Annotated in this window: 58 protein-coding genes (2 of these 58 only partly in view); 24 read left to right on the plus strand and 34 right to left on the minus strand. The window is 57.9% G+C overall.

What is annotated here, in order from left to right:
* The 4 genes from aspS to LCM21_RS12035 form a co-directional block, all read right to left on the minus strand.
* Positions 1-420, minus strand: partial view of an aspartate--tRNA ligase gene (gene aspS, locus LCM21_RS12020; protein ID WP_224890818.1) — the 5' end (the start) only. It extends 1,356 nt beyond the left edge of the window; 420 of the gene's 1,776 nt are visible here — the first part of the coding sequence; its start codon is at positions 418-420; its stop codon lies off the left edge, out of view.
* 79 nt (positions 421-499) lie between these two features.
* Entirely contained in the window at positions 500-1,171 is a 672-nt protein-coding gene (locus tag LCM21_RS12025) for a CPBP family intramembrane glutamic endopeptidase (protein ID WP_224890819.1), read from the minus strand.
* The gene (locus tag LCM21_RS12030; protein WP_224890820.1) at positions 1,168-1,815 is read right to left on the minus strand and encodes an aminotransferase class IV family protein; all 648 of its coding nucleotides are present in this window, start codon (positions 1,813-1,815) and stop codon (positions 1,168-1,170) included. Before LCM21_RS12030 ends, LCM21_RS12025 begins: the two co-directional genes overlap by 4 nt.
* Positions 1,770-2,897 (minus strand): aminodeoxychorismate synthase component I, encoded by a 1,128-nt coding sequence (locus LCM21_RS12035; RefSeq protein ID WP_224890821.1) that lies wholly within the window; start codon positions 2,895-2,897, stop codon positions 1,770-1,772. The genes LCM21_RS12030 and LCM21_RS12035 overlap by 46 nt, the downstream gene beginning before the upstream one ends.
* A gap of 176 nt (positions 2,898-3,073) precedes the next feature.
* Between LCM21_RS12035 and carB the strand changes: the two genes are divergently transcribed.
* Both carB and LCM21_RS12045 read left to right on the plus strand, forming a co-directional pair.
* Positions 3,074-6,418, plus strand: coding sequence for a carbamoyl-phosphate synthase large subunit (gene carB, locus LCM21_RS12040; RefSeq protein ID WP_224890822.1), 3,345 nt, complete (start codon positions 3,074-3,076; stop codon positions 6,416-6,418).
* Positions 6,419-6,614: 196 nt separating this feature from the next.
* Positions 6,615-7,751 carry a beta-ketoacyl-ACP synthase III gene (locus LCM21_RS12045; RefSeq protein ID WP_224890823.1) on the plus strand — a complete coding sequence of 379 codons (1,137 nt, stop codon included), beginning with the start codon at positions 6,615-6,617 and terminating at the stop codon, positions 7,749-7,751.
* 53 nt (positions 7,752-7,804) lie between these two features.
* Here the strand turns inward: LCM21_RS12045 and LCM21_RS12050 are convergent, their stop codons facing one another.
* Positions 7,805-8,266, minus strand: coding sequence for a hypothetical protein (locus tag LCM21_RS12050; RefSeq protein ID WP_224890824.1), 462 nt, complete (start codon positions 8,264-8,266; stop codon positions 7,805-7,807).
* Positions 8,267-8,624: 358 nt separating this feature from the next.
* Between LCM21_RS12050 and LCM21_RS12055 the strand changes: the two genes are divergently transcribed.
* Positions 8,625-9,203: a thymidine kinase gene (locus LCM21_RS12055; protein ID WP_224890825.1), complete on the plus strand. Its 579-nt coding sequence runs from the start codon at positions 8,625-8,627 to the stop codon at positions 9,201-9,203.
* On the opposite strand, the gene LCM21_RS12060 is transcribed toward LCM21_RS12055, so the two are convergent.
* From LCM21_RS12060 to LCM21_RS12080, 5 genes are all read right to left on the minus strand, one after another.
* Entirely contained in the window at positions 9,200-10,150 is a 951-nt protein-coding gene (locus LCM21_RS12060) for a 2-hydroxyacid dehydrogenase (RefSeq protein WP_224890826.1), read from the minus strand. The two genes, LCM21_RS12055 and LCM21_RS12060, sit on opposite strands and share 4 nt — an antisense overlap.
* Positions 10,150-10,488, minus strand: coding sequence for a tRNA-binding protein (locus tag LCM21_RS12065; RefSeq protein WP_224890827.1), 339 nt, complete (start codon positions 10,486-10,488; stop codon positions 10,150-10,152). The genes LCM21_RS12060 and LCM21_RS12065 overlap by 1 nt, the downstream gene beginning before the upstream one ends.
* Complete coding sequence (proC, locus tag LCM21_RS12070) at positions 10,481-11,296, minus strand: pyrroline-5-carboxylate reductase (protein ID WP_224890828.1); 816 nt, start codon at positions 11,294-11,296, stop codon at positions 10,481-10,483. The genes LCM21_RS12065 and proC overlap by 8 nt, the downstream gene beginning before the upstream one ends.
* A gap of 36 nt (positions 11,297-11,332) precedes the next feature.
* The gene (locus LCM21_RS12075; RefSeq protein WP_068336173.1) at positions 11,333-11,833 is read right to left on the minus strand and encodes a type III secretion system chaperone family protein; all 501 of its coding nucleotides are present in this window, start codon (positions 11,831-11,833) and stop codon (positions 11,333-11,335) included.
* Positions 11,834-12,157: 324 nt separating this feature from the next.
* Positions 12,158-12,406 carry an accessory factor UbiK family protein gene (locus LCM21_RS12080; RefSeq protein ID WP_050604795.1) on the minus strand — a complete coding sequence of 83 codons (249 nt, stop codon included), beginning with the start codon at positions 12,404-12,406 and terminating at the stop codon, positions 12,158-12,160.
* 97 nt (positions 12,407-12,503) lie between these two features.
* Between LCM21_RS12080 and lgt the strand changes: the two genes are divergently transcribed.
* The 4 genes from lgt (at position 12,504) to LCM21_RS12100 (ending at position 16,717) form a co-directional block, all read left to right on the plus strand.
* Positions 12,504-13,391 (plus strand): prolipoprotein diacylglyceryl transferase, encoded by an 888-nt coding sequence (gene lgt, locus LCM21_RS12085; RefSeq protein WP_224890829.1) that lies wholly within the window; start codon positions 12,504-12,506, stop codon positions 13,389-13,391.
* On the plus strand, positions 13,388-14,455 hold the full coding sequence (locus LCM21_RS12090) for a class I SAM-dependent methyltransferase (protein ID WP_224890830.1): 1,068 nt from the start codon (positions 13,388-13,390) through the stop codon (positions 14,453-14,455). The genes lgt and LCM21_RS12090 overlap by 4 nt, the downstream gene beginning before the upstream one ends.
* A complete protein-coding gene (gene pgeF, locus LCM21_RS12095; protein ID WP_224890831.1) occupies positions 14,452-15,210 on the plus strand; it encodes a peptidoglycan editing factor PgeF in 759 nt (252 codons plus the stop codon). Before LCM21_RS12090 ends, pgeF begins: the two co-directional genes overlap by 4 nt.
* Before the next feature lie 724 nt (positions 15,211-15,934).
* Complete coding sequence (locus tag LCM21_RS12100) at positions 15,935-16,717, plus strand: Hint domain-containing protein (RefSeq protein ID WP_068336184.1); 783 nt, start codon at positions 15,935-15,937, stop codon at positions 16,715-16,717.
* A 116-nt stretch (positions 16,718-16,833) separates the two neighbouring features.
* On the opposite strand, the gene LCM21_RS12105 is transcribed toward LCM21_RS12100, so the two are convergent.
* Entirely contained in the window at positions 16,834-17,334 is a 501-nt protein-coding gene (locus LCM21_RS12105) for an Lrp/AsnC family transcriptional regulator (RefSeq protein ID WP_224890832.1), read from the minus strand.
* 225 nt (positions 17,335-17,559) lie between these two features.
* Here LCM21_RS12105 and trxB point away from each other — a divergent pair, with 225 nt between their 5' ends.
* From trxB to LCM21_RS12120, 3 genes are all read left to right on the plus strand, one after another.
* The gene (gene trxB, locus LCM21_RS12110; RefSeq protein WP_224890833.1) at positions 17,560-18,501 is read left to right on the plus strand and encodes a thioredoxin-disulfide reductase; all 942 of its coding nucleotides are present in this window, start codon (positions 17,560-17,562) and stop codon (positions 18,499-18,501) included.
* Between the two features lie 125 nt (positions 18,502-18,626).
* The gene (locus tag LCM21_RS12115; RefSeq protein WP_224890834.1) at positions 18,627-20,312 is read left to right on the plus strand and encodes an adenylate/guanylate cyclase domain-containing protein; all 1,686 of its coding nucleotides are present in this window, start codon (positions 18,627-18,629) and stop codon (positions 20,310-20,312) included.
* Between the two features lie 202 nt (positions 20,313-20,514).
* A complete protein-coding gene (locus LCM21_RS12120; RefSeq protein ID WP_224890835.1) occupies positions 20,515-22,233 on the plus strand; it encodes a bifunctional sulfate adenylyltransferase/adenylylsulfate kinase in 1,719 nt (572 codons plus the stop codon).
* Between the two features lie 189 nt (positions 22,234-22,422).
* Here the strand turns inward: LCM21_RS12120 and LCM21_RS12125 are convergent, their stop codons facing one another.
* The 4 genes from LCM21_RS12125 to LCM21_RS12140 form a co-directional block, all read right to left on the minus strand.
* Positions 22,423-23,298 (minus strand): glycosyltransferase family 10 fucosyltransferase, encoded by an 876-nt coding sequence (locus LCM21_RS12125; RefSeq protein ID WP_224890836.1) that lies wholly within the window; start codon positions 23,296-23,298, stop codon positions 22,423-22,425.
* Positions 23,295-24,182, minus strand: coding sequence for a PhzF family phenazine biosynthesis protein (locus LCM21_RS12130; protein WP_224890837.1), 888 nt, complete (start codon positions 24,180-24,182; stop codon positions 23,295-23,297). Before LCM21_RS12130 ends, LCM21_RS12125 begins: the two co-directional genes overlap by 4 nt.
* 97 nt (positions 24,183-24,279) lie before the next feature.
* Positions 24,280-24,504 carry a DUF1150 family protein gene (locus LCM21_RS12135; RefSeq protein ID WP_068336200.1) on the minus strand — a complete coding sequence of 75 codons (225 nt, stop codon included), beginning with the start codon at positions 24,502-24,504 and terminating at the stop codon, positions 24,280-24,282.
* 5 nt (positions 24,505-24,509) lie between these two features.
* Positions 24,510-24,923: an Hsp20 family protein gene (locus LCM21_RS12140; protein WP_068336409.1), complete on the minus strand. Its 414-nt coding sequence runs from the start codon at positions 24,921-24,923 to the stop codon at positions 24,510-24,512.
* A 164-nt stretch (positions 24,924-25,087) separates the two neighbouring features.
* Between LCM21_RS12140 and LCM21_RS12145 the strand changes: the two genes are divergently transcribed.
* The 3 genes from LCM21_RS12145 (at position 25,088) to LCM21_RS12155 (ending at position 26,926) form a co-directional block, all read left to right on the plus strand.
* A complete protein-coding gene (locus tag LCM21_RS12145) occupies positions 25,088-25,312 on the plus strand; it encodes a YdcH family protein (protein WP_224890838.1) in 225 nt (74 codons plus the stop codon).
* Between the two features lie 65 nt (positions 25,313-25,377).
* The gene (gene purE / locus LCM21_RS12150; RefSeq protein WP_224890839.1) at positions 25,378-25,866 is read left to right on the plus strand and encodes a 5-(carboxyamino)imidazole ribonucleotide mutase; all 489 of its coding nucleotides are present in this window, start codon (positions 25,378-25,380) and stop codon (positions 25,864-25,866) included.
* The gene (locus LCM21_RS12155) at positions 25,859-26,926 is read left to right on the plus strand and encodes a 5-(carboxyamino)imidazole ribonucleotide synthase (protein ID WP_224890840.1); all 1,068 of its coding nucleotides are present in this window, start codon (positions 25,859-25,861) and stop codon (positions 26,924-26,926) included. Before purE ends, LCM21_RS12155 begins: the two co-directional genes overlap by 8 nt.
* On the opposite strand, the gene LCM21_RS12160 is transcribed toward LCM21_RS12155, so the two are convergent.
* From LCM21_RS12160 to LCM21_RS12185, 6 genes are all read right to left on the minus strand, one after another.
* Complete coding sequence (locus LCM21_RS12160; RefSeq protein WP_224890841.1) at positions 26,927-28,078, minus strand: alpha-D-ribose 1-methylphosphonate 5-triphosphate diphosphatase; 1,152 nt, start codon at positions 28,076-28,078, stop codon at positions 26,927-26,929.
* On the minus strand, positions 28,075-28,848 hold the full coding sequence (locus LCM21_RS12165; protein WP_224890842.1) for an esterase/lipase family protein: 774 nt from the start codon (positions 28,846-28,848) through the stop codon (positions 28,075-28,077). Before LCM21_RS12165 ends, LCM21_RS12160 begins: the two co-directional genes overlap by 4 nt.
* Before the next feature lie 38 nt (positions 28,849-28,886).
* The gene (locus LCM21_RS12170; RefSeq protein WP_224890843.1) at positions 28,887-29,729 is read right to left on the minus strand and encodes a DMT family transporter; all 843 of its coding nucleotides are present in this window, start codon (positions 29,727-29,729) and stop codon (positions 28,887-28,889) included.
* A gap of 188 nt (positions 29,730-29,917) precedes the next feature.
* Positions 29,918-31,561, minus strand: coding sequence for a chaperonin GroEL (groL, locus tag LCM21_RS12175; RefSeq protein ID WP_068336226.1), 1,644 nt, complete (start codon positions 31,559-31,561; stop codon positions 29,918-29,920).
* Positions 31,562-31,616: 55 nt separating this feature from the next.
* Entirely contained in the window at positions 31,617-31,904 is a 288-nt protein-coding gene (gene groES, locus LCM21_RS12180; RefSeq protein ID WP_039523824.1) for a co-chaperone GroES, read from the minus strand.
* A 152-nt stretch (positions 31,905-32,056) separates the two neighbouring features.
* On the minus strand, positions 32,057-32,731 hold the full coding sequence (locus LCM21_RS12185; protein ID WP_224890844.1) for a DUF2161 domain-containing phosphodiesterase: 675 nt from the start codon (positions 32,729-32,731) through the stop codon (positions 32,057-32,059).
* Positions 32,732-32,927: 196 nt separating this feature from the next.
* Between LCM21_RS12185 and LCM21_RS12190 the strand changes: the two genes are divergently transcribed.
* Positions 32,928-33,848 carry a manganese-dependent inorganic pyrophosphatase gene (locus tag LCM21_RS12190; protein WP_224890845.1) on the plus strand — a complete coding sequence of 307 codons (921 nt, stop codon included), beginning with the start codon at positions 32,928-32,930 and terminating at the stop codon, positions 33,846-33,848.
* Positions 33,849-33,892: 44 nt separating this feature from the next.
* Here LCM21_RS12190 and LCM21_RS12195 read toward each other — a convergent pair whose 3' ends face one another.
* On the minus strand, positions 33,893-34,300 hold the full coding sequence (locus LCM21_RS12195; protein WP_224890846.1) for a GFA family protein: 408 nt from the start codon (positions 34,298-34,300) through the stop codon (positions 33,893-33,895).
* 89 nt (positions 34,301-34,389) lie between these two features.
* On the opposite strand from LCM21_RS12195, the gene LCM21_RS12200 reads away from it, so the two are divergent.
* From LCM21_RS12200 to LCM21_RS12225, 6 genes are all read left to right on the plus strand, one after another.
* Positions 34,390-35,316, plus strand: coding sequence for a GlxA family transcriptional regulator (locus LCM21_RS12200; protein ID WP_224890847.1), 927 nt, complete (start codon positions 34,390-34,392; stop codon positions 35,314-35,316).
* A 77-nt stretch (positions 35,317-35,393) separates the two neighbouring features.
* Positions 35,394-36,269, plus strand: coding sequence for an HAD family hydrolase (locus LCM21_RS12205; protein WP_224890848.1), 876 nt, complete (start codon positions 35,394-35,396; stop codon positions 36,267-36,269).
* A gap of 100 nt (positions 36,270-36,369) precedes the next feature.
* Positions 36,370-36,813, plus strand: a complete 444-nt coding sequence (locus LCM21_RS12210; RefSeq protein ID WP_068336412.1) for a MaoC family dehydratase — start codon at positions 36,370-36,372, stop codon at positions 36,811-36,813.
* Positions 36,814-36,984: 171 nt separating this feature from the next.
* Positions 36,985-37,917: a bifunctional riboflavin kinase/FAD synthetase gene (locus LCM21_RS12215; protein ID WP_224890849.1), complete on the plus strand. Its 933-nt coding sequence runs from the start codon at positions 36,985-36,987 to the stop codon at positions 37,915-37,917.
* Positions 37,914-38,387, plus strand: coding sequence for a YcgN family cysteine cluster protein (locus tag LCM21_RS12220; RefSeq protein ID WP_224890850.1), 474 nt, complete (start codon positions 37,914-37,916; stop codon positions 38,385-38,387). The genes LCM21_RS12215 and LCM21_RS12220 overlap by 4 nt, the downstream gene beginning before the upstream one ends.
* Complete coding sequence (locus LCM21_RS12225) at positions 38,387-39,421, plus strand: threonine aldolase family protein (protein ID WP_224890851.1); 1,035 nt, start codon at positions 38,387-38,389, stop codon at positions 39,419-39,421. The genes LCM21_RS12220 and LCM21_RS12225 overlap by 1 nt, the downstream gene beginning before the upstream one ends.
* 12 nt (positions 39,422-39,433) lie before the next feature.
* Here LCM21_RS12225 and LCM21_RS12230 read toward each other — a convergent pair whose 3' ends face one another.
* The gene (locus LCM21_RS12230) at positions 39,434-40,036 is read right to left on the minus strand and encodes a 2-hydroxychromene-2-carboxylate isomerase (protein WP_224890852.1); all 603 of its coding nucleotides are present in this window, start codon (positions 40,034-40,036) and stop codon (positions 39,434-39,436) included.
* A 108-nt stretch (positions 40,037-40,144) separates the two neighbouring features.
* Here LCM21_RS12230 and LCM21_RS12235 point away from each other — a divergent pair, with 108 nt between their 5' ends.
* Entirely contained in the window at positions 40,145-41,164 is a 1,020-nt protein-coding gene (locus LCM21_RS12235) for a ribose-phosphate pyrophosphokinase (protein WP_068336255.1), read from the plus strand.
* 302 nt (positions 41,165-41,466) lie between these two features.
* Here the strand turns inward: LCM21_RS12235 and LCM21_RS12240 are convergent, their stop codons facing one another.
* From LCM21_RS12240 to LCM21_RS12270, 7 genes are all read right to left on the minus strand, one after another.
* A complete protein-coding gene (locus LCM21_RS12240; protein ID WP_224890853.1) occupies positions 41,467-41,817 on the minus strand; it encodes an H-type lectin domain-containing protein in 351 nt (116 codons plus the stop codon).
* A 116-nt stretch (positions 41,818-41,933) separates the two neighbouring features.
* Positions 41,934-42,344, minus strand: coding sequence for a F0F1 ATP synthase subunit epsilon (locus LCM21_RS12245; RefSeq protein ID WP_068336258.1), 411 nt, complete (start codon positions 42,342-42,344; stop codon positions 41,934-41,936).
* A 12-nt stretch (positions 42,345-42,356) separates the two neighbouring features.
* Complete coding sequence (gene atpD, locus LCM21_RS12250) at positions 42,357-43,781, minus strand: F0F1 ATP synthase subunit beta (RefSeq protein WP_224890854.1); 1,425 nt, start codon at positions 43,779-43,781, stop codon at positions 42,357-42,359.
* A gap of 20 nt (positions 43,782-43,801) precedes the next feature.
* Entirely contained in the window at positions 43,802-44,677 is an 876-nt protein-coding gene (locus LCM21_RS12255; protein WP_224890855.1) for a F0F1 ATP synthase subunit gamma, read from the minus strand.
* A 15-nt stretch (positions 44,678-44,692) separates the two neighbouring features.
* Positions 44,693-46,231 carry a F0F1 ATP synthase subunit alpha gene (gene atpA, locus LCM21_RS12260; protein WP_224890856.1) on the minus strand — a complete coding sequence of 513 codons (1,539 nt, stop codon included), beginning with the start codon at positions 46,229-46,231 and terminating at the stop codon, positions 44,693-44,695.
* Positions 46,232-46,792 (minus strand): F0F1 ATP synthase subunit delta, encoded by a 561-nt coding sequence (locus LCM21_RS12265; protein WP_224890857.1) that lies wholly within the window; start codon positions 46,790-46,792, stop codon positions 46,232-46,234.
* Between the two features lie 303 nt (positions 46,793-47,095).
* Positions 47,096-47,830 (minus strand): class I SAM-dependent methyltransferase, encoded by a 735-nt coding sequence (locus LCM21_RS12270; protein ID WP_224890858.1) that lies wholly within the window; start codon positions 47,828-47,830, stop codon positions 47,096-47,098.
* A 61-nt stretch (positions 47,831-47,891) separates the two neighbouring features.
* Between LCM21_RS12270 and gloB the strand changes: the two genes are divergently transcribed.
* Both gloB and clpA read left to right on the plus strand, forming a co-directional pair.
* A complete protein-coding gene (gene gloB, locus LCM21_RS12275) occupies positions 47,892-48,659 on the plus strand; it encodes a hydroxyacylglutathione hydrolase (protein WP_224890859.1) in 768 nt (255 codons plus the stop codon).
* Between the two features lie 171 nt (positions 48,660-48,830).
* A complete protein-coding gene (gene clpA, locus LCM21_RS12280; RefSeq protein WP_224890860.1) occupies positions 48,831-51,155 on the plus strand; it encodes an ATP-dependent Clp protease ATP-binding subunit ClpA in 2,325 nt (774 codons plus the stop codon).
* Between the two features lie 331 nt (positions 51,156-51,486).
* On the opposite strand, the gene LCM21_RS12285 is transcribed toward clpA, so the two are convergent.
* The 3 genes from LCM21_RS12285 to LCM21_RS12295 all read right to left on the minus strand — a co-directional run bounded on the left by LCM21_RS12285 (position 51,487) and on the right by LCM21_RS12295 (position 54,906).
* Positions 51,487-53,124 carry a peptidoglycan -binding protein gene (locus tag LCM21_RS12285; RefSeq protein ID WP_224890861.1) on the minus strand — a complete coding sequence of 546 codons (1,638 nt, stop codon included), beginning with the start codon at positions 53,122-53,124 and terminating at the stop codon, positions 51,487-51,489.
* A gap of 3 nt (positions 53,125-53,127) precedes the next feature.
* A complete protein-coding gene (locus LCM21_RS12290) occupies positions 53,128-54,306 on the minus strand; it encodes a biopolymer transporter ExbB (RefSeq protein ID WP_068336283.1) in 1,179 nt (392 codons plus the stop codon).
* Positions 54,307-54,375: 69 nt separating this feature from the next.
* Complete coding sequence (locus tag LCM21_RS12295) at positions 54,376-54,906, minus strand: gamma-glutamylcyclotransferase (RefSeq protein ID WP_224890862.1); 531 nt, start codon at positions 54,904-54,906, stop codon at positions 54,376-54,378.
* A 67-nt stretch (positions 54,907-54,973) separates the two neighbouring features.
* On the opposite strand from LCM21_RS12295, the gene LCM21_RS12300 reads away from it, so the two are divergent.
* Entirely contained in the window at positions 54,974-55,975 is a 1,002-nt protein-coding gene (locus LCM21_RS12300) for a DUF2125 domain-containing protein (protein WP_224890863.1), read from the plus strand.
* Here the strand turns inward: LCM21_RS12300 and LCM21_RS12305 are convergent.
* Positions 55,972-56,373: the 3' end of an extensin-like domain-containing protein gene (locus LCM21_RS12305; protein WP_224890864.1), read on the minus strand. 417 nt of this gene lie beyond the right edge of the window; only the last 402 of its 819 coding nucleotides appear in the window; its start codon lies beyond the right edge, outside the window; the stop codon is at positions 55,972-55,974. The genes LCM21_RS12300 and LCM21_RS12305 overlap by 4 nt on opposite strands.

Raw genomic sequence — 56,373 nt, forward strand, 5'->3', positions numbered from 1 at the left:
GCGCTGCATCCCCTCGCGCCGCAGGTCCAAGTAGCGATGGCGCAGTCGCGTTTCCTCGGGGTAATCCTGATCACCAAAAACCATCAGGGGCAGTTCATCTGCCGCGCCCAGAACCTCAAGCTCACGCACGTAAACCTCGATCTCACCGGTGGGCAGTTTCGGGTTCACCAAATCGGCGTCACGCGCTTTTACCGTGCCGTCAATGCGGATACACCATTCAGAGCGCACTTTCTCAAGCTCTGCAAAGGCCGCGCTGTCACCGTCGCACAGAATTTGCGTCACACCAAAATGGTCGCGCAGGTCTATGAAAAGGACGCCGCCGTGATCTCGAACACGATGCACCCAACCAGACAGGCGAACGGTTTCGCCAACATTGGCGGCGGTCAGAGCGGCGCAGGTGTGGCTGCGGTAGGCGTGCATGGATCATATCCCTTCAGGCGCAGAATTCGTCGCGCCGATACACCGCGTCAGGCAGCGAAAGTCAAGGCGGGTCTACCGCTCAAAACGGCCTTTGCACGTTACCTGAGTAGAAATAGACACCCAGACCGGCAGCAAAGATGATATTGCCTGCAACAGCGTGCAGCAGAACCGCGTAGAAAAACGATCCGCGCCTGCGGTAGGCCCAGGTGAACAGCAGCCCTCCGGCAAAGGTCATGGAGGCGACGATCCAGCTCCAGTACATCAAATGCGCCAGAGAAAACACTGCTGCGTTCAGCAGATAGGCCGCCCATCCATTCGGCAGGATCGCGTGATAGCGGCGGAAAAAGAGCGACCGGAACAACAGCTCTTGCGGCAGGGCCGACAGCACAGGGTAGCCAAGCCAGATAACCAGCAGGAATTCCGGTCGGTTGCGCAGCAGGAAAAACGCCGCCTCCGGTCGTGTGACCATGACAACAGCGGCACAGAATGCGGTCATGAAAACGGCAAACACGGCGAGCTCGGGCCAGGACCAGTTGCGCCAATTATACCGCAGTTCGGCCCAGGCAAAGCCGCGCGTGAAATGCAGCAACACGATGCCAAGAGCTGTAAAGGTGAACAAAGACGGGAACATCCAGTTGGGTGGAAAGAACACAGCAATCAGCACCGGAGCAGCAATGAAAAACAACCCAAACTCCAGCCGCAACCCCAATTGCGGCGCCGCGCTGTCGGCCCAATCGGTTTGTTTGCTCACTGTAATGCCAACTCCGCCCGGATCAGGCCACGCAACGAATTCCCGACGTAAAGCTTTTCCGCGTTTTTTAGGTCGGTTAGGGTCAGGGTGGCTTCGGTTACGTGTTTGTTATCAAGTAGTTCTTGCCGCAGTATGCCCGGCAATACGCCACAGGTCAGAGCGGGCGTCAGGCGGCGTCCGTCCGGCATGTGCACGAACAGATTGGTGATCGTGCCTTCGCACAGCTCTGCGCGTTCGTTCAGGAACAAAACCTCGTCGATGCCTTCTAGCAACGCCGCACGGGCGGTATCATAGACGGAACGCTTCGTTGTCTTGTGTCGCAGCCAGAAATCCGATGCAATCAGACGTGTTTCGGCGATAGTCACCCGCCAGACCGCGGGGTTATCGGCCAGCTCTACAGTTGTCAGATCAAACTGCCCATCTACAGCCAAGGTTAGCCGGCACCTTAACGGTATTTCTCCGGCGACCTTATCAAGTTTTTCAACAGCAAGCCCCGCATCGAATGGAATACCGAATACGTCTGCGGTTCGTGCCATGCGCGCCAAGTGGCGGTCACGCCGCACAAAGCCCTGCACGGGCCGAAAAGCCATGGTTTCGATTATGCGGAAGTCAGGGTCAGTTGGTGGGCAAAGCGGGCTTTCCATAGCGCTTCCTCGTATTCTGATGGGGCCGTGCTGTCCCAGACCACGCCGCCACCTACATTCAGGGTGGCCTTGCCATCCTCGACCATCAAGGTTCGGATCGCCACGTTGAACTCGGACCGTCCGTCAGGTGCTGCCCAACCAATCGCTCCGCAATAGATATCGCGGGGCCAGGGTTCGAGGTCAGACAAAATCTCCATCGCGCGAATCTTGGGCGCACCGGTGATCGAGCCGCAAGGAAACAGCGCGGTCAGAATGGTCGAAAGCTCTGCCCCCAGATGCAATTGCGCCCGCACCAATGAGATCATCTGATGCACGGTCGCATAGGTCTCGACCTTGAACAGTTCAGGTACTTTGACCGACCCGGGTAATGCAACGCGACTGATGTCGTTGCGCAGCAGATCGACAATCATCAGGTTCTCAGCCCGGTTTTTCGCGTCGGTCGACAGAAAGGCACGGCGGCGGGCGTCCTCGGCCATGTCCTCACTGCGCGGCTGGGTGCCTTTCATCGGACGGGTTTCAATCCCGCGCCCGGCGTCGGTGCGAAAGAACAACTCGGGCGAACGACTCAATAAGTCTGGCAAGCCGTCCTGCTGCACCAAAACCCCGTAGCCAACCGGCTGGCCGGCGGTGAGCGCGGCATAGAGAGAAGCACTGTCGCCCTTGGCGATCAGGTCGATGGGAAAGGTCAGGTTTGCCTGATAGATATCCCCTGCCCCGATGGCGTCATGAACCTGCTTAAAGGCTTGTGTATACCGCGCATCATCCCAACGCGGGACAAAACTGCTGACCTCACCGCGTGCTGGCGGCAGGGCACGCTGCGTCGGCGCCTCATACACGCCGAAGCACAACAAAGGCAGGCGGCGGTTCTTGGGTAGACGTTCAGCAAGGCGCGGTTCCAGTGTATAGCCAAGCTCATAACTGGCATATCCTGCCAACCACGAGCCATTCGCGCGCGCCTGATCCAGCGCCACCAGGGCCTGGGGCACATCGTCCGGCTTGTCTGCACGGATCACATCGGCTGGCCGGTCGAAACTGGTTCCCGGCCCGGCTGGCCCCTGATCGAAACGAATACGCAAGTGCATCCTCATTTGTCGTGCTGCGCGATATAGAGGATACGGCGGCGAGGGAAAGAGGGGAAAGCGGCAATTTCACCGCTGTTTCCGATACCTCTTGAACCTTTTCGCGCGGTCCCTATAACGCAGGACAATTTGGGCGCTTGGGGGTGCCCTGACTCGCGGATAATCGAAGGAACAAGGCCATGCCCAGAAGAACCGACATCCAGTCGATCATGATCATCGGAGCGGGGCCCATTGTTATCGGTCAGGCGTGCGAGTTCGACTATTCCGGCGCTCAGGCCTGCAAGGCGCTGCGTGAGGAAGGATACCGGGTCATTCTGGTGAACTCAAACCCGGCCACCATCATGACCGACCCGGGATTGGCGGACGCCACTTACATCGAACCAATTACCCCCGAGATTGTCGCCAAGATCATCGAAAAAGAACGCCCCGACGCGCTGCTGCCCACGATGGGTGGTCAGACCGGCCTGAACACCTCGCTGGCCTTGGAAGAGATGGGCGTGCTGGAAAAATTCGGGGTCGAGATGATTGGCGCCAAACGCGACGCCATCGAAATGGCCGAAGACCGCAAGCTGTTCCGCGAGGCGATGGACCGGCTTGGTCTGGAAAACCCCAAGGCAACCATCGTGACCGCCCCGAAAAAAGCAGACGGCAGCGCCGATTTGGACGCCGGTGTGCAGATCGCTTTGGATGAGCTGGAAGAGATCGGCCTGCCCGCCATCATCCGCCCCGCCTTTACCCTTGGCGGCACTGGCGGTGGCGTGGCCTATAACCGTGAGGATTACATCCATTTCTGCCGTTCGGGCATGGATGCCTCGCCCGTGAACCAGATCCTTGTCGATGAAAGCCTGCTGGGCTGGAAAGAATACGAGATGGAGGTGGTGCGCGACACCGCCGACAACGCCATCATCGTCTGTTCAATCGAAAACGTCGATCCGATGGGTGTGCATACCGGTGACTCGATCACTGTGGCCCCTGCCCTGACGCTGACCGACAAGGAATACCAGATCATGCGCAACGGCTCGATTGCCGTTCTGCGTGAGATTGGGGTCGAAACTGGCGGGTCGAACGTGCAATGGGCGATCAACCCCGATGATGGCCGCATGGTCGTGATCGAAATGAACCCGCGTGTGTCGCGCTCATCGGCATTGGCCTCAAAGGCGACCGGTTTCCCGATTGCAAAGATCGCCGCTAAGCTGGCCGTGGGCTACACGCTGGATGAGTTGGACAACGACATCACCAAAGTCACGCCCGCGTCGTTCGAGCCGACCATCGACTATGTCGTCACCAAAATCCCGAAATTTGCATTCGAAAAATTCCCTGGGTCCGAGCCCTACCTGACCACCGCGATGAAGTCGGTGGGTGAGGCGATGTCTATCGGCCGCACCATCCACGAATCGATGCAGAAGGCTCTGGCCTCGATGGAATCGGGTCTGACCGGCTTTGATGAAATCGAAATCCCCGGCCTGAACGTTGGTGTCTGGGAAGAAGCCGACGACAAGGCCGCCGTGATCAAGGCGATCAGCCAGCAAACGCCCGATCGTCTGCGCACCATCGCGCAAGCCATGCGCCATGGCCTGTCAGACGACGAAATCTTTGGTGTCACAAAGTTTGATCCTTGGTTCCTCGCCCGCATCCGCGAGATTATCGAGGCTGAGCGAGAGGTTCGCAAAAACGGCCTGCCAATGACTGAAGACGGTCTTCGTCGGCTGAAGATGCTGGGCTTTACCGATGCACGTCTGGGTAATCTGACTGGCCGTGACGAAGACAACGTGCGCCGCGCCCGTCGGAACCTCGGTGTTTCTGCCGTATTCAAACGCATCGACACCTGCGCTGCCGAATTCGAAGCGCAAACGCCCTATATGTATTCGACATACGAAGCGCCGATGATGGGTGAGGTCGAGTGTGAGGCCCGCCCCTCCGACCGCAAAAAGGTCGTCATCCTCGGCGGTGGCCCCAACCGGATCGGTCAGGGCATCGAGTTCGACTATTGCTGCTGTCACGCCTGTTTCGCACTGACCGACGCCGGGTACGAGACCATCATGGTCAACTGCAACCCCGAGACGGTTTCGACCGACTATGACACCTCTGACCGACTGTATTTTGAGCCGCTGACCTTCGAACACGTCATGGAAATCCTGACGAAAGAGCAGGAAAACGGCACACTGCATGGTGTGATCGTTCAGTTCGGCGGCCAGACTCCGTTGAAACTGGCCAATGCGCTAGAGGCCGAAGGCATTCCGATCCTCGGCACCACCCCGGATGCCATCGACCTTGCCGAAGACCGCGAACGGTTCCAGGCGTTGGTCAATGAGTTGGGATTGAAACAACCCAAGAACGGCATCGCCGCGACGGATGCGCAGGCGCTGGAAATCGCCGAGGAAATTGGCTTCCCGCTCGTGATCCGCCCCTCATACGTTCTGGGTGGGCGCGCGATGGAAATCGTCCGCGATATGGAGCAGCTAAAGCGCTACATCAACGAAGCCGTGGTGGTTTCTGGCGACAGCCCGGTTCTGCTGGACAGCTACCTTGCCGGTGCGGTTGAACTGGACGTGGATGCTCTGTGCGACGGCACCGATGTCCATGTTGCGGGCATCATGCAGCATATCGAAGAGGCTGGCGTTCATTCTGGCGACTCGGCTTGCTCGCTACCGCCTTATTCCCTCTCCAAGGAAATCATTGCGGAGATCAAGGAACAGACATTCAAGCTGGCCAGAGCGCTGAACGTCGTTGGCCTGATGAACGTTCAGTTCGCAATCAAGGATGAAGAGATTTATCTGATCGAAGTTAATCCGCGTGCATCGCGCACGGTGCCGTTTGTTGCAAAGGCCACCGACAGCGCGATTGCGTCGATTGCCGCGCGCATCATGGCGGGTGAGAAACTGTCGAACTTCCCGCAGCGCCCTCCGTATCAAGAGGGTCAGGATACAAAGATTGCCGACCAGATGACTTTGGCCGACCCGAACATGCCGTGGTTCTCGGTGAAAGAGGCCGTGTTGCCCTTTGCCCGTTTCCCCGGCGTCGACACCATCCTTGGGCCGGAAATGCGATCCACCGGCGAAGTCATGGGCTGGGACCGCGACTTTCCGCGCGCTTTCCTGAAGGCACAGATGGGTGCGGGCATGGTGCTACCGTCCAAAGGTCGGGCGTTTATCTCGATCAAGGATGCCGACAAGACCCCTGCGATGCTTGAGGCCGCCCAAGTCCTTGCCGAACAAGGGTTTTCGTTGGTGGCCACACGCGGCACCCAGTCCTGGTTGGCCAAGCACGGCGTTGCCTGTGATGTGGTCAACAAGGTCTATGAGGGCCGCCCTGACGTGGCCGACATGCTGAAAGACGGTCAGGTGCAGCTATTGATGAACACCACCGAGGGCGCGCAGGCGGTTGAAGACAGCAAGTCCATCCGCTCAATTGCCCTCTATGACAAAATCCCCTACTTCACCACCGCGGCCGCAAGCCATGCCGCAGCACTGGCGATCAAGGCGCAGGCCGAGGGGGATGTTGAGGTAAAATCGCTACAGGGCTGAACGGCCGTGTGAGTTGCCAGAGTGTCCAACGTGTTGATCCAGCCAGATCAGCATCTGGCATTCTCGCTATTACGGCGTCGTCAGCGTGTGAGAGTGGTATTTGATCAAAATCGGCATATTCCCTTAGGTAACCATCCCTTGATCAAATCCCGTTGTGACTGCATTTTAGGCGGATTCGAAACCTTCAGGACCCGCCATGTACACGCCCGCAATCACAGGCACAGGTGTTTTCACGCCCGAAAACATCATCACCAATGCTGAACTCGTCGCTGCCTTCAACGCATATGCAGACAAGCAAAACGCTAAGAATGCAGACAAAATCGCAGCTGGTGAGATTGAGCCGCTGCAGCATTCCTCGGAAGAGTTCATCCTCAAGGCATCGGGCATCGAAAACCGGTACGTGATGGACAAATCCGGCGTGCTGGATCCCGATGTGATGCACCCGCTTTTGCGCCAACGCAGCGATGACGAACCGGGCATCATGACCGAGATGGCGGTAGACGCGTGCAAAAAAGCCTTGGCACAGGCTGGACGCAAGGCCGAAGACGTTGATCTGGTGATTTGCGCAGCCTCGAACCACGAACGGGCCTACCCGGCGATTGCGATCGAAATTCAGCAAGCGCTGGGGATCAACGGCTTTGGATTTGACATGAATGTTGCCTGCTCGTCGGCCACGTTCGGCATTCAGGCCGCAGCGGATATGATCCGCTCGGGCTCGGTCAGATCGGCACTGGTGGTGAACCCCGAAATCTGCTCGGGCCACTTGGAATGGCGGGACCGCGATTGTCACTTTATCTTCGGGGACGTGGCAACGGCCACCCTGATCGAGCGGATCGAAGACGCGCAAGGGCCACATTTCGAAGTCCTCTCGACTCGCTGCGCCACGTCTTTTTCGAATAACATCCGTAATAACAACGGTTTCCTGCGCCGGTCGCGCCCCGCCGGCGTGGTTGATCGGCGCGATATGCAGTTCATGCAGAACGGCCGCAAGGTGTTCAAGGAAGTACTGCCGATGGTCAGCAAACACATCTCGGATCACATGGAAGCCGAAGGTGTAACCAGCAGCGACCTGAAACGCCTGTGGCTGCACCAAGCCAACAAAACGATGAACGATTTCATCGGCAAAAAAGTATTGGGGCGCGAACCCGAGGCGGACGAGCAGCCCAACATCCTGCAGGACTATGCCAACACATCCTCAGCCGGATCCATCATCGCGTTTTCCAAATATTCAGATGATTTGGCTGACGGTGATATCGGGTTGATCTGCTCGTTCGGGGCTGGCTATTCGGTGGGGTCAGTGATTGTGAAGCGGCACGGTTGGACGAGCCGCTGACAAGCGCGATTTCTTGCGGTCAGGGATTGAACTTGGGGGGCGGCAAGCGAGCCTCAGCTCACGCTTTCCTCTTCCAGATGCAGCTTCATTTCGATCAACACCTGTTGCAGCAGACTGGTTTCTTTCAGCAGGCGTTTGGCTTCGTTGACAGTAATGATCCCGTCTTCGATAGCGGCCTGGTATTCGGTCATCAGCATCGCAAAGCGCTGGCTCAGCGCGATAACGTCCGAATTCACCCCCCCGGTACGCGGCGTGTTTGAGTTTCGACCGTCATAGGACAATGTGATGTTCTTCAAATCGGCCAGTGCCGATGTCACATGCGGGAAATTCGAAACAGCCTCCAGCCGGGCCACGGCGTCGACGGGCATGAACCGATCGGCATGTTCGGCATTGTCTGAATAATACCGACCCAAGGTTGCCTTGGATTTACCTGTAATCTCGCACGCAGACTCTATGCCAACGTCTTTGACCAACGCTTCTGTGTGCTTCTTCAGATAGGCTCCGATATCTGCCATATTTTTACCTTTTCTGCCTGCGTCACCCACAACATCTGCCCGTGTGGGGGAAAGGGACAAGAAAATTCCCATACTCTAGTCATAATTGAAATGCCATAAATTGGCTATCCCTCAGATATGCAGGGGTTTTGTGAGTGAGTGGTGGCCCTTCCGGCCAGTAATGAGTGATTGCGAGGCACTATTTTTTGGCCCCGCTGTGTGAAGGCCCATGTTGGCCGATGACGTCGCTGGTGTGGGCGCAGGGGATCCATCCCCTTTGAGCGTAAGCTCTGCCCCTGCAACGACAGCGGCGACGTCACTTTTATGCATGGCTGTTATAGCCTTGCCGGGACACGTAAGGCCATTTAGACCCGGGCGCATGGCAAAACTGTACTTCAACTATTCCACGATGAACGCGGGTAAATCGACCGTGTTGCTGCAGGCCTCACACAATTATCGCGAACGGGGCATGAATACCTATCTGATGACCGCAGCGCTGGACGGGCGTGCCGGGATTGGAAAGATTGCGTCACGCATAGGCATTTCCGCCGATGCCGACACGTTTTCCCCAACCGACGATGTGTTTGCGATGATCCAACGGCGGCTGGACCAAGGTGAAATCGCATGTGTCTTTGTCGACGAAGCGCAGTTTCTTTCAGAAGAGCAGGTCTGGCAGCTGGCGCGCGCCGTGGATGACCTGAGCGTGCCAGTGCTTGCCTATGGTCTTCGGGTAGATTTTCAGGGTCGCCTTTTCCCGGGATCAGCAGCCTTGCTGGCCCTTGCAGACGAGATGAGAGAGGTGCGTACCATCTGCAAATGCGGGCGGAAAGCGACGATGGTGATTCGACAGGACGGTAACGGCAACACCATCACCGAAGGTGCGCAGGTACAGATCGGCGGCAATGAAACCTATGTCTCGGTTTGTCGCAGGCACTGGCGCGAGGCAGTTGAACCCTAGACCGGATTCGGCAACGGTCGCCCTGCGACAAAAGCCGCAACGTTATCCAGCGCCATAAGGCCCATGTTGCCGCGCACCTCTTCGGTCGCAGTGCCCAGATGCGGCAGCAGGGTCACATTCTCCATCTCGCACAGAGCCTGCGGGACAGCAGGTTCAAACTCATAGACATCCAGACCAGCACCGGCGATCTGGCCCGATTGCAAGGCGGCGATCAGGGCGGCTTCGTCGACGACCTCGCCGCGTGCGATATTGATCAGGATGCCCGAGGGTTTCATGGTCTCCAGCACCTGTGCGTTGATCAGATGGTGCGTCTCAACACCGCCGGGGACAGCAAGGACAAGAAAATCAACGTATCCTGCCAGGGTGGTCAGATCAGCGACATACTCGGCAGGGTAGTCCACCTGCTTCGGGCTGCGCGATTGATAGGCCACCTGCATTCCGAACCCAAAGTGGCACCGGCGTGCAATGGCCTGACCAATCCTCCCCATGCCAACAATGCCTACGCGTTTGCCGGTGACGTGATGGCCCAGCATCTGCGTTGGGTGCCAGCCCTGCCAGTGACCTGCACGGACCAAGCGTTCGCCCTCACCCGCGCGGCGGGCGGTCGATAGCAGCAAGGTCATGGCGATATCAGCCGTCGCGTCCGTCACGGCACCGGGCGTGTTGGTTACGGCGATACCCACGGTTTGCGCGGCGTCGACGTCGATATGGTTGTACCCGACGCCAAAATTCGCCAGCAGCCCACAGCGGGGGTCCGCGACTTCGGCAAAGACCTGAGCCGAGAACTGATCGCCCAAGGTCGGTACGACCACGTCATACTCCCTCAACGCGCGCAGCATCTCATCACGCGTCATCGGCACGGTCTCCTTTCGGATTTCCGCGTTAAACTCAGCCCGGGCGCGGGCCTCGACGGCGGGAGTCATCGGGCGTGAAATCAGCACCTTCATCAATGCATCCGTCCACCGATGGGAACCTCGCCATCCGGGCCGATAAGGACAACCTCACCGTTTTCGTCTGGCAGGCCCAACACCAGAACCTCGGACATGAACCGGCCGATCTGGCGTGGGGAGAAGTTCACGACGGCCATCACTTGTTTTCCAACCAGAGTCTGCGGGTCGTAATGCGCCGTGACCTGAGCCGAGGTCTTCCGCTCGCCAATCTCATCCCCAAAGTCGATCCACATCTTGATCGCGGGTTTGCGGGCCTCGGGGTATGGCTCGGCACGGGTTACTTCGCCTACGCGGATATCGACCTTTAGAAAGTCGTCGAATGTAATCTCAATCACGAGACAGCTCCTTGGATCGGTCTGTTGCAGCTTTGACTGCGCGGCGCAGCAGGTCAGGGAAACCGGTTTCTTCGTGCATCAACACCTCAAGCGCGGCCTGCGTGGTGCCGTTGGGCGATGTCACGTTGATGCGCAATTGCGAGGGAGCTTCCTCGGCAGCCAAGGCCAGCGCACCGGCCCCAGCCACGGTGGATTTGGCCAATTTCATCGCCAGTTCGCCCGGCAACCCTTGAGCTTGACCCGCCGCCGCCAATGTTTCGATCAGGTGAAAAACATAGGCCGGGCCCGAGCCGCTCAGCCCAGTGACGGCGTCCATCTGTGCCTCATCTTCCAAGCGGACGGTCTCACCAATCGCAGATAACAGGTTTTCCGCAAGGGATACGTCCACATCTGATGCCTGTGCGTTGCCAATGAGAGCAGTGATCCCCTTGCGGATTGCCGCAGGTGTGTTCGGCATGGCGCGCACGATCGGGGTGTCTTTGCCCAACACGTTTTCAAATGTTGCAATAGACGTGCCTGCTGCGACCGAAACAAACAGGGTGCCGCCACCGCCCAGCGCCTTGATCGCTGGCAGGGCCTCACCCATCATCTGCGGTTTGACCGCGACCAGCACCACGGCGGGGGCCTCGGGCAATGGAGTGTTGATGTTTACGCCCTGCGCCTTCAACCAGTCCGAGGGGTTTGGATCGATGACCCAGGCAGCAGATGCGGGCAGCCCATGCTCTAACCATCCGGCGAGCATGGCTGATCCCATTTTGCCGCATCCCAGAAGCACAAGCCCCTGCTCGGCGACGCGTGACATGTCCATGATTGCCCCTCTCGTTAGTCGGTTCGGGGCAAAGCTTTACGCGCGGCCGTAGGCCTCTGCAATGGCGACTTGCATCGCATCTTCCGGATCACGGTTACCCCAGGTGACCAGTTGGATCGCCGGGTAATACCGCTCAGCACTTAGGACTGCGGCTGTGATCATGGTGTCGATCTGCTCCGGGCTGGCCATCTGGCCGCCGGCCAGAACCAAACCATACCGATAGACCATCAGCTTCTGATTGGCCCAGTACGTGAACGCACCGGCCCAACACTGATCATTCATCTTGTTCAGCAGCTCATACAGCTCGGTCTCACGCTCGGCAGGTGGCTCCATTTCAAACGAGCACACCATGCGTAGCGTTTCGTCATAGTTGGACCAGGCCAGAGTGATTGAGTATGTGCGCCACTGCCCTTCGACAGCCATGGCGATCTGGTCATCCCCGATCCGGTCAAAATCCCAGTCGTGATGCTCGGCCAAGTGCTCGACTATATCAATCGGATGAAGGTCTTCTTCGAGAAACTGCTCGGAAAGGGCCATAATGCCACCTCACTTTTCTCTAGCATTCCGGGGCTGGCAGTGCCCCAGCGCTAGTTGCCTGCTCTACAAGCCGGGCTTCCCCCTTGGGCCTGTACTAAATATGGTGCGATGCGAGACAGGGGTCTGGCAACCCTATTTCTTGGGGATAGCAGCAATAAGTTGTGGATAGTCAGCAACGGCACTCAAAATATTGGCGCAGACCTCAGCTTTGTCTTGATTAAATTCCGCAAGGCGTCAGAATGCACCGCACCGTACAACCCAAGACGGGATTGCGCGGCGCGTCACTTTGCCCTGAAATTCAAGATCGTAAGAAACGGGACGGCTTTACTTGTCCAGCTTCGCCTCAAGCGCGGCGATGCGTGCTTCCAGCGCTGCGTTCTCTTCGCGGGCTTTTTGCGCCATCGCACGGACGGCGTCGAACTCTTCACGGGTTACGAAGTCACGATCGGCCAGCCAGCGATCAATCATTGACTTCATCGCATTCTCGGCCTCTTCCCGCGCGCCCTGAGCCACCCCCATGGCGTTGGTCATCAACTGGGAAACGTCATCCAGGATTTTGTTGCGGGTCTGCATATCTTTACTCCGGTCTGTCGGTTGGTCTTTATATGGGGGACGATTGGCCCGGACTCAAGGTTGACTTGCCCCTCAAACCCCGGGCAATGAGACGCACATGCAGGCTGTTCTGAATTTCCCCGATCTGTCACCCGAGCTTTTCTCGATCTCACTGTTCGGGATGGAGTTTGCCCTTCGGTGGTACGCGCTGGCCTATATCGCCGGTATCCTGATTGCATGGCGGATGGGGGTTATGGCGTTGCGGCGACCTGCCCTCTGGCCCGAGAAAACGCCACCGATCAAGCCTGAACAGCTTGAGGACCTCATCACATGGATCATTCTCGGCGTGATTGTGGGTGGGCGACTTGGGTTCGTCCTGTTCTATCAGCCCGCATATTACCTCTCGAACCCTCTGGAGATTCTGAAAGTCTGGCAGGGCGGCATGGCATTTCATGGCGGGTTGCTTGGGGTTGTGGTCGCTTCGTATCTCTATGCGCGGCGTCAGCAAAGCCCGGTTCTGTCCTTGGCAGACTTGATTGCCCATACGGTGCCACCCGGATTGCTGCTGGGGCGGCTGGCGAATTTCATCAATGCCGAACTTTGGGGGCGCCCCAGTGAATTGCCCTGGGCCGTGATTTTTCCCGGTGGAGCCGCGCAGGATTGCCCGGGCGTCCTGGCCGGGATTTGCGCCCGGCATCCATCGCAATTGTATGAGGCTGCATTAGAGGGCTTGCTGCTGGGCATCCTGCTTTTGTGGCTGGCGTATCGGCGCGGAGCATTCCACAAGCCCGGCCTGATCACGGGTGTTTTTCTGGCCGGGTACGGCGCGTCGCGGTTCTGCGTCGAATTCTTCCGGCAGCCCGACGCGCAGTTTATCTCGCCCGGCAATCCGTTGGGCTTGGCACTGCACATCGGCGGGTACGGCCTGACAATGGGGCAATTGCTGTCGCTGCCGATGATTGGTCTTGGCCTGTGGCTTGCCCTGCGTGCAAGGCGGGTCGCATGACTTTGGTGGATCATCTGCTTGAGCGAATCGCGCAAGACGGCCCGATGAATGTCGCCGACTATATGACCGAATGCCTGCTGCATCCGACTTTTGGCTATTACACGACCCGCGATCCGCTTGGCACACAAGGCGATTTCATCACTGCCCCGGAAATCAGTCAGATGTTCGGAGAGTTGATCGGGCTGTCGCTGGCACAAAGCTGGCTGGATCAGGGGCGCCCAGACCCTTTTGTACTGGCTGAGCTTGGTCCGGGTCGTGGCACGTTGATGGCGGATATGCTGCGCGCCACCGCTGGCGTGCCCGGTTTCACGGATGCCGCCCAGATCGTACTGTTTGAAGCCTCGCCCACATTGAGAGACATCCAGGCACAGACGCTGACAGGCTATCAACCGCGTTGGGTCGACTCGGTGGCAGACCTGCCCGAAGCCCCGTTGTTTCTGGTCGCAAATGAGTTTTTCGACGCCTTGCCCATTCGTCAATTCCAGCGTGATGGCACGGGTTGGCGCGAACGGCTTATCGGTGCCGACGGCAATACACTGACCTGGGGGTTGGGCCCGCAATCAGATCAGGTTGCGCTTAAGGATCGGCTAGACGACACCAAAGATGGTGATCTGGTCGAGCTTTGCGCCGCAGCGATACCCATCATTGCCGTGATCGCCCGGCGGATCGGCACGCATGGCGGGGCTGGGCTGATCGTGGACTATGGTGACTGGCGTTCGCTTGGCGATACATTCCAGGCGCTTCACGGGCACACGCATACAGACCCTCTGGACAAGCCCGGCCAAGCCGATCTGACAGCGCATGTGGATTTCGAACCTTTGGCGATTGCGGCCCGTGCTGCAGGATGTGCGCATACGCGGCTTACCCCTCAGGGTGTTTTTCTGGAACGGCTTGGTATCGCGAACCGTGCGCAATCCCTTGCAGCGACTCTCGGCGGGTCCAAGCTGGAAGAGCTGGTTGCCGCACATCGCCGGTTGACGCATCCGGACGAAATGGGAAACCTGTTCAAAGTGCTGGGCCTGTACCCCTCGCCCTCCTCGCCGCCACCGGGACTTGAGCCATGACATTGGAAATTTTGACCTCAGATTTGCTGAACCCCGTACGCCACGGGTTCTTCAGCCGCCGAGGCGGCGCGTCATCGGGCATTTTTGCGGGGCTCAATTGCGGCTATGGTTCATCCGATCAAACCGAGGCCGTAACGCTGAATCGAAAGCGGGTCGCACAGGCGATGGAGGTTGCGCCAGACGCCCTGGTCGGAGTCCATCAGGTTCATTCACCAACTGTTCTGACGGTCGACGCCCCGATAAATGGGGATAAGCCAAGGGCAGACGCCGTCGTCACCGCGACCCCGGGATTGGCCCTGACGATTCTGACTGCCGATTGTCAGCCAGTCTTGTTTGCTGATACGGAAGCAAACGTGATCGGAGCTGCGCACGCGGGTTGGCGCGGCACTTTGGACGGAGTGTTGGAAGCTACGCTTGACGCAATGGAAGCCCTCGGTGCAGCGCGGGAAAACATCACTGCAGTGATCGGCCCCTCGATCTCACAGTCAGCTTACGAGGTTGGCCCCGAATTTCTGGACGAATTCGCCGCTGATTCACCGGACAACCTGCGGTTCTTTGCAAACGGACACGGCGATCGGCTGCAATTTGATCTTCCCGCCTTTGGGCTACACAGATTGCGTCAGGCGGGCGTGGGTCGGGCTGAATGGACACGCCACTGCACCTACTCCGATCCTGAAAGATTCTATTCGTACCGCCGGTCTACCCACACGAAAGAAGCGGATTACGGACGCCTGATTTCCGCCATAAAACTTTAAGCAAAACCCGAATTAAGGCAATTTCGCCGCTTTTTCGCCACAATTGTTTGGCTAGCTAAGTCACTACAATTTGATAATTTTTGTCCGCTCTCAGGTGTTTATCTGTCAGTACCCCCGCAGGGCGCGACGCGCTTAATGAAGAGGAATCGCAAAGTCTCGTTTGTCCTGAATTCATCCCGGATCAGCCTTATCGCCGCCGCAATAGCCAAGCAAATTGGGTTCCACAGGAAAAGGGATCTTGGTCCCATAGCGAGCAGGACAACGAAATGAAGATGAGATCACGCTTTCTCTGCGCAGTTCTTGCGGCCACCAGAGAACATCAGCTGGAAATGCCTTGGAAACGGGTTTCCAGCCGATCAGTCAGGGTCGCACGCCGCATGGCGGCACATCGCTGACCATGAAAACCCCGCGAGCCAAGCTGCCGGTTCCGGGACGAGACGCACATCGGAGGGGTGCTCCGACCCGGTGTGTGGCCTGCCGCCGGTATTTTGCGCGGTTCAGGTTCGGAGCCTGTTTGCGTAGGCAATTTCGCCTGCGTTTGTATGAGTTTGCAGGGGGGTCAATGTGATGACCAAAAGCGTTGAGGTTTCTGTCGCGGCTCGCGGTCGAGATGCCTGTTGTGCTGTGGTCATCGATTTCTTGCAAGGCAAAAGTAAATCCGATCAGGCGCTGCTGTACGGGGGTTCAGCTTACCTGTTCGTTTCTTAGAGGGGACGGAATTGTAATGACTATCCCAAATTCTTTATCGCGCGCTGCCAGGAATGCCGTTGAAACGTCGGCATTGCTGCGCGATGGGCCAAGGTCGAAAACACAGAAAAAAGCGCAGCTTAGGCGCTATGAAGTCAGCACACTGATGAAAAACGGGGAAGTCGTTCAAACACGTCACATTGCCCCTGCACTGCCAATGTTCGAAGACGCGTTCTGTGCTTTTACGCGCGGAGCCTTGGTTGAAACCGAATCGGGCCCGATGGCCTTCGAAGACCTGTTGCCGGGCGATACTGTCCTGACTCAGACCGGCGCTTCGGAAACAGTCCTTTGGAAAGGGTCGGTTATGTTGATTCCCGGACGTCAGGATTCGCACGGTCGCACGCGCCCTTTGACACGGATCATGGCTGACACATTTGGAATGCAAAAGCCGATGTCTGGTGTCATTGTTGGCCCTTCCGCACGATTGTTGGGTACGCCGTCTCACTTGCGACATGTAAACGGAGAGGGACCGGTGCTTACACCCGTGCATGAATTCCAGGACGGTATGAGTGTAATCGAAACACTGCCGCCAACTCCGATTGAGTTGTTCCATATCTGTTTGAAAAGGCACGCTGTCATCAATGTGGATGGATTGCAGTTCGAAACCTACCATCCTGGCGTCAACGCCGTGCGTAGGCTCAGCCATTCTCTCAGGTCGATCTACCTGAATTTGTTTGCGCATATCGACACGCTAAGTGACTTCGGGCCTTTGGTCATGCCGCGGGCTGGCGACGGAGAGGTGGATGCGATAACCGCGTGAGTCGCGTTACGGTCTGCTATACGAGGGCAATATGCAGTTACTCATCAGTTGGGTGGTCTATGTTTCGGTGGCAGCGGTCCTGCCACCCATAAAACCACATCCTAAGCTTGTTGGCATCAGGCCGTCCGGCTCATCCGTTCTTCGAGGACGTCGAATGGCACGCCTGGTTCATCTTTTGCGCCGCGAATAACCAACGACGTCTTGACGCTTGCAACATTGGGCGTGGTCAGCAATGCACCGGTCAGGAACTGCTGAAAACTGCTCAGATCAGGGGCCACGCATTTCAGGATAAAATCCACCTCGCCGTTCAGCATGTGACACTCCCGGACCAGAGGCCACTCGCGACAGCGCTCCTCGAACGCGCTCAGTTCGGACTCTGCCTGACTTTCCAGACCGACCATAGCAAAGACCTGAACCTCGAATCCCAATTCACGCGAATTCACATCAGCGTGGTAGCCACGGATCAGTCCTGATTCCTCAAGAGTTCGTACGCGCCGCAGGCATGGTGGGGCCGAAATACCCACGCGTTTTGCCAGTTCGACATTGGTCATGCGACCGTCTGCCTGCAGTTCCGCCAGAATCTTGCGGTCAATCTCATCCAGCCGTATCGCGACCATCAAATGCTCCTGATTTTTCGGTTGTTATATCAGCAGCCAGAAGATGCGCAATAATATTTCACGACTGCGCAATATTGTTTATTCTTCCCTCCCCTCTTCGCGCGGTATTCGCAGCATGCATAGCAGGTACAAAGCACGAAGGGGCTTTAAGGGTGGCTGGCGGACCGCTATATCCCACCGTCAGGGGCCAAGCGGCCCAATCAGGCAGATCGAGTTAGGGGTACCATGGCCGAAACACGTCACACCAAGGTTCTGATCATCGGATCAGGACCCGCTGGTTACACTGCGGGCGTCTACGCAAGCCGCGCAATGCTGAATCCGATCCTGGTTCAGGGCATCGAACCCGGCGGTCAGTTGACCACCACGACCGAGGTCGAGAACTGGCCCGGCGATACCGAAGTTCAGGGTCCGGACCTGATGGTTCGCATGCAGGACCACGCTAAGGCGATGGGATGTGAGGTCATTGGCGATATCATCAGCGATCTGGACATCTCGAAACGTCCGTTCACTGCCAAGGGCGACAGCGGCACCACCTATACCGCCGATTCAGTCATTCTGGCCACCGGAGCGCGCGCGAAATGGCTGGGTCTTCCGTCAGAGGACAAGTTCAAGGGTTTTGGCGTTTCAGCCTGCGCCACCTGCGACGGCTTCTTTTACCGCGGGCAAGAGATTGTGGTGATTGGCGGCGGCAACACCGCCGTAGAAGAGGCGCTGTTCCTGACCAATTTCGCCAGCAAGGTCACGTTGATCCATCGCCGCGATGAGCTGCGGGCCGAGAAGATTCTGCAAGACCGGCTGCTCAAGCACGAAAAGATCGAACCGCTGTGGTTTCACGAACTGGAGGAGGTCATTGGCACCGATGCCCCCTTGGGTGTCGAGGGCGTGCGCGTCAAGAACGTAAAAACCGGCGAGATCACCGAGATACCCTGCAAAGGCGTCTTTGTCGCCATTGGCCACGCCCCTGCAAACGAGCTGGTCAAAGACACGCTGGAAACACACATGGGCGGCTATGTGGTCACCAAGCCGGGATCAACCGAAACATCGGTGCCGGGTGTGTTTGCAGCGGGCGACCTGACCGACCACATCTACAGGCAGGCAGTGACAAGCGCCGGTATGGGCTGCATGGCCGCCCTGGACGCCGAGCGTTTTTTGGCGCAACACGATTAAACGACCCCTGGAATTCCCCGAACCGTTCGGGGAATTCTGACATCTCACTGGGCACAACCTCAGCTTGACCCGTACGCACGCGCGTATCAGACTCGGGCCAGGAAAAGCGAATGCAGGTGGCCTGAGTGAAAAGCGTATTGTGGCAAGGCGGGTGGACAACCCGGCTGCGGATCGGCAGCGGCTTGATCCTGTTCGCCTATGCCTTCTTTCACTTCATTAATATCGGGTTGGGCCTGTTCCACACCGATTACCTGCACAGCATGCAGAAAGGTCGCCATGTCGTCACGCGGCACGACCTCGGCAGCGTGATCCTGTACGCTGCGCTGTTCATCCATTCCGGGCTTGCGCTCTATTCCATCAGTCAACGCCGCACGATGCGGATGCCCTTCAGCACCGGCTTGCAGATTGTTCTGGGTCTTCTGATCCCACTGCAGCTTATCGCCCATATCGTTCACACGCGCTACGCCCACGAGGTTTATGGCGTCAACGACGAGATGGGCTATATCATCGCCCTGATGTGGCCCAGCTCTGCGGTGTGGATGCAAAGCGTTCTTCTGCTGGTTGTCTGGGTCCACAGCTGCATCGGTTTGCACATGTGGCTGCGGCTGACCCGCTGGTGGTCAGGGACCGTACCGTATTTGATCGGTGCGGCCGTATTTGTGCCTTCGTTTGCGCTGGCCGGGTTGCTGACCGAAGGGCGCCGTATCTGGGTCGATTTTGGCGATCCCTTCCTGCGGGATCAATACATCGAGCATTACAATTGGCCCTCGCCCGAGTCTTTTCAGGCTATGGCCAACGTTGAGAACAACGCGCTTGTGGCATTCCTGATGGCGCTCGGGGCGGCGCTTTTGGTTTTCGTCGTTCGCAAGCTTTGGCGGCGCAGACATTCCGTGCGGGTAAAATATGTCGAAGGCCCAGAGGTGGTTGCCGAAAAGGGCATGACGCTTCTGGAAATCTCGCAGGCCAACGGCGTTCCGCACACAGCCCTGTGCGGCGGCAAAGGCCGGTGCACGACGTGTCGCGTGATCGTCGAAGATGGCGCCGACAAGCTGCCTGCGCCCAGCGAGGTCGAGGCCCGCAGCCTTGCCGCCGTCGGTGCCCCTGATGGCGCACGGCTGGCTTGCCAGATCCGTCCGACCGAACCGCTGACCGCGTTTCGCATGTTCCGCCCCGATGGCGGACGTAAACGCGCCCATGCCAGCCACGGACAAGAGCGGAAACTGGCAGTGCTGTTCCTTGATATGCGCGGATTTACCTCGCGAACCACTGGTCAATTGCCGTATGACATTGTGTTCCTATTGAACCGGTTCTTCGACGCGATTGTTCCGGCGATTACTGCGCATGGCGGTGCTGTCGATAAATACATGGGTGATGGTCTGCTGGCTGTATTTGAAAAGCCCGACGCTGAACGATCAGCTCAGGCCGGGCTTGCCGCCGCTGCTGATGTCAGTCTTGACCTTGCGCGCTTTAACCAGCAACTCCAAAGCGAGGCCAGCCCCGGCATACGCATTGGGATGGGGCTGCATCTGGGTGATCTGGTGCTGGGTGAAATCGGCGCTGTGGGCAGTTCCGCACATACAATCATCGGCGATGCGGTCAACGTGGCCAGCCGGCTTGAGGGCGAAACCAAGGCCTTGAAGGCTGAGCTTTTGGTTTCAACCGAGTTGCTGCAAGCTGCGGGATATGACAGCGACCCGGCTGACCTTCAATCCTTTGACCTTCGCGGCGTTGCAAAGCCGATTCTCGCCCTGCCCGTGGCAAAAGCATCCGATCTTTTTGAGCATAAAGCGGCCTTGGAACAGACGTACTAAATCCACCCGACGACAGCGCATCAACGGGAATAAAGTCGGGAAAAGTCGACTGTTGCGAAAAAATCTTCCAATCCGGTCAAAAACCGCGCATATCGTCCTTTATTTCCTAAATGTATATGGACTCCGACAAGCGCTCGGGGCACATGCCCCAGCAAACACCCCTGAACCACCGGTAAAACCGCACTTCGACAAGAGTATTCCCATGACGATGTTAAGCAATCTTGCTCCGATCCCGGAACTGTATGTGTCATATGACTCGGCGCAAAAGCTGAAAGTGGAAGCCGCCGACCTGACCAGCTGGGACCTGAGCCCCCGTCAGATCTGCGATCTGGAACTGCTGATGAATGGCGGTTTCAATCCGCTCAAGGGCTTCCTGAGCGAGGCCGATTATGACAACGTCGTCGAGAACATGCGTCTTGCTGACGGCACCTTGTGGCCAATTCCCATCACGCTGGACGTCAGCGAAGATTTTGCCGACACAATCGAACTGGGTCAGGATATCGCCTTGCGCGATCAGGAAGGTGTCATCCTTGGCACCATGACAGTCACCGACCGTTGGACCCCGGACAAAGCGCGCGAAGCCGATAAAGTGTTCGGCGCGGATGATGACGCGCACCCGGCGGTGAACTACCTGCACAATGTGGCCGGAAAAGTTTACTTGGGCGGCCCGGTTACAGGTATCCAGCAGCCGGTCCATTATGACTTCCGCGGTCGCCGTGACACTCCGAACGAGCTGCGCGCCTATTTTCGAAAACTGGGCTGGCGCCGCATCGTGGCCTTCCAGACCCGCAACCCGCTGCACCGCGCGCACCAGGAACTGACCTTCCGCGCCGCGAAAGAAGCACAGGCCAACCTGCTGATCCACCCGGTTGTCGGCATGACCAAGCCGGGCGACGTGGATCATTTTACTCGTGTTCGCTGCTACGAGGCGGTTCTGGACAAATACCCGGCCTCGACCACCTCGATGTCGCTGCTGAATCTGGCCATGCGTATGGCTGGCCCGCGCGAGGCGGTCTGGCACGGCCTGATCCGCGCCAACCACGGCTGCACCCACTTCATCGTTGGCCGCGACCACGCCGGCCCGGGCAAAAACAGCAAGGGTGAGGATTTCTACGGCCCTTACGACGCACAGGATCTGTTCCGCAAATTCCAGGACGAGATCGGCGTCGAGATGGTCGATTTCAAGCACATGGTCTACGTCCAGGAACGCGCCCAGTATGAGCCAAATGACGAGATTCTGGACAAGGATGACGTCACGATCCTCAACATCTCGGGCACCGAACTGCGCCGTCGACTGGCCGAAGGTCTGGAAATCCCAGAATGGTTCAGCTTTCCCGAGGTTGTGGCCGAGTTGCGTAAAACCAAACCGCCGCGCAGCCAGCAGGGCTTTACGGTGTTCTTCACCGGTTTCTCGGGCTCGGGTAAATCCACCATCGCCAACGCGCTGATGGTCAAGCTGATGGAAATGGGTGGCCGTCCAGTGACCTTGTTGGACGGGGACATCGTTCGTAAAAACCTGTCGTCGGAATTGGGCTTTTCGAAAGAGCACCGAGACCTCAACATCCGTCGTATCGGCTACGTGGCCTCTGAGATCACCAAGAATGGTGGGATCGCCATCTGTGCACCGATCGCGCCCTATGCCACGACCCGCCGCGCGGTTCGTGAAGAGATCGAACAGTTCGGTGCCTTCTGCGAGGTGCATGTTGCGACCTCGATCGAAGAATGCGAACGTCGCGACCGCAAAGGTCTGTACAAGCTGGCGCGCGAGGGCAAGATCAAGGAATTTACCGGCATCTCCGACCCTTACGACGTGCCGCAGAACCCTGAATTGAGCGTCGAGACAGAGAATGTCGATGTCGACAATTGCGCCCATCAGGTGCTGCTCAAACTGGAAAGCATGGGGCTGATTGCCGCGTCCTAAAATCTGGCAAATTCGAACAGACGGCTCCCGGTATACGGGGGCCGTTTTTCTCTGGAAGCTTTACATAAGCGCCCGTTGGCGCAGTTCCCCACAGCAACACTGGCTTACCATCAATAGCCCGCTGCCCTTACCATTCGGGGCAGGCGTCGAGTTGCTACCCTCTGGCGTGCTGTTCGACCGGCCCAAGGGTCAGCCCGGGGTCGCGTCCAGTTCCGCGCGCAGCAGCCGTGCGGCCCTACTTTCGAAATCACCGTACTCTGCTGCTTGCTGTTGGATGGACTGCAGGTGCGGCAAGCGTGCGGCAAAATCTTCAACCGAAGCAGACTGGATCGCGCGGCGGATATCGGCCTCGGACTCGCACAGGATCATACCGGACGTATCGAAGAAATCACCGATATTTGGACACCCCCAATAGATCGGGACCGTCGAACAAAGGATCGCGTCGATCAGCTTTTCCGAGAAGTAATTCCTCTCGCGCACATTCTCGATCACCACGGAATAACGGTAGGGCGCCAGCCCGTCTGATTTTCGCTCGAACGGTGTATATCCCCGGCCCATGATGTCCACATCCGCGCCGGTGTCCCGAACCCAGTCGATCACGGCATGGCGCAGCCTGTGCCCTTCAAGATCGCGCTTGGCCGAGGCGATCAGCGAGCAGGTCTTGGTTTTCTCAACGCCAAGATCCCGCCAGTCGGGCACCATCGTCACGCCATAGGGCAGGAACACCGCGTTCGGTATGTTTTCAAGCAACACGTCATGAAAGGTGAAAACGCGGAAGAATCGCCGCCAGGTGTACCGCAACATTCGGTCGTGTTTGCCGTGAATGGCCGAAGGCTCACCCATCATCAGCGAAATCCGTGCGCGCGTGCCACGACGCAGGCGAAGATGCACGGTCGAGTTCGGGTACATGATCAGGTGGTCGGTACGCTCCAGATCACCGACCGTCTTGCCGATCAGGCGGTCGGGGCACCCCTCGGGCCAGATCAAATCGGACAAAGGGACCGAGGCAAGTTTCGGTCCAAGACGGTGCCCATAGGGCAATATTGCGATGGTAGGCCGGGTCACTTGGCGACCTCGGGCAAGTCAACCTGGCCGCGCATCAGAACATATCCGCGCCCCGCAACCTTTATGCCGGTCATTGCATCAACTGGCCCTACACGCGTCACGGTGGCTTGTCCCGGGCGGCCCATGTCATGGCCTTGTTCGGCCGTAAAGCTGTCCTTGGTCATCAGCCCGTTTTTCCAAAGATAGGCCGCCATCGCACCGGTTGCCGATCCGGTAAACGGGTCCTCGGGCGGGCTGGGCGGTGCCATCAGTAGGCGCGAGAAGGTATCACCTGCGTCTGTTGCGCCCTTGAGTGTCACTAAGAAAGGCTCTGCCATGTCTACACCGGAATAGCCAGCCTTTGCAGTAAGCTCGCGCAACGCGTGGACGTTCAGCTTCGCGGCACGAAGTGAATCGTGATCCCGCAGAACCGTAATGCAGAATGGCAAACCGGTGGACACAAACTGAGGCGGGGCAACTATCACGTCCTCGGGCAAACTGACGGTGGCAGCAACCGTACCGGCAGGTATGACCTTGCCGAATTGCGGCGCGACTTGAGTCATCTCAATCTCGTCGCCATTCAGGCAGATTGAAACAAGGCCCGCGCCGGTTTCCAAGGTCAGCGTATCGCCCGTAATCAGGCCGCGAGACTTCATAGCCGCGACCGTCGCTATGGTGGGATGTCCGGCAAAAGGGATTTCCCGGCTTGCCAGAAAGTAACGCACGCGAAAATCGGCGACATCGGATTGCCCGGTGAACGTACATTCGACCAAGGATGTCTCGCGTACATAGGCGGTGCAGACTTCTTCCGACAAAACCGCACCGCCGTGGACAACGGCGCATCCGTTGCCACCAAAGGCGCGGTCGGTAAAGGCGTCCACCCAGTCGAAGTCAAACCAGCTCATGTCGTGCACCCTCCGTTCTGCGCCCCATTACAGAGTCGCATGTCTGGCTTTTAGGGCACCAGATGTCACGGAGAAAATAGTGCGCGCTGGCACTGTATCAGTGCACGGCCACCGGCGAAAAATCATGTTCGCGTGCCAGAACGAAGGCCAGCTTGCGATCCGCGACCAGCGCCAGTTGCTGACCGTCAGAATTGTGGACGGCATATAACTGATCCAGATCACCGGCCTGCTCTCTGACTTCTTGCGGCAGATCGGCGACTTCGACCGTTTTTACATAGGCGATCCTGTCGCCCCCGGTGTTCAGCTCGATCGGTGTATTCATAGCTCTTACCCCTTTCTTATGTTGATCTTTTGCACCACGGTTTCAGGCACGGCTCGGCTTAGATCCACGTGCAGCAGACCGTTTTCAATGATCGCCTCGCCCACCTCAACACCATCGGCCAGCACGAACATGCGCTGGAACTGACGTGCGGCGATTCCGCGATGCAGGAATATGCGCCCCTCGCTGTCGTCGCGTTGACGACCCCGGATGACCAGTTGACGATCTTCGATGGTGATCGACAGATCCTCTTCGGCGAACCCGGCCACCGCAAGCGTGATACGGTAAGAAAAATCCGATGTCTGTTCGATGTTATAGGGCGGGTAACCTTCGTTGCCAGCCTTTGCAGACCGTTCCAGAAGGCGTTCCAACTGCTCGAACCCCAAAAGATGCGGGTATGAGCCAAGAGTAAGTTTTGACACGTATTTTCGTCCTTTTTTGTCAAAGCGACGTATGGTGCGGCCCCGTTTCGGCAACCGCGTGTAATAGAATATGGGATTGTTCAGCGATGTCCACAAGGTCTGGCGATATAAACCCTGACGCACTATCTTGTGTGAGAAGCACCACAACAACCATTGAGTCGCCAATGAACGCGCCCACCGATCTATCGATGAAAACAGACGAGGTTTTGCGGGTTGAACTCGAGGTTTTCCGCCGCCAGCACCGGGATCTGGATGAGGCGATCGAGGCGCTGCAATCCACTGGTACGGCTGATCAGCTTACGATCAAGCGCCTGAAAAAGCAGAAATTGTGGCTTAAGGACATTATTCGCCTGATTGAAGACCGTTTAACGCCTGACATCATCGCCTGACGCATTGCCACGAAGGTCGATTTGGATATAGTGCGCGCTCTTTCGAAAGGCAGGGACGCAAGCGGATGAGCGACGTGAAAGTGGGGATCATCATGGGCAGCCAATCAGACTGGCCCACGATGAAAGAAGCCGCAACCATTCTGGATGAGCTAGGCATCGCCTACGAAAAACACATCGTCTCGGCACATCGGACGCCGGACCGTTTGTGGGAGTATGGCAAAACCGCCGTGTCGCGCGGATTGCATGTCATCATTGCCGGGGCCGGAGGTGCAGCGCACCTGCCGGGCATGATGGCGTCAAAAACGCGGGTACCGGTGATCGGTGTTCCGGTGCAGACACGCGCGCTGTCGGGTGTCGACTCTCTGTACTCCATCGTGCAGATGCCCAAGGGGTTTCCGGTTGCGACCATGGCAATCGGTTCCGCCGGGGGCGCGAATGCTGGTCTGATGGCCGCAGGTATCCTGGCCTTGCAGGACAGCGCTTTGGCCAGTCGCCTGGACGCGTGGCGCGAAGCACTGTCCGCTTCGATCCCAGAGGAGCCGGTCGATGACTGATGCACTTAAACCCGGCGCAAGAATCGGGATTCTAGGCGGTGGTCAATTGGGTCGGATGCTGTCCGTCGCGGCGTCTCGACTGGGGTTCGTGACGCATATTTTCGAACCCGGCCCCAATCCGCCCGCCGGGCAGGTGGCCGACAGGGTGACAACCGCAGCCTATGACGATACCGAAGCGCTCAAAGCCTTTGCCGAATCTGTTGATGTCATCACCTATGAATTCGAAAACATCCCGACCGAAGCGCTGGACCTGTTGGAAGCCCATCGCCCGATCCGTCCGGGGCGCGAGGCTCTGCGCGTCAGTCAAGACCGGCTAACCGAAAAGACTTTCCTGCAAGGGCTTGGTCTGAAGACTGCGCCATTCGCCGATATTACGGACATGGACAGTCTGAACGCCGCAATTGAGCAAATCGGCACTCCGGCTATCCTGAAAACCCGCCGCTTTGGCTATGACGGCAAAGGCCAAGCGCGGTTGCGTACGCCCGAGGACGCAAAGAGCGCTTTGGCCGACATGGCAGGCGCGCCCGCGATCCTAGAAGGCTTCGTGAACTTCACGCATGAAGTGTCGATCATTGCCGCGCGCGGTGTGGACGGTCAGGTCGCCTGTTTTGATCCTGGCGAGAATGTTCACCGCGATGGGATACTACATACAACGACGGTTCCGGCCCGACTGCGTCCTGCACAGCGTACGGACGCGGTTCTGCTGGCCGCCAACATCCTCAACGCGCTGGACTATGTCGGAGTGATGGGGGTTGAGCTGTTCGTAACCCCCGCAGGCCTGATCGTGAATGAGATCGCCCCGCGTGTGCACAATTCGGGCCATTGGACACAGAATGGCTGCGCGGTAGATCAATTTGAACAGCATATTCGCGCTGTGACAGGTTGGCCTTTGGGCGACGGGCAGCGGCATTCGGATGTGGTCATGCAAAACCTGATCGGTGCCGACATGGACCGTGTTCCTGAACTGGCGCAAGAGCGCGACGTGGCCCTGCATCTTTATGGCAAGGCCGAGGTCAAGGCCGGTCGAAAAATGGGACATTTCAACCGCATTTCGCGGTGATCAGCGGACGAACCGCGCTGCGATATCCCCCGACATATAGCTGACCCGCCCACCAGCTAGCGTGGCTGCAACACGCTGGGTATCAGCGTCAAGAATGACAAGATCAGCGCGTTGGCCCGGCGCCAGCGTGCCACGATCCTGCAACCCAAGTACGCGCGCCGGACCCGACGATACAAGTGCCCAAGCCCCGGCCATATCCAACAAACCAGTTTTGGCAAGCATCAAAGCCGCACGTCTGGGGCTGGGATAGTGGTAGTCCGAGGCCAATGCGTCGCAATACCCCATGGTGATCAGGTCCAATGCACTGACGTTGCCCTTGTGCGAGCCGCCACGCACGACATTGGGCGAGCCCAGAACAATGTGATCCCCCGCCGCGCGGGCGGCTTCGGCCGCCTCGAGTGTTTCCGGGAATTCGGCAATGCGCGCGCCGCGTGCACGCCAGATGGCGCGGTCCTGCGCCGTTGCGTCGTCATGGCTGCCCATTCGCACACCCTGCGTGGCCAGCACTGCGCACAACGCATCCAGCGCCTCTGGCACTTCGCCGCTGCGGTCATGCATGGACAGCAACATCTCAAAGTGCTTATCCGGATTTCTTCCGGCCTTGAGCGCCTGCCCCGTCAGCCGCGGCGGTTTACGTCGTTCCGCCAGCCGATCATGCGGTAGGTGGTCGTTGAACACCACGTAGGGCACCTGCCAGTCGGTAATACGGTCCGGCAGGCCCGCATAATCGTCCAACATATGCGTTTCGAACCGAAGCTGCGGCATCATATCAGTCACGACACGATCCTTGACCAAGGCGATGGCCTCAAACACCTGCCCCGCGAATTCGGGACCCCGCACGCCGCCCTCCCAACTGTGGAATTGGGCCAGTATCGCTGTGGTTATGCCGTTGGCAGCCAGTTCAGCCTCGACCGAGAGGATTCCTTCGTCCATCTGCTTCATTGCCCCGCGGCGCGGTGCGATATGGCGCTCAAATCCATCCCCATGCAGGTCAATAATCCCCGGAAGCACGAGATAGCCAGACAGATCAACCTGCCGCCCTGCGAGATCAGCTTGAATGACGCCCCCGGCCAAGGACAGGTCGGCAGGCACAAGACCCTCCTCCGGCAGCAGCACCTCTGCGCCGGTGAACGTCAGATTTAATGAGGTCATTGCGATGGCTCCGACTCGGGTTCCGAACAATCCTGCCCAAGGCAGATTTCGTCGATGACATGCGTCACCCAGTCCAACCAGGTTATATCCGGATCGAAGCGTCCGAACTCGATGAAATGCAGCGCCTGCGCCATCACGATTGGATTGTTCATCATGAAAGTGTGGGTGACGGGCAAGACGATGTGTTGCTTCATGCCCTCAACCTTCGTGGTTTCGATCGACACCTTGCCATCATCCTTGCCATCAATCATCGAGGATGACAGAGGGTTCAGGGAATTCTCGCCGGCGATCACTCCCAACTCGAAATCCACGGCTGGCAGCTGGCCCGGAATACCCTCGGGGCCGGTGCCCAACGCCAATCCCGCAGGCCCGTGAAGCATACCAAAAACCTCAAATGCGCCCAGTTCGTCAACCAACTGGCTTCCCTGGTTGGGCGGGCCAAGCATGACCACGCGCCCCAGATTGTCAGGATGATGATCCTGCAACCAATAACGCAATAGGATGCCGCCCATCGAATGCGCCACCACATTCACGGTATCATCGCCACAGGCGGCAAACGCTTCCGGAAGGGTCTGATCAGCCAGCTCGGGAATCGGCAGATCGGTCGAGGGGTATCCAGGACGCACCACGGTATAGTCATGCGCCTGAAAAAGTTCCTCCATGACTGCAAAAGACGTTTCGGTCCGCGCGAGCCCATGCAACAGAACCACACACTTCGCATGGGTTGCAGCAGGCACAAGAAGCAAGAACAGCACGATCAGATATCTCATAGCCGCCAGATAAGTCCTAACCGCATACGATGAAACCCCTAGCGCGGCCTCAGGCGCAGAACAGCCAGTGCTATGCCGCCCAGAACCAAAGCTGCACCCAGGATCAGGCGCAGGCTGGCAACCTCTCCCAGCAAAAGCACACCGCCCAAAATGGCAATGATCGGAACGCTCAGTTGAACCACGGCCGCCGTGGTCGGCGCAAGCTGCGGCAGAACGCGGTACCACAGCGCATATCCCATACCCGAGGTAACCGCACCAGAGACTATGGCCAGACCGTACCCAGCGCCTGTCATGCGCCACTCGCCCCCTGCCACAATCAGGGTCAAAGACGTCAGAGGCAGGGCGACGACGAAATTCGCCGCCGTACCAGCCAGCGCGTCCGGTTCCGAGCGCCCGACCAGCGAGTAGGCTGCCCAGCCGATCCCGGCAGCGGTCATTAGCAGCGCTCCGGCTGGATCAACCTGAACCGCGCCGACCGGCCACAGAACATAAGCAAGCCCCGCAAGGGCAATGACCGCACCCGCGATCTGACGGCGCGTCGGCGCGCTGCCGGTCACAGATGTCACCGCGAACATGGTGATCTGCACCACTCCGAACAGAATGAGAGCACCCAAGCCGGCATCCAGCGTCAGATAGGCGATGGAAAACCCGATCATGTACATCGACAACGCCCCTGCCCCCGCGATCCGGCGACGATTGCGCAGCGGTAGGTGCCCAGCCCTGAACCAGACCAGAATGCTTAGAACCAAAGCTCCGGACAGCACGCGGACAACAGCAAAACCAGCAGGATCACTGGCGCCGGTGTCAATCGCCAGTCGGTTCAGGAGCGAATTCGCCGCAAAAGCGCACATAGTCAGGGCAGTGAGTAGAAACAATCGCATATCAACCGCATAGCGGTATCGCGCGCGTTTGCACACTCACATTCATGCACAACGGTCTGCAAAAAGAAACGGGGCCACCCAAAGGCGACCCCATCCCCTAGCTTTTTGGCGGTCCCGTTCGGCATCTTGGCCTCTCGGCCAAGCGCCTGAAGGGGTCGTCAGAATTCGCCAAGGCGAATTTGACGTGCTTACATCATGCCGCCCATGCCGCCCATGTCGGGCATGCCGCCTGCAGGTGCCGCGCCTTCTTTGGCGGGCTTGTCGGCAACCATCGCTTCGGTGGTGACCAGCAGGCCAGCAACCGATGCCGCATCTTCCAGAGCGGTACGGACAACTTTGGCCGGGTCGATCACGCCAAACGAGAACATGTCGCCATACTCTTCGGTTTGAGCGTTGAAGCCGAATGCTGCGTCGGACGATTCACGGACTTTGCCCGCAACGACCGCACCATCAACACCTGCGTTCTCGGCGATCTGGCGCAGCGGCGCTTCGATTGCTTTGCGAACGATGTTGATACCTGCGTTCTGGTCAGCGTTTGCGCCTTCCAGAGTTTCCAGTGCTTTACCGGCCTGAACCAGAGCAACACCACCGCCGACAACAACGCCTTCCTGTACGGCTGCGCGTGTTGCGTTCAGAGCATCGTCCACACGGTCCTTACGCTCTTTCACTTCAACCTCGGTCATGCCGCCGACGCGGATAACGGCAACACCGCCCGCCAGTTTGGCAACGCGCTCTTGCAGCTTCTCACGGTCGTAGTCGCTGGAGGTTTCTTCGATCTGAGTGCGGATCTGAGCAACACGTGCTTCGATCTCGGCTTTCTCGCCAGCACCGTCAACGATGGTGGTTTCGTCTTTGGTGATTTCGATCTTCTTGGCGGTGCCCAGCATGTCCATGGTGACGGACTCGAGCTTCATGCCCAGATCTTCCGAGATGACCTGACCGCCGGTCAGGATCGCGATGTCCTGCAGCATGGCTTTACGGCGATCGCCGAAGCCCGGTGCCTTGACAGCAGCAATTTTCAGGCCGCCGCGCAGTTTGTTGACAACCAGAGTTGCCAGCGCTTCGCCTTCAACGTCCTCGGCAATGATCAGCAGCGGTTTTTGCGACTGAATCACTTGCTCCAGCAGCGGAACCATCGGCTGCAGCGACGACAGTTTCTTTTCGTGCAGCAGGATCATGCAGTCTTCAAGCTCTGCAACCATCTTGTCTGCGTTGGTGACGAAGTAAGGCGACAGGTAACCGCGGTCGAACTGCATACCCTCGACAACATCGGTCTCGGTTTCCAGACCTTTGTTCTCTTCGACGGTGATAACGCCTTCGTTGCCGACCTTCTGCATCGCGTCTGCGATCTGCTGACCGATTTCGGCTTCGCCGTTGGCCGAGATGGTACCAACCTGCGCAACCTCTGCCGAGTCCTTGACTTCGCGCGACGCAGCTTTGATGCCTTCAACAACCTTGGCAGTCGCCAGGTCGATGCCGCGCTTCAGGTCCATCGGGTTCAGGCCAGCAGCAACCTGCTTCAGACCTTCGCGAACGATGGCTTGTGCCAGAACGGTCGCAGTGGTGGTGCCGTCGCCGGCTTCGTCATTGGTGCGGCTGGCGACTTCTTTCACCATCTGCGCGCCCATGTTTTCGAACTTGTCTTCTAGTTCGATTTCCTTGGCAACCGAGACACCGTCCTTGGTGATGCGCGGTGCGCCAAAGGACTTGTCCAGAACAACGTTGCGGCCTTTGGGGCCCAGGGTCACTTTTACCGCGTCGGCCAGAGTGTTGACACCCTTCAGCATGCGGTTGCGGGCATCGGTGTCAAATTTGACGTCCTTAGCAGCCATGTCTTTTCTCCTTGAGAAATTTGTTGAAAATGAAGATCAGAGAAAGCGCGCGGGCTTACTCGATGATCCCCATGATGTCGCTTTCTTTCATCATCAGCAGCTCTTCGCCGTTGACCTGAACCTCGGTGCCCGACCATTTGCCGAACAGAATCTTGTCACCAGCTTTTACAGCCATTGCGATCAGTTCGCCGCTGTCCTTGCGCGCGCCTTCGCCGGTTGCGACGACTTCGCCTTCGCTTGGCTTTTCTTTTGCGCTGTCAGGAATGATCAGGCCGCCTGCGGTTTTCTCTTCGCTTTCGGTACGGCGAACCAGCACGCGGTCATGAAGCGGTTTCAATGCCATCTTTGCAGCTCCTTGGGCTCAAAGTTTATTTATCCTCCCCTCGCCGGCTGGCGAGGCGTTAGCACTCGACCCTTGTGAGTGATAACGACGCATAGCTAGGAGGTCTAAAACGCCGAGTCAACAAGCTGTGATATTTTTTTTGAAAGCAGGGCTCAGTCAGGCTGTTCCCAGCTATAGGCCCAGTGTTCAAGGCCTTTCTCTCCGGCTTCAGTCAGGCTGTAGGTGCCCTTTTGAACCTTAGCAAACCAGCCATAATGGTTGTCACGCATTAAACGGGTTGCCGATGGAACACCAGTGGCCCTCGCCACATCTGATCCTTTCGTCGCACCACATTCAGCCAGATGTGCGGCACATTTCAATGCGTCTTGCCGATAGGCCGTCACGATGCCGTGCCGGGTTGCTCCACCTGCGTTCGGGTCGCCCTCAAGCCGGTCAAATGCCCGCAGCAATTGCGCGGCCCTTGCCTTGTTTTTGCGCGGCGCATATGGGCCGGGATCTGCGTGCACCTCAACCGCTCCGTCTGCGCGCACCGTGATCAGACCCAGGCCCAACCGTCGGCAGAGCGCCAAATTGTCTTTCAGAGCGCGTCGGGCAGACCGCCCCGTCGGCTTGCAAACCGCGATATAGACGTAATCTGTTACCTTGAGGCGTGTGATAGCCTGATGAAACAATGCCAACGAAAACCTCAGCTTTAGCTCGACGATCACCAGCTCATCCCCATTGCGTACGGCCACGATATCGGCTGCACCCACCTCGCCTTTGACGGTATAGCCCTGACGCTCCAACAGCGCTTTGATCGGGGGATAGAGGTCTTGCTCACGCTTCATGGCTGCATGCTATGCGATTTGCATTGGATTGCCAGCCCGCACCCGCGCCGTAAGCAGAGGTAATGCACAGGCTGGGCACAAGGCAGACCATGCTTGCGTATTTCAGACCAACCGTCGCAGCGGGGCCTATGCCGGGTGACAACCTTGCCAGACCGCCCTATAAGGCGCGCAAATTTATCATCCTCAGGACACTGACATGACAACCCTTGTATTTGGCCACAAATCCCCCGACACCGACTCGACAGGATCGCCGATCCTGTGGGCGTGGTACCTGAACGAAGTCAAAGGCGAAAAAGCCGAAGCGGTGCTGCTGGGCGAACCCAACACCGAGGCCGCTTTCCTGCTGCAACGCTGGGATCTGCCCAAGCCGCGCATCATTGACGATGTCGAGGCGGATTCTCCGGTTGTGATCGTCGACACGAATAATCCGGCCGAGTTGCCCACCAGCATCAACAGCGCCGACATCCGCACCATTATTGACCACCACAAGCTGGTCGGCGGGCTGGAAACCAAAGGTCCGATCGACATCACAGTGCGCCCGCTGGCCTGCACTGCAACGATCATGGTCGACCTGATGGGCGATGACGCGGCCAAAATGCCTGACTGGGCAAAAGGAACTGCCCTGACCTGCATCCTGTCTGACACGCTGGAATTCCGCTCGCCCACCACCACCCCGCATGATCGATATGTGGCCGAGAGGCTGGCCGCCGATCTGGGTCTGGACATCGCGGCCTATGCTGCCGACATGTTCGCGGCCAAGTCGGATGTCTCGTCCTTCTCTGACGCCGAACTGATCCGCATGGACAGCAAGGAATACGAGGTGGACGGCACCAAGTTCCGTGTCTCGGTTCTTGAAACCACCGCTCCGGGCGTTGTACTGGACCGCAAGGCCAGCTTGGCAGAGTCGATGGTAGAGGTCGCCAAGGAAGACGGCGTCGATCAGGTTCTGCTATTCGTGGTCGACATCCTGAACGAAGAGGCCACCCTGCTGGTTCCCAACGATCTGGTTAAAGGCGTGGCTGAGAAAAGCTTTGGCGCATCGGTCGAAGGTGACGCGGTGGTCTTGCCCGGAATAATGAGCCGCAAAAAGCAGATCATTCCAAACCTCAAGGTTTGAACGCACTCTAGGCATTAGAAAAGGCGTCCTTCCGGACGCCTTTGTTACATGGGTGGCATGCCCTCAAAGCTGGGCATGCCATCCGGGATTACGTGGAAATCCTGTTTTTCCGCAACAAAGACCGCAGCACTTGCCCCGCCGAAAACAGATGGGTCATCCAGAGTTCCAATCTTCAGGATCACAGGGTCCACGCCCGGACGAAGCGTGGTGAGGTGTGTTCCGCACTCCGCGCAGAACTCACGCGTGACCGCCAAGGCGCGATCGGTACGTGTGTACTGTTTCGGTGCCCCGGCAGTGTATTTGAACCCGTCGCGCGGCAAAAGCACGAACAGGTTGGGGCCGCCACCTGACACATGCTGACACGCTCGGCAATGGCATTGACCCTTGAAGATCGGCTCGCCCTCTGCCCGATACCGAACGGCGCCACAATAGCATCCACCTTCCAAAATCATCAGTGATCTCCTTTTTTTTGACGACTATGGACAAGGTTCCGCAAAGCGGGCAGTGTCATAATTGACATTATTAGGACCAATATGGACAAATGCAGACTGTTCAGGTCGTGATCCTGCACCCCACCCCGTGCCAGATGTCGAGCTTGTTCATCACGAGCGAAATGCTGGACACCGCAAACCGGGTCGCCCGCTTTCACGGAAGCGAAACGCGGTTCCACGCCACTGTTCTCACGCCTGAGAACTGTGGGACGGTTTCAGAGCCCCCGGATCTTATCATCCTGCCCGGCCTCGGCACCGCCACCGAACCCGAGGTCAGGGCGACAATGGGTCTAAGCAGTTTTTCAACCTTGGTTGACGCGTTGAAAAACCTTGCAGAGCCGAAAACGGTCGTTGCAGGGGCCTGCTCGGGCTGCTTTGCGCTCGGGGCTGCAGGCCTGTTGGACAGGCGTAAAGTCACGACAACGTGGTGGCTGGCCCCCCTGCTGCAATCCCTGTTTCCTTTGGCGCGTCTTCAGTCCGGTGAGTTGGTTGTCCAGGATGGCAATCTTTTCACGGCGGGCGCGTCGTTTTCTCAAATCGACCTCATGTTGTCGCTTATCGAGTGGTTTGCCGGTCTGGCTATTGCCGAAGACTGCCGGCGGTTTCTGTTGGCGGACAACCGGCCCAGCCAGCTTCCGTACATATCCGTCGCGACGCTGGTCGCGGGGCACCCTGCCCTGCAAAAGGCCGAACTGTACGTCAGGCGCAACCTGACGCGACAGATAAGCCTTGCCGAGCTATCTGAGGCGGCCGGTCTGACACCCAGAACCTTTTCGCGCAGGTTATCGAAGGCTACGGCGCTGACCCCCTCAGGTTTCATGCAAACCATTCGGGTGACTGAGGCGATCCGCCTTGCGCGCTCGGGCAAACGCACTCACGAGGAAATCGCGGAACGTGTGGGATATGCGGATAGCACAGCATTGCGCAGAATCGTCCGTAAGCGAACCGGTCAGACCCTGGAAAGTTTTCGCCGCTGAGGATTTGCCTTTTTGATGGTCAATGCACGGGGGTTGCGGCATATAACGCAGGATTCAGTTTACCCGGACCGTGCATCATGACCCAAATCCTCTCGTCGCTCTCTGAAGTCTCTGACCGTTACAAAGCGTTGTTCGTTGATCTTTGGGGGTGCGTCCATAATGGCATCACGGCCTTCCCCGAAGCCGTTGCTGCCTTGCAGGATTACCGCGCAAAGGGTGGAGTTGTGGTACTGCTCACAAACTCTCCCAAACCCCGAGCGGGCGTGGCGGAACAATTGGTGCAGTTCAAGGTTCCTGCGGACGCCTATGACACAATCGCGACCAGCGGAGATTCAGCACGGTCCGCGATGTTCCGCGGGGCTGTCGGGCACAAGGTTTACTTCATGGGGGAATGGGAACGCGACGCCGGGTTCTTTGAGCCGTTGAAGCTGTTGCATCACCCGATCCACATTGAGCGTGTGCCGCTGGACCAAGCCGAGGGGATTGTTTGCTGCGGTCCGTTTGATCCGATGGCTGACCCTTCCGTGAACCGCCCGGATTTCCTGTATGCCAAGACGAAGGGTATGAAACTGCTCTGTGCCAACCCCGATATCGTCGTCGACCGGGGCGAGGTGCGGGAATGGTGTGCCGGGGCGCTGGCAAGGCTTTACACAGAAATGGGTGGCGAGAGCCTTTATTTCGGCAAACCCCACCCGCCGATCTACGATCTGGCCCGCCGCCGGTTGCAGGAACTTGGCCACGACATCCCGAACGGCGACATTCTGGCGATTGGCGACGGCCCGCATACCGACATTCTGGGCGCTATGGGAGAGGGAATTGATTCCCTGTTTATTTCGGGTGGATTGGCCGCTGCCGAGACAAAAACCGAACATCACCCACACCATGACTCCTTAAGTGAATATATCCAAAAGGAAAAAATTAATCCCACCTATACAATCGGTCGTCTGCGATAGTCAGAAAAAGCTTGATTTTCTGCGACTGCGAAGTAATAAAGTTACCGAACTAGGGTGGCTTGCGTTTTTTTGTTGCCCGAAGAATGAAAGCGAGGGTGACATGTTGGACAATCTTCCACGCGGCACAATCTGTATTGAAGACATCGAAATGGGCATGAGCCGCCACCTGCGCAAAGTGGTGACAGACGAAGATATCGAGATGTTCGCGCAGGTGTCGACAGACCGGAATCCAGTGCATCTGGATGACGATTACGCCCGCGATACGATCTTCGAGGGGCGCATCGCACATGGGATGCTAACTGCGGGCCTGATCTCGGCCGTGATTGGCGAACAGCTTCCCGGACACGGTACGGTCTATTTGGGCCAGTCGTTGAAATTCCTCGCACCGGTCCGGCCGGGCGATATGGTCTATGCCGAGGTCAAGGTGACCGATATCGACTTTTCCAAACGTCGGGTGAAGCTGGATTGTCACTGTGCTGTGGACGGCAAAAAGGTGCTGATTGGCGAGGCAATGGTGCTGGCCCCCTCTCGTAAGTTCGACTGATCGTTCGAAAAGAGTATCCCAAAGTTCGAACTCTGATCGCCAATGCAGGCGAAACGCAGGCTCTCATGGCTTGCGGCCAATTCCGGGCCGACGGAAGGGTACAAAGCATTTTTGCCCCGGCGCAAAGATGAGGTGCTTGAATATGGCTGAGAGGAACAGTACCCACACCTCATGCATATCATCCGGGACTATCAATTTATCGAACCTCAGGACCGCGGCGCCAGCGTGGCGATCGGGAATTTTGACGGCGTCCATCTTGGTCATCAATCGGTGATTGAACTGGCGCGCAATGCGGACCCGGATGCTCCTCTTGGCGTGTTGACGTTTGAACCGCATCCCAGGGAATATTTCGCGCCGGATGCCCCCCCATTTCGCCTGATGCGTGGCAATACACGTGCGCACCGGTTGGAAAAGCTGGGTGTTCAGAAACTCTATGAACTGCCCTTCAATGCCGCTTTGGCCGGGCTTACCCCCGAAGAATTTGCCCGCATCGTGATCTGCGACGGGCTGGGCCTGTCACATGTTGTGGTGGGTGCGGATTTTTGTTTCGGCAAAGGGCGCAGCGGGACGGCTGACGACATCCTGCGATTTGGCCAGCAAATGGGCTTTGGCGTCACCATTGCACCCTTGATGCAGCGATCCGAAAACGTTGTGTCGTCCACCGCAATCCGCACCGCACTGACCGAAGGCCGCCCCCGCGATGCGGCCACAATGCTGGGCCACTGGCACCGGATCGAAGGTGAAGTGATCGGCGGAGAACAGCGTGGGCGCGAACTGGGTTTTCCCACTGCAAACATGTCCATCGAAGGGCTGCACCCACCGAAATTCGGTGTCTACGCGGTGCTGGTCGATGTGTTGGACGGCCCTCATAAGGGCAGCTACCACGGGGCGGCCTCGGTCGGGGTGCGGCCAATGTTCAACGGCGAAGTGCCCAATATCGAAACTTTCCTGTTCGATTTCTCTGGCGACCTTTACGGCTCAACCCTGTCGGTGGCGCTGGTCGAGTATCTGCGACCTGAGATGAAATTTGACGGTTTGAACGGTCTGATCGCACAGATGGATACCGATTGCGACCAAGCCCGTACCCATCTGGCAGCGCTATGACGACAGACCCTATTGATCGCAATGGTCTGGGTCACCGGTTCTGGGAACGCAAACCACTGACCAAGATGAACCAGCGCGAATGGGAGGCGCTGTGCGATGGCTGTGGCAAGTGTTGCCTCAACAAGCTGGAAGACGAAGATACTGGCGAGGTCGCCCTGACCTGCGTTGCCTGTCGTCTGCTGGATGATGAGACGTGCCGCTGCACGCAATATGACATCCGCCACCAGTTTGTGCCGGAATGCATTGTGATGAAGCCAGACAACATCGACGACCACGCCTATTGGCTGCCGCAAACTTGCGCCTACCGTCTTCTGTGGGAGGGCAAACCCCTATACGACTGGCATCCTTTGATCTCCGGCACGCCAGACAGCGTGCACGCCGCCGGAGTCTCGGTCAAGGATCGCACGGTATCCGAGTTCGAAACCCCCATCGAAGAGTGGGAATACTATATCATCGAGGAGCCCAGCTAATGTATTTCGCTTCTGACAACTCTGGCCCCGTCCACCCCAAGGTCTTGGCCGCATTGAACGAAGCCAACCTGGGCTATCAAATGGCGTATGGGGCGGACACTCTGATGAACGAGGTGCGTGATCGCATTCGCGGTATCTTTGAAGCCCCCGGCGCGGCGGTCTATCTGGTTGCCACCGGGACGGCGGCGAATTCCCTGGCGCTGGCGACTTTGGCAAACCCTTGGGATACAATCTTCTGCTCGCCGGTGGCGCATATCCACGAGGATGAGTGCAACGCGCCGGAGTTTTACACCGGAGCTAAGCTGACGCTTGTGCCCGGCGGTGACAAGATGCACCCCGAGGCCCTGCGGCGATCAATTCTGGCTGAAGAAACACGCGGCGTACATGGCCCGCAGCGTGGGCCGGTGTCTATTACGCAAGTCACCGAGCGCGGCTCGGTCTATTCGCTGGCGGAGTTACAGGCGCTGTGCGGCGTAGCCAAGGAATACAACTTGCCTGTGCATCTTGATGGAGCGCGCTTTACCAACGCACTGGTGGCGCTGAATTGTTCCCCGGCCGAGATGACATGGAAATCAGGCGTGGACGCGGTCAGTTTTGGCGGCACCAAAAACGGATTGATGGGGGTCGAGGCAGTTGTTTTCTTCGACGAAGCCAAAGCCTGGGAATTCGAACTGCGGCGTAAACGCGGGGCGCATCTGTTCTCGAAACATCGGTATCTTTCGGCGCAGATGGCGGCCTATCTGCGGGACGACCTTTGGCTGACCATGGCGCGTCAGGCCAATGCCAGCTGTGCGCGTCTGGCAGACGGCCTGCGCTCCAAAGGCGCAACCTTTCTGCACGAACCGCAGGCCAATATGATCTTTGCCCAGTTTTCCCGCGCCCGGCACAAACAACTGCATGAGGCCGGGGCGGTCTATCACCTGTGGGGGGCCGATCTGAGCGGCGCAGATGACGAAGAAATCCTCGCCTGCCGCCTTGTTTGTGACTGGTCGATCGGTGACGACGATATCGACCGATTCCTTGCCCTGCTTTGACGGTCGCGCCCTTTAGCCTTTCATCTCGGTAAGGTGCCGGTCCAGATCGTTCAGACTGTCCTGACCCCAGAAACGCTGATCGTCTTCGGTGATATAGAATGGCGCGCCGAACACGCCGCGATCAACGGCTTCTTCCAGATTGGCGGCATAAGTCTCGGCGCCGACCAGCAGGCCGCTGTCGGCAAGGCTTGGATCGAAGCCCGCCTGTGACAAGCAATCGCGGATCACATCATCCTGCGCGATGTCTTTTTCTTCAGCCCAGCAGGCGCGCAGGAAAGCTTGGACCAGTTTGCCAATGTCACCAGACCCGTCTTTTACCGCTGCAATCACGGCGTAGGATGACGGTGCCATATTCGTGGGCCAATGTGCCGGTTGAAGATTGAAATCCATTCCAAGGTTCTTTGACTGCCGCAACAAGTCCTGCGCCCGGTATTCGATTCGCGACCGATGCCGATCTTTCGGCGGCGTTCCTCCGGTACGACCGAACAGCGCCATGATATCCAGCGGCTTGTAGTTGATGGTGGCGCCGTGTTTGGCCGCGATCTCCTCTAACCGCGCGCCGGCCAGGTAAGTGAAGGGCGAGAGTGTCGCAAAATAGTAGTCAATCTGGGACATGTGCACTTTCTCCGCTGCGTTATCTTTGCTGGACCGTAAGGCCGTGCTAAGCGGTGTTGAAATCACGAATCTGTCACATTTGCCATTGCTGCCCGGGGATATCAGCCGATGCCGACACTCAACGAACCCAAGCTGATCGCTGGGAACGCCAATCTTCCGCTTGCCGATTCAATCGCTCGCCGTATGAGCCTGTATCGCGGAGTCGATCAGGGCCTGGTCGATGCGCGTGTTGAGCGGTTCAACGATGGTGAAATTTTCGTCGAAGTTTTCGAGAATGTCCGTGGTGAGGACATGTTTATTGTCCAGCCAACCTCGAACCCGGCCAACGATAACCTGATGGAACTGCTGATTATCGCTGACGCGCTGCGCCGTTCGTCGGCCCAGCGGATAACCGCAGTGATCCCCTATTTCGGCTATGCCCGTCAGGATCGACGCACCAAGGCCCGCACACCCATCAGCGCCAAGCTTGTCGCCAATATGCTGACCGGCGCCGGGATCGAGAGGGTGCTGACCATGGATCTGCACGCGGCCCAGATTCAAGGCTTTTTCGACATCCCGGTGGATAACCTCTACGCCTCACCGATCTTTGCTCTGGATGTCATGCACCAATTCAAGGACAGCCTGGATGAGATTATGGTCGTTTCGCCCGATGTGGGCGGTGTGGCCCGCGCACGCGAGTTGGCCAAGCGCATAAACGCCCCGCTGTCGATCGTGGACAAACGCCGTGAGAAGGCGGGCGAAGTGGCTGAGATGACCGTTATTGGCGACGTCAAAGACAAGATTTGTCTGATCGTGGACGATATGTGCGACACAGCCGGGACATTGTGCAAAGCGGCGCAGGTTTTAATGGATAACGGCGCCAAGGAAGTTCATTCCTACATCACGCATGGTGTGATGAGCGGCCCTGCAGTCGAGCGTGTGACGAATTCGGTAATGAAATCTCTGGTTCTGACGGATACGATCCAGCCAACCAAAGAGGTCGCCAAGGCCAAGAACATCCGCATCGTCCCAACTGCACCTATCTTCACGCAGGCGATCCTGAATATCTGGAACGGTACCAGCGTATCATCCCTGTTTGAGGACAAGACACTGCGACCGATTTACGAATCGATGTACCATATGGACTAAAGGTTTGCGCTGGGGGGGCACGTCATCGTGCCCTCCAGAGATACGTTTCAGTTGGCCGACCTCATCGGAGAGCTTCGAAACGTCCGGCACGGGCGGCAAGTACAATTCTGTAATGGAATCGAAAACCGCAGATGATCGGCGGACTCTTGTGCCGCAATGACAGTTGCCAAAGCTGACCAACGGCCTTGTGAATTCTGTTGACTACCATGCCGGCATCAATGCATTCCTGCAGTGGCTTGGTCGTTGTCTGATACAGTTTTATGTCACCTTGAGAAAGCGGACTGCCCCGCAGCGGAGTGCGGTCAGGAAAGATCCCAATCATCCTCGTGCGCGATTTCCCCGATTGCGGTCCACACCACGCGGATACGGGCAATCTTGGTATCCGACCAGGTTCTAAAAATCGCTTTAAAACCATCCTCGGTGATGTCTTCGGCCTTTACCTCGGCGCGCAGCGCGGATGAGGTGTCCACGTCCCAAAGCGCCACGCCTATTTGCACAACCGGGACCGAACGGAAGGCCTCACTGAAGCGAATTTCCGCAGAACGTTCGCGTGGTCCTTCACCGGTCCACATGCCCCCACCCTCAGCAAACTCTGAGAACAAAATTTTTTCGCCCTGATCGACACCGATGGGATGGGAGACAAATTTCTTCATTTCACTATCAGTTTGATTGAATTCCCGTAAGTTATCTAATCCATTGGGCAAAATCACGACAAAAAAACGGCCCCGAAACATCGGGGCCGCTTCACAAAGACTATTACGCTTTGGCCTTACAGGCTCATATGGGTTCCAAGGGCTTCCATGTCGGCCAGCAGCTTGGCAGCCTCGTCGACGATGGTCTGATCGTCGCCGTTTTTTGCCTTTTCATGCGAGGCGCGCGCCTCAGCGATCAGCTCATCCAGATGCGCGCGGGTTACTTCATCCACCGGAATGGCCTTTTCAGCCAATACCGACAACCCGTCGCCGTTGATCTGAGCAAACCCGCCGGTCACCAGGTATTCGCTGGATCCTTCGGGCGCGTCGACCTTCAGGACGCCCGGGCGTAGCGTGGTAATGGTGGGGGCATGGTCAGGCATCGCCGTCATGTCCCCGTCCGCGCCGGGAATCTGGACCGCTGTCGCGCTGAGCGAAGCAAGGCTTCGCTCAGGGCTGACAAGGTCGAATTGCATCGTGTTTGCCATCAGGGATACTCCTTAGGCGGCCGCCGCAGCCATCTTTTCGGCCTTGGCGATCACTTCGTCGATGCCGCCAACCATCAGGAAGGCCGCTTCGGGCAGGTGATCGTATTCGCCGGCGACAACGGCCTTGAACGACGAGATGGTGACATCCAGCGGAACCTGAACGCCCGGGCTGCCGGTGAAGACTTCGGCCACGTCGAACGGCTGCGACAGGAAGCGTTCGATCTTACGGGCACGGGCCACGGTCAGTTTGTCCTCTTCCGACAGTTCGTCCATGCCGAGGATGGCGATGATGTCCTGCAGCGACTTGTAGCGCTGGAGGATCTGTTGAACGTCGGTTGCAACCTTGTAGTGCTCTTCGCCGACAATCGCCGGGTCAAGCAGACGCGAAGTCGAGTCGAGCGGGTCCACGGCCGGGTAGATACCCTTTTCCGAGATCGCACGGTTAAGAACGGTGGTCGCGTCCAAGTGCGCGAACGAGGTTGCCGGCGCAGGGTCGGTAAGGTCGTCCGCAGGCACGTAGATCGCCTGCACCGAGGTGATCGAGCCAGCCTTGGTCGAGGTGATGCGCTCCTGCAGGGCACCCATGTCGGTGGCCAGCGTCGGCTGGTAGCCCACGGCTGACGGAATACGACCCAGCAGAGCCGACACCTCAGAACCCGCCTGTGTGAAGCGGAAGATGTTGTCGACGAAGAACAGAACGTCAGTACCCGACTGGTCGCGGAACTGTTCCGCCAAGGTCAGACCGGTCAGAGCAACACGCGCACGCGCTCCCGGAGGTTCGTTCATCTGACCGTAAACCAGGGCCACCTGCGATTCCGACAGATTGTCCGGTTTGATAACGTTCGATTCGATCATCTCGTGGTACAGGTCGTTCCCTTCACGGGTCCGTTCGCCAACACCCGCGAACACGGAAAAGCCCGAGTGCACTTTTGCGATGTTGTTGATCAGTTCCATGATCAAAACGGTTTTGCCCACGCCAGCACCGCCGAACAGGCCGATCTTACCGCCCTTGGCGTAAGGGGCCAGCAGGTCGACAACTTTGATGCCGGTGACCAGAACTTCCGACTCGGTCGACTGCTCGTCGAATGTCGGTGCGGGCTGGTGGATCGCGCGGGCCTCAGATGCTTCAACCGGGCCTTTTTCGTCGATCGGCTCACCAACCACGTTCAGAATGCGGCCCAGGGTGGCGTTGCCAACCGGAACCGAGATCGGCGCACCGGTGTCGGTTACGTCAGCACCACGAACCAGACCTTCGGTCGCGTCCATCGCGATGGTGCGGACGGTGTTTTCACCAAGATGCTGAGCAACTTCCAGCACCAGGCGCTTGCCGTTGTTTTCAGTTTCCAGCGCGTTCAGAATTTCAGGCAGTTGATCTTCAAAGTGCACGTCGACGACGGCCCCGATGATCTGTGTGACTTTGCCTTTTGCATTCGCCATGTTTCGTCTCCGGTTAGTCTCTACAGCGCTTCGGCGCCGGAAATAATTTCAATCAGCTCGTTGGTGATCACGGCCTGACGCGAGCGGTTGAACTGGATCGTCAGCTTGTCGATCATCTCACCCGCGTTGCGTGTCGCGTTGTCCATCGCGGACATCCGTGCACCCTGTTCCGAGGCCCCGTTTTCTAGCAGAGCCGAGAAGATCGCGGTCGCGACCCCCTTGGGCAGCAGTTCGGCCAGAATGGCCTCTTCGCTGGGCTCGTAATCGAAGACCGCACCGCTGTCGTCATCCTCGGTTTCCTCAAACGAGGCGGGGATGATCTGCTGTGCCGTCGGGATTTGAGTCACAACGTTCTGGAACTTCGAGTAGAAGATCGTGGCAACGTCGAACTCTCCATCGTCAAAGCGGGTCAGGATATCCTTGGCGACGTCCTGCGCATTTGCATAGCCGATGCGCTTGACCTCGCTCAGGTCGATATGTCCAACAAACAGATCGCCAAAATCACGCTTGAGCGCGTCGCGGCCTTTCTTGCCAACGGTCAGGATTTTGACCGTTTTGCCCTTACCGCGCAGCTCTTCCGCCTTGGCGCGGGCCAGCTTGGCTATGTTCGCGTTGAAACCGCCACACAGGCCGCGTTCTGCCGTCATGACGACCAGCAAATGGACATCTTCACTGCCCGTTCCACGAAGCAGCCTAGGGGCGCTGTCGCTGCCCCCGACCGATGCGGCCAGTCCCGCCATCACGGCATTGAACCGCTCGGCATAGGGACGTGACTGTTCGGCAGCTTCCTGGGCGCGGCGCAGTTTTGCGGCCGCGACCATCTGCATGGCCTTGGTGATCTTGCGGGTCGATTTGACCGACTCGATCCTGTTTTTAAGGTCCTTAAGATTTGGCATGTGCCCGCCTCTCCCTTAAGCGAAGGTTGCGGCGTATTCGTCCAGCGCAGCCTTGATCTTGTCAGAAGCGTCATCCTTGATCTTGGGATCTTCATCCGTGATCCACTTAAGCAGGTCGGCGTGCTTTCCGCGCAGGTGCGACAGCAGGCCAGCTTCGTAACGACCGACATCCGAGACGCTGATCTTGTCGAGGTACCCGTTGGTTCCCGCGAAAATGACGCAGACGATTTCCGCGTTGGTCAGCGGCGAGTATTGCGGCTGCTTCATCAGCTCAGTCAGACGCGCACCACGGTTCAGCAGCTGCTGGGTTGCGGCATCTAGGTCCGAGCCAAACTGCGCAAACGCGGCCATTTCGCGGTACTGCGCCAGTTCCAGCTTAACCGGACCGGCAACCGATTTCATCGCATCGGTCTGGGCCGAAGAGCCCACACGCGAAACCGACAGACCGGTGTTCACAGCAGGACGGATGCCTTGATAGAACAGTTCGGTTTCCAGGAAGATCTGGCCGTCGGTGATCGAGATCACGTTGGTCGGAATAAACGCCGAAACGTCACCACCCTGCGTTTCGATAACCGGCAGAGCGGTCAGCGAGCCTGCGCCGAAGTCTTCGTTCAGCTTCGCCGAACGCTCCAGCAGACGGGAGTGGAGGTAGAAAACGTCACCCGGATACGCTTCACGTCCGGGCGGACGGCGCAGCAGCAGCGACATCTGACGATAGGACACAGCCTGTTTTGACAGGTCATCATAGATGATCAGCGCGTGGCGGCCATTGTCACGGAAGTATTCCGCCATTGCAGTCGCGGCATAAGGCGCCAGGAACTGCATCGGCGCCGGGTCGGACGCGGTCGCGGCAACAACGATCGAGTATTCAATCGCACCGGACTCTTCCAGTTTCTTCACCAGCTGCGCAACGGTCGAACGCTTTTGACCAACCGCAACGTAAACGCAGTACAGCTTCTTGGACTCGTCGTCGCCTGCTGCGTCGTTGTAAACTTTTTGGTTCAGGATGGTGTCCAGAGCCACGGCGGTCTTACCGGTCTGACGGTCACCAATGATCAGTTCCCGCTGGCCGCGGCCGATCGGGATCATCGCGTCAACCGATTTCAGGCCGGTTGCCATCGGCTCATGCACCGATTTACGCGGGATGATGCCGGGGGCCTTAACGTCTGCAACGCCACGCTTGGAAGCGTTGATCGGGCCTTTGCCGTCCAGCGGGTTGCCCAGACCGTCAACAACGCGGCCCAGCAGTTCGTCACCGATCGGAACGTCCACGATCGAGTTGGTGCGCTTAACGGTGTCACCTTCTTTGATGTCACGGTCGGAACCAAAGATAACGACACCAACGTTGTCGCTTTCCAGGTTCAGCGCCATGCCCATGATGCCGCCGGGGAATTCGACCATCTCACCGGCTTGTACATTGTCCAGACCGTATACACGGGCAATCCCGTCACCGACGCTCAGCACGCGACCGATTTCGGCTACTTCGGCTTCCTGACCAAAATTTTTGATCTGGTCCTTCAGGATTGCAGAAATCTCTGCAGCTTGGATTCCCATTTATCCGACCTCTTTCATTGCATTCTGTAGGGAGTTCAGCTTCGAGCGGATCGAGCTATCGATCATCTTCGAGCCCACTTTAACGACAAGACCGCCGATGAGGCTTTCATCAACGGTCGCATTGATTGTCACGGTCTTGCCCACACGCTCGGACAGCGTTTTGGACAGTTTTTCCATCTGAGTTTTGGTCAGCGCTTTGGCCGACGCGACATCGGCGGTCACTTCGCCACGCTCTTCGGCCAGCATGTCACGCAGAACCTGCACCAGTTGCGGCACAACAAACAGACGGCGCTTCTGCGCCATCAGGCCCAGCGTGTTGCGCAGAATTGCATGCAGACCCATTTTGTCGGCAATGGCAGTGATCGCGCCTTCCTGTTCAGCGCGTGAAACCAAAGGCGAGGCGATCAGGTCGCGCAAGTCGGCGCTTTCGCTCAAGGCCGTTGCCAGATCACTTATGCCGGTTTCCAAGCCTGCAAGGTCATTATTCTCTTTTGCAATCTCAAAGATTGCGGTGGCATAGCGCTCGGCAATGCCTGTGGAAATCGAAGCTGGTTCGGACACGTCCACCCTTCCGATACTTTAGGCCCCGAATTCGCGTTGCGGCAGCTACCCCGGGGGCGTGAAGACACCCCGTCCATTTAGGGCGGGGATCAAAATCACCGGGGATGTAGCAGAGCCTATCCAACCAAGCAATACGCTATAGCGGTAACAGAAATATCCACAAATTATTAATTTTCATACACTTACGCAAAGTGCGACGGTTTGGACCCGTTGACGCAGTTGAAAAATGTTACGAATATTCAGGTTTTAGCGATTCCTGTGACTTATTTCCCGCATTTTTTCCGCCGTGATCACGAAGATCGATCATGCGGGTTTCAACAAACCATCCAACGCTTTCAGGGGTCGCCGCGCTGCATCTTTCGTGACGCTGCCACTTGGCGGTTGGATATGCTTGCTGGCTTCAATCATCAGGACACCGCCCGCCATAATTGTGGGCACACGCTGTCCGGTTTTCTCGATCAGGCTTCCTGATTTAAGCCAGAAGCGCCGAAACGACGGTGGCATATAAAGGGCAGAGCAGTGGCTTTCAGGAAGAAAATAATGGGCCTTCAATTGGCTTTCCAATTGCGATGCTGAATACGGACGCCCAAAGCCAAACGGCGTCCGGTCTGTACGCGACCATAGCCCGGCCCGATTCGGCACAATAAACAGCGCCCGTCCGCCCGGCCCAAGAACGCGCCAGCATTCATTCAGCAAGTCGCTTGGTCGGCTCGACGTTTCCAAACCATGCATCACCACCAGCTTGTCGACATGACCGGTTTCAACGGGCCAGAGGGTTTCTTCGGTCAGAACGGACACGTTTGGCATTCCAGCAGGCCAAGGCATGACCCCTTGCGGACCGGGCATCAGCCCAATCACCCGCCTCGCATCCGCGAGATAAGGTCGCAGCAAGGGTACGGCGAACCCGAATCCGACCACCGTCTGCCCTTTGGCCTCGGGCCACAACTCAATCAACCGCCCGCGAATAGCCGCCTGCGCCGCGCGACCCAACGTGCTGCGATAATAAAAATTCCTCAAATCCTGCACATCAAGATGCATTGCAGACACCCGGTCAATCGGCTTAGCTGCCCGCAGTCTAGCAACGAAAGGGCAAAAGGCCATGCCTCTTGAGATCGTAACCATCCCATGTCTCAGCGATAACTATGCTTTTCTGGCGCATGACGCCGCAAGCGGTCAAACCGCTCTCATCGACGCGCCCGAGGCGGGCCCGATTCTGGCCGAGTTGGATGCGCGTGGCTGGAAGCTGAGCCACGTTTTACTGACGCATCATCACTGGGACCACGTGGACGGACTGGCCGGTATCCTGGAAAAACATCCGGCCAAGGTCATTGGTGCCGCGGCTGATGCCCACCGCCTGCCCCCGTTGGATCAGCAAGTGACCGAGGGCGACAGTTTCGACCTTGGCGGCGAACCCGTGCAGGTGCTCGACGTATCAGGCCACACGGTTGGCCACGTGGCATATTACCTGCCGAAAAGCGCGGCCGTTTTTACCGCCGACAGCCTGATGGCCCTCGGCTGTGGACGCCTGTTCGAAGGGACCGCACCGCAAATGTGGACGTCTCTGTCCAAACTGGCGGCCTTGCCCGACGAAACAATCGTGTATTCTGGTCACGAATATACACAATCGAATGCCAAGTTTGCGATTACAGTTGATCCGGACAACGCTGCGTTGCAACAGCGCATGGCCGAAATCAACCATGCCCGTACTGCCGGGCAGCCGACGGTTCCGTCCTCGCTGGCGCTGGAAAAAGCCACAAATCCCTTTTTACGCGCCGCAGATCCGGCGATTCAGGCGCATTTGGGCATGAAAAACGCAGATCCGGCTAAGGTTTTTGCGGATATCAGGGCTAGAAAAGATCGCTTCTAGTGCCTATTTCACGCTCTTCGCGGCAACGGTCACATTAAATGTGACTGTCAAGTGAAAGAAAACCCTTGAAGCCGGGCCACGATCAACCAAACTCTAATGGTATGAGGACATGGTCGGATCGGGGCCGAAGCCCGCCCCCATGCGACCCAAGACAAGAAGAGGAGCACCCACGTGCCTTCATTCTCGAGCACATTAGAACAAGCCATTCACGCGGCCCTGGCGGCAGCGAACGAAAGGCGACATGAATTCGCCACGCTGGAGCATTTGCTGCTGGCGCTACTGGAAGAGCCTGACGCGATCCGCGTCATGAAGGCATGCAGCGTTGACCTGGATGAGTTGCGCAACACTCTGGTCGAATTCATTGACGAGGACCTGTCAAACCTCGTCACTGATATCGACGGATCTGAGGCTGTTCCGACGGCCGCGTTCCAGCGCGTGATCCAACGCGCCGCAATCCACGTGCAAAGTTCGGGCCGAACCGAAGTCACCGGGGCCAACGTTCTTGTTGCCATTTTTGCCGAACGCGAAAGCAATGCCGCCTACTTCCTGCAAGAACAGGATATGACCCGCTATGACGCTGTGAACTTCATCGCGCATGGCGTGGCCAAAGACCCTGCTTATGGCGAAAACCGCTCAGTCTCGGGCGCGGATCAGGTTGAAGAAGAAGCGCAGTCCAGCACCGCCGAAGGCGATCAGAAAGAAAGTGCACTGGGGAAATACTGTATTGATCTGAACGCGAAATCGCGCGCTGGTGACGTTGATCCCCTGATCGGCCGGGCAGATGAGGTTGAGCGCTGTATTCAGGTGCTGTGCCGCCGCCGCAAGAACAATCCGCTGTTGGTGGGTGATCCGGGCGTGGGCAAAACCGCTATCGCCGAAGGCTTGGCGCACAAGATTGTCGCGGGTGAGGCTCCCGACGTGCTGGCAAACACCACGATCTATTCGCTGGACATGGGCGCCCTGCTGGCCGGAACCCGTTATCGCGGTGACTTCGAGGAACGGTTGAAGGCCGTTGTGACCGAGTTGGAAGATCACCCGGACGCAGTCTTGTTCATTGACGAGATTCACACTGTGATCGGTGCCGGTGCCACCTCTGGCGGCGCAATGGACGCGTCAAACCTGCTGAAACCAGCCCTGCAGGGTGGCAAGCTGCGGACCATGGGATCGACCACGTACAAGGAATTCCGCCAGCATTTTGAAAAGGACCGCGCGCTTAGCCGCCGGTTCCAGAAAATCGATGTGAACGAACCTTCGGTCGAAGACAGCGTGAAGATTCTTCGCGGTCTGAAGCCCTATTTCGAACAGCATCACGAGATCAAGTACACTGCGGACGCGATCAAAACCGCGGTGGAATTGTCGGCGCGCTACATCAACGATCGCAAGCTGCCCGACAAGGCCATTGACGTAATTGATGAGGCCGGTGCCGCACAGCATCTGGTTGCTGAAAGCAAGCGTCGCAAGACCATCGGAGTGAAAGAGATTGAGGCCGTGGTCGCCAAAATCGCGCGCATTCCACCCAAAAACGTCACCAAGGACGATGCCGAGGTTCTGAAAGACCTCGAAGCTTCGCTGAAACGGGTGGTGTTTGGTCAGGATGAAGCGATCGAGGCGCTGGCCAGTGCTATCAAGCTGGCGCGTGCGGGTCTGCGTGAACCTGAGAAGCCCATCGGTAACTACCTGTTCGCAGGTCCAACCGGTGTCGGTAAGACCGAAGTGGCAAAACAACTCGCGGATAATCTGGGCGTTGAACTGCTGCGCTTCGACATGTCCGAATACATGGAGAAACATGCCGTCAGCCGTCTGATCGGTGCACCTCCGGGCTATGTCGGGTTTGATCAGGGTGGTCTTTTGACCGACGGCGTGGACCAGCATCCGCACTGCGTGCTGCTGCTGGACGAGATCGAAAAAGCCCATCCGGACGTCTTCAACATCCTGTTGCAAGTTATGGACCACGGAGAGCTGACCGATCACAACGGCCGTACGGTGAATTTCCGCAACGTGGTATTGATCATGACCTCGAACGCGGGTGCGCAGGAACAGGCCAAGGCAGCGATCGGCTTTGCCCGTGACCGCCGCGAAGGGGAAGACACGGCCGCCATCGAGCGCACCTTTACGCCGGAGTTCCGCAACCGTCTGGACGCGGTTATCTCGTTCGCGCCACTGCCGAAGAGCGTTATTCTGCAAGTGGTCGAGAAGTTCGTGCTACAGCTTGAGGCACAGTTGCTGGACCGTAACGTTACAATTGATCTGACACCCAAGGCGGCCGAATGGCTGGCGGACAAAGGGTATGACGACAAGATGGGCGCACGTCCATTGGGTCGCGTGATCCAAGAGCATATCAAGAAGCCTCTGGCCGAAGAGCTTCTGTTCGGCAAACTGGCCAAGGGCGGAGTTGTTCGTGTCTCGGTCAAGAAAGGCGAACTGAACCTTGAGATTTTTGGCCCGGATCAGCCGCGTATTCCAGGTGACAAGCCACCGCTTTTGACAGCGGACTGACCTACTGCGAAAAATGAGACTAGAAAGCCCGGTTGATCATCCGACCGGGCTTTTTTGTGCCACAGTCTCTTGGCCATTCTTCTTTCATTAGGCGCTCGACCCAACTTGGTGTAGTTCGGCTCTTGGTTTTTGTTGGTAGTTCAAACACCAAAGCTGGCTCTGGGTGGGGCGTTGTTCTCGCAATTTCAACCTATGCCCAATCTGCCACGGCTTGAACGGCAAGAGACAGCTCACGCGCCGAAGTGTGACAGTTTGGGTTCTGCGGACCCAGTCAGCGCGTAAATAGACTCTCATCGCAACGGACCGCATCTATGTCATGCATAGGCGGCGTTTAGCGCTCGGTCAGCTTCAATTCGATCCGACGGTTCTGGGCACGGGCTTCGGGTGTGTCTGCGGGGTTGACGGGCTGAAACTCTCCGAACCCATTGGCGGCTAGACGGTTTGGCGGAATACCCAGCGCCTCGACCATATATCGAACGACGGACAGCGCTCGACCTTGGCTAAGCTCCCAGTTGTCGCGATATCGCCCAGTCCCGGCTAAGGGTACGTTGTCCGTGTGACCATCAACCCGGATCACCCAATTCAACCCCTCAGGAATTTCCGCAGCTACGCTGCGCAGGATATTGGCCACCTTGGCGACCTCTTGCTGCCCGACCGGTGACAATACAGCGGACCCAGTGTCGAACAGAACCTCGGACGAGAACACGAAACGGTCGCCTTCAATCCGCACGCCCTCTTCATCGCCCAGAACATCGCGCAGACGGCCAAAAAACTCTGATCGATACCTTTGCAAATCCTCGGCCTGCGCCACCAGGTCTTCGGCTTCGGCTTCGAGACGGGCGCGCTCAGCCTCTTCCAATATCCGGCGGCGGCGCTCTTCCGAGGCCGCACGGGCCAAGGCGGCATTCAGGTCTTGCCCCAACGTCTGGATGCGGATATCCGCTGCAGCGTTTCGATCCGCGTAATCGTCCAACAAGGCCTGAAGCCCGCCCAATTGTTCGCGCAATGCCGCCATTTGCTGGTTGAGCAAAGCAGTTTCTCGCTGCGCTTTTTCAGAAATCGCCTGCTCTACTGACAACGTTTCGCGGGCGACGGACAGCAGAGCCGCGCGTTCTTCGGCTAGCGTGCGTTGTTCCTGCGCTTCGGCCTGCGCCTCTGTTTGCGCAGCCAATGCCGCCTCAAGCTGGGCCCGCAGGTCCTGCGCGTTCAGGTCGCCAAATTGCCGTTCCAATTCTGCCTTCGCAGCTTGCGCCGCTGCCAGCAGGGTCAACGTTTCCTCGGCTTCTTTGCGCTGTGCTTCCAGGGCAAGCGTCATGGCTGTCAGTTCCGCATCAGCATTCTGTAACCGGTTGCGCAAGTTTTCGGCAGCGGCGACTTCGGCCAGTTTAGCGGCCTCTTCTGCGCTCAATTCTTCCTCAAGCTCAGATATACGGGTCGACTGCGCGGCCTCGTTTTGCTCCAGGTCAGCGACCAGAGCCTCTAACGCTTCTCGCTGGGCTGCGGCCAGTCGCGCGGCCTCAGTTTGCTCATCGATCTCAGCCCGGCTTTGCGCCAAGGCAAGGTTCAAAGCGTCCTGTTCGCTCTGCAAGTCGGCGATTTCGCCCTGCGCGCGCTCTTGTTCAAGCAGCATGGCCGCAACCTGATCCTCAAAATCGGTCAGTTGGATCTGTGCTTGCACCAGCTCTGTCTCAACCTGGTTCAGCGTTGAGTTCAGCACACCCAAGCGCGCCTGCAACCGGCTGTTTTCGCGTTCTTCCAAACCCAACGCACCGGCCAGTGCGGCGACCTCATCCGACAGGGCGGTCAACTCATCCTCTTGCCCCGAGATCGTTTCACGCAGCACGAACTGAACCACCATGAAGATAGTTAGCACAAAGGTCAGCACCATCAGAAGCCCGGTGATCGCATCCACAAAGCCGGGCCAGACCGAACCCTGGAACCGCTGACCTGTACGACGCGAAAGGGCCATGCCTTACTCTCTTTCCGGCGCGGTCCGAACAGCGCCGCGGGGCAATGTCAAAGCTTTGACCAACAGTTCGATATCCTTGCGAATTTCGCTCATGCTTTCCTGACGGCCAGCCGAGATTTCTTCGAGGATACGCAGCAATTGTACATCCATCGATCGCAGGCGCATGCGGCTTTCGGCATCGATTCCGTCACCGGTGCCCTGCTCACGCATGTGATCCAACAAGGCATCCTGTCCAAGGGCCACCCGCTCAAGGGCGGCTGTCACACCCTCGTTGTTTTCCTGCCGCTGGTTCATCTCGCCAATCGCATCCGTCAACTGTCCCAGCTTGGACGACACCGCGGCGCGGTCTGCTTCTTGCGCTGAAAACAAGTCCTGCAAGGCGTTCATTTGTTCTGACATCGCATCCAGAACCGGGGTCAGAACGGCAAGTTCAGCACCGCCTTCGTCGCTGGCCCCGAACCCTACCCGCGTGATCGAGGAAAGCCATTCCTCAAGCTCGCGGTAGAAGCGGTTTTGGCCGTGCCCTGCAAAAAGCTCCAACAAGCCCACGATCAACGATCCGGCAAGACCCAGAAGCGACGAGCCAAAGGCCACGCCCATTCCCTGCAATTGCGACTCAAGCCCAACCATCAGTCGGTTGAAAACAGCCAGCCCTTCTTCGCCCTCTTGCGGGTTAAGGCTGCGGATGGTGTCAACAATGGCCGGAACCGTTGTGGCCAGCCCGAAGAACGTGCCCAAAAGACCAAGATAAATCAGGACATTGGTGATATAGCGGGTGATCTCTCGTTCTTCTTCGACACGTTCGGCCACGGAATCCAAGATGGACCGCGTCGAAGTTGAACTGATCTGAGACCGCGCGCCCCGTTCGCGCAGCAGCGACGCCAGCGGCGCCAACAATTGCGGTGTACGGGCATCTTCACGGACCACACCGCCCACAAAAGCTTCGATCCAGCGCACCGACCCGATGAGCTGTGCCACCTGATAGAAACAGGCGAATACGCCGATCACGAAGACCAGAATGATAAAGCCGTTCAGATAAGGGTTGGCATAGAAAACCGGCAGCACATAGGGCAGCGCCATGAAGACCCCGAACCCTGCCAACGCGATCGCGACCAGCATCGTAACGATCTGACGAATGGGTTGCGAGAAATGTGGTCTCGCGCCCTGATGTGCCTGCGCCATGCGCGTGGTTCCCGGTTTTTGCCTGCTCTTGCGTGAATCTAGCGAAATTGCGTCGGTGACGCCAAGGGTTTATGCGGTGATGGTCCGCACCCGTTGCGCTAACCACTCAAGATCAGGATCGCGCAGGCCGATCTCGGCCAGATGTTCAGCAGTGTTGTAAAGATATTCGGTGTTCGGTCCACGCCCACCGACGGCATGGGCGATAATCCGGGCTTGATCTTCCAGTGGCATACCACCGCAATACTGCACGTGGTCGGCATCGATCACGTAGGTCACGGCATTGACCGTCTCACCCGAGTCGAGATGTACATCCAGCATCGCCTCGACATAAGCCGATGAAATCAGCTCACGTTCACGCAGTTCCTGAAGGGTGCGATCCTCATGGCCTGCTTCAACCGCCAGGGCCAAACCTTTGCAGTTGGCTTCGGCCTGTTCATCCAACGCCAAAACCAGTCCGGGCTGTTCTTCGGTTCCACGATGATGGATCGAGCTCATGCAGAAAGACCGGGCATAGCCATGCAATGTGGCGCGTTCGCTGCGCGAAACCGGGAATCCCGGATTCCACAGCAGCGATCCATATCCGAAAACCCACATCGTCATAGCTCTGGCCCTTGCCCGTTTGCACCTATAAACATCAAATCCGAGGTGGGAAAAAGGGCGAACTGCCATGCGCGGTCTGATACGAGCAGTCATTTTCATAGTTGTGATCTGGAGCGCCTATTGGTTCGTCGCCGGTTTCGGTCTGCGCAACGCAATCACCGCGTGGTTCGATGCGCAGCAGGCGCGCGGCTGGCAAGCCGAATTCTCGGACGTTAAAACCGACGGGTACCCGTTTCACCACATGACGCGTCTGAATAACCCCGCGCTGGCCGATCCGGGCACCGGCACCGCATGGAGCGCAGACTGGATCGAATTCCAAAGCCCCGCGATCTGGCCCGGACGACAGGCTCTTCGGTTTGCCGATACGCCTCAGCGCCTGTCCTATTTCGACCAGACCGCAACCATCCAAGCCAGTGAGCTGCAAGCCGAATTGCAACTTCAGCCCGGTGTGGCCTTGGTTCTTGAGAAGATGGCGCTGACTGCGGGCCCGTGGTCAATAACCGACGACACCGAGGCGCTGGCCGGCGGCAATACATTGGCCCTGGTGATGGAGCAGAGCGCAATACCCGAGGCATACGTAATCCGCGCCCAAGTCGACGGCTTCACGCCCGGGGATGACTTGCGCGAGTTGATGCGCTCGGCCACGACGTTGCCGCAGGCTTTTGAGACGCTCGAACTGGACCTGACCGCCACGTTCGACAAAACGTGGGACCGCTCTGCCCTGGAAGAAAGCAGACCGCAGCCGGTAAAAATCGACCTGCGGTTGGCCGAGATGAAATGGGGTGCCTTACGCCTGTTCGCAGCTGGCGAGTTGGATGTTGATGCGCAAGGAATTCCAACCGGTGAAATTGCAATCCGGGCCGAGAATTGGCGCGACATGATCGCCATGGCCAACGCCGCCGGTGCTTTGCCGGATCAGGCGGTTGACACGGTGACGCGCGCGCTGAATTTCATGGCGGGTCTGGGCGGCAATCCGAATACGCTGGATATGCAGCTGAATCTTAGGGATGGTTTTGTGGCCTTGGGCCCCCTGCCGCTTGGTCCTGCCCCTCGTCTGATCTTGCGCTAGCGGCAGTATGGGCCACGGCGATGGCGCGCCGTATCCAGGTGGAAATGGTCCTGGTGATACCGGTCTGCATTTGGCCCCAGCACAGTGCCAAACGGACCACACGCGCCACGCCAAACCTTGGTAAGCTGACGTTTTGACGGATTCTTGCGCCAGCCGTTCAACACCGTCACAACCTCACCATCCGCCATTTTAAAACCCGAGATATCAATCGCCCGGCCTTTGCCGTGTTCTGAAATCCTTGCACCTTTTTGATTGTTCCGGGTGCGGCAGGCATAGTGGGCGGCGACCTGCAACTCAACCACCGGCCCGCGCCGTTTGAAGGTTGGTATAACGGACTTGTCGACCCACTCGTTCAGAGCAATCGCCGTACCACAATCCATTGTCGACGGACGGCTAAG

Origin of the sequence: Ruegeria profundi (genome assembly GCF_020171505.1) — a bacterium.
GTDB lineage: Bacteria > Pseudomonadota > Alphaproteobacteria > Rhodobacterales > Rhodobacteraceae > Ruegeria > Ruegeria profundi.

Coding starts and splice junctions, on each gene's coding strand:
- LCM21_RS12030 (WP_224890820.1), bottom strand. CDS start 1,815: ATGGAAAGCCCGCTTTGCCCACCAACTGACCCTGACTTCCGCATAATC.
- LCM21_RS12035 (WP_224890821.1), bottom strand. CDS start 2,897: ATGCACTTGCGTATTCGTTTCGATCAGGGGCCAGCCGGGCCGGGAACC.
- carB (WP_224890822.1), top strand. CDS start 3,074: ATGCCCAGAAGAACCGACATCCAGTCGATCATGATCATCGGAGCGGGG.
- LCM21_RS12045 (WP_224890823.1), top strand. CDS start 6,615: ATGTACACGCCCGCAATCACAGGCACAGGTGTTTTCACGCCCGAAAAC.
- LCM21_RS12050 (WP_224890824.1), bottom strand. CDS start 8,266: ATGGCAGATATCGGAGCCTATCTGAAGAAGCACACAGAAGCGTTGGTC.
- LCM21_RS12055 (WP_224890825.1), top strand. CDS start 8,625: ATGGCAAAACTGTACTTCAACTATTCCACGATGAACGCGGGTAAATCG.
- LCM21_RS12060 (WP_224890826.1), bottom strand. CDS start 10,150: ATGAAGGTGCTGATTTCACGCCCGATGACTCCCGCCGTCGAGGCCCGC.
- proC (WP_224890828.1), bottom strand. CDS start 11,296: ATGGACATGTCACGCGTCGCCGAGCAGGGGCTTGTGCTTCTGGGATGC.
- LCM21_RS12075 (WP_068336173.1), bottom strand. CDS start 11,833: ATGGCCCTTTCCGAGCAGTTTCTCGAAGAAGACCTTCATCCGATTGAT.
- LCM21_RS12080 (WP_050604795.1), bottom strand. CDS start 12,406: ATGCAGACCCGCAACAAAATCCTGGATGACGTTTCCCAGTTGATGACC.
- lgt (WP_224890829.1), top strand. CDS start 12,504: ATGCAGGCTGTTCTGAATTTCCCCGATCTGTCACCCGAGCTTTTCTCG.
- LCM21_RS12090 (WP_224890830.1), top strand. CDS start 13,388: ATGACTTTGGTGGATCATCTGCTTGAGCGAATCGCGCAAGACGGCCCG.
- pgeF (WP_224890831.1), top strand. CDS start 14,452: ATGACATTGGAAATTTTGACCTCAGATTTGCTGAACCCCGTACGCCAC.
- LCM21_RS12100 (WP_068336184.1), top strand. CDS start 15,935: ATGACTATCCCAAATTCTTTATCGCGCGCTGCCAGGAATGCCGTTGAA.
- LCM21_RS12105 (WP_224890832.1), bottom strand. CDS start 17,334: ATGGTCGCGATACGGCTGGATGAGATTGACCGCAAGATTCTGGCGGAA.
- trxB (WP_224890833.1), top strand. CDS start 17,560: ATGGCCGAAACACGTCACACCAAGGTTCTGATCATCGGATCAGGACCC.
- LCM21_RS12120 (WP_224890835.1), top strand. CDS start 20,515: ATGACGATGTTAAGCAATCTTGCTCCGATCCCGGAACTGTATGTGTCA.
- LCM21_RS12130 (WP_224890837.1), bottom strand. CDS start 24,182: ATGAGCTGGTTTGACTTCGACTGGGTGGACGCCTTTACCGACCGCGCC.
- LCM21_RS12135 (WP_068336200.1), bottom strand. CDS start 24,504: ATGAATACACCGATCGAGCTGAACACCGGGGGCGACAGGATCGCCTAT.
- LCM21_RS12145 (WP_224890838.1), top strand. CDS start 25,088: ATGAACGCGCCCACCGATCTATCGATGAAAACAGACGAGGTTTTGCGG.
- purE (WP_224890839.1), top strand. CDS start 25,378: ATGAGCGACGTGAAAGTGGGGATCATCATGGGCAGCCAATCAGACTGG.
- LCM21_RS12155 (WP_224890840.1), top strand. CDS start 25,859: ATGACTGATGCACTTAAACCCGGCGCAAGAATCGGGATTCTAGGCGGT.
- LCM21_RS12160 (WP_224890841.1), bottom strand. CDS start 28,078: ATGACCTCATTAAATCTGACGTTCACCGGCGCAGAGGTGCTGCTGCCG.
- LCM21_RS12165 (WP_224890842.1), bottom strand. CDS start 28,848: ATGAGATATCTGATCGTGCTGTTCTTGCTTCTTGTGCCTGCTGCAACC.
- LCM21_RS12170 (WP_224890843.1), bottom strand. CDS start 29,729: ATGCGATTGTTTCTACTCACTGCCCTGACTATGTGCGCTTTTGCGGCG.
- groL (WP_068336226.1), bottom strand. CDS start 31,561: ATGGCTGCTAAGGACGTCAAATTTGACACCGATGCCCGCAACCGCATG.
- groES (WP_039523824.1), bottom strand. CDS start 31,904: ATGGCATTGAAACCGCTTCATGACCGCGTGCTGGTTCGCCGTACCGAA.
- LCM21_RS12185 (WP_224890844.1), bottom strand. CDS start 32,731: ATGAAGCGTGAGCAAGACCTCTATCCCCCGATCAAAGCGCTGTTGGAG.
- LCM21_RS12190 (WP_224890845.1), top strand. CDS start 32,928: ATGACAACCCTTGTATTTGGCCACAAATCCCCCGACACCGACTCGACA.
- LCM21_RS12195 (WP_224890846.1), bottom strand. CDS start 34,300: ATGATTTTGGAAGGTGGATGCTATTGTGGCGCCGTTCGGTATCGGGCA.
- LCM21_RS12200 (WP_224890847.1), top strand. CDS start 34,390: ATGCAGACTGTTCAGGTCGTGATCCTGCACCCCACCCCGTGCCAGATG.
- LCM21_RS12205 (WP_224890848.1), top strand. CDS start 35,394: ATGACCCAAATCCTCTCGTCGCTCTCTGAAGTCTCTGACCGTTACAAA.
- LCM21_RS12210 (WP_068336412.1), top strand. CDS start 36,370: ATGTTGGACAATCTTCCACGCGGCACAATCTGTATTGAAGACATCGAA.
- LCM21_RS12215 (WP_224890849.1), top strand. CDS start 36,985: ATGCATATCATCCGGGACTATCAATTTATCGAACCTCAGGACCGCGGC.
- LCM21_RS12220 (WP_224890850.1), top strand. CDS start 37,914: ATGACGACAGACCCTATTGATCGCAATGGTCTGGGTCACCGGTTCTGG.
- LCM21_RS12225 (WP_224890851.1), top strand. CDS start 38,387: ATGTATTTCGCTTCTGACAACTCTGGCCCCGTCCACCCCAAGGTCTTG.
- LCM21_RS12230 (WP_224890852.1), bottom strand. CDS start 40,036: ATGTCCCAGATTGACTACTATTTTGCGACACTCTCGCCCTTCACTTAC.
- LCM21_RS12235 (WP_068336255.1), top strand. CDS start 40,145: ATGCCGACACTCAACGAACCCAAGCTGATCGCTGGGAACGCCAATCTT.
- LCM21_RS12240 (WP_224890853.1), bottom strand. CDS start 41,817: ATGAAGAAATTTGTCTCCCATCCCATCGGTGTCGATCAGGGCGAAAAA.
- LCM21_RS12245 (WP_068336258.1), bottom strand. CDS start 42,344: ATGGCAAACACGATGCAATTCGACCTTGTCAGCCCTGAGCGAAGCCTT.
- atpD (WP_224890854.1), bottom strand. CDS start 43,781: ATGGCGAATGCAAAAGGCAAAGTCACACAGATCATCGGGGCCGTCGTC.
- LCM21_RS12255 (WP_224890855.1), bottom strand. CDS start 44,677: ATGCCAAATCTTAAGGACCTTAAAAACAGGATCGAGTCGGTCAAATCG.
- atpA (WP_224890856.1), bottom strand. CDS start 46,231: ATGGGAATCCAAGCTGCAGAGATTTCTGCAATCCTGAAGGACCAGATC.
- LCM21_RS12270 (WP_224890858.1), bottom strand. CDS start 47,830: ATGCATCTTGATGTGCAGGATTTGAGGAATTTTTATTATCGCAGCACG.
- gloB (WP_224890859.1), top strand. CDS start 47,892: ATGCCTCTTGAGATCGTAACCATCCCATGTCTCAGCGATAACTATGCT.
- LCM21_RS12285 (WP_224890861.1), bottom strand. CDS start 53,124: ATGGCCCTTTCGCGTCGTACAGGTCAGCGGTTCCAGGGTTCGGTCTGG.
- LCM21_RS12290 (WP_068336283.1), bottom strand. CDS start 54,306: ATGGCGCAGGCACATCAGGGCGCGAGACCACATTTCTCGCAACCCATT.
- LCM21_RS12295 (WP_224890862.1), bottom strand. CDS start 54,906: ATGACGATGTGGGTTTTCGGATATGGATCGCTGCTGTGGAATCCGGGA.
- LCM21_RS12300 (WP_224890863.1), top strand. CDS start 54,974: ATGCGCGGTCTGATACGAGCAGTCATTTTCATAGTTGTGATCTGGAGC.